The following is a 57,671-nucleotide window of genomic DNA, read 5'->3' as shown; positions in this document are numbered from 1 at the left end:
TGGCGGCTGGCCAGCCGGATCAGGTCTGCCAACGTCATCTGGAGCGGCAAGGCCTCAGACCTGCTCCCGTCCTCGCGGCGCGACCTGGAGGCCGTGGCACGCTGGTGCGGCTATGAACCGGGCCAGGCCGCGGCACTGGAAGAGGACTACCTGCGGGTCAGCCGCCGGGCCCGCGCGGTCTTTGAACGGATTTTCTACGGCCAGTAGCCGGTCGCATGTGTCCCGGCACGGCCGGGGGAGTGGTGCCATCAGTCAGTGCCCGGTGCTAGGTTGGGCCGATGGCTACCCAACTCTTCCTTAACCTGCCCGTCCAGGACCTGAAACGCTCGGTCGACTTCTTTGCCGCCCTGGGCTTCACCTTCAACCCTGACTTCACGGACGAGAATGCCACATGCATGGTCGTTAACGAGAACGCCTATGTGATGCTCCTGGTGGAGGCGTTCTTCAAAACGTTCACCGCCAAGGAAATCGCCGGCACCAAAGGTACGACGGAGGCGATCATCGCCTACTCCGTGGACAGCAGGGAAGCCGTGGACGAGGCAGTACGGACTGCGCTGGCAAACGGCGGCTCCGCGTCACAGGACCCCCAGGACTACGGCTTTATGTACAACCACAGCTTCCAGGACCCGGACGGACACCTGTGGGAGGTCCTCTGGATGGACCCGGCAGGTCCGCCGGCCGAATCCGCGGACGAAGGTTCCACCGGCCCGCAGTCCTGAACGGCCAGGGCCTGGGTGTCTGGCTCATCCCACTCAAGGACCTTGACGACGATGCCCGCGCCATCCAGCTGGAGGCAGTGGCCGGACTTGAACTTGGACCGGGGCAGGACAAGTTTGTTGGCGATCCGCTGCGGATGGTCCTGGCCGGGCTGGCTGAGGAGTCGCGCCGTCCCTACGTGATTGAATCCAATGGCCAGGCCGTGGGGGTACTCACGCTGCAGGCGGGGGCGGCCCGGCTTGCCGGATGGCCGGACGACGACTCGGCCTGGCTGCTGCGCGGTTTCCTCATCGACAGGCGCCAGCAGGGCAAAGGCTATGGTCCGCTCGCTGCTGCCGCCGCCGTGGCGGCCGCGGAAAAGCTGAGCCGCCGGCACGGGACCGGGGAGGCCGGCGTCGTCCTCTCCGTCAATGAAGCCAATCCCGGAGGCCTGGCCGCCTACCGTCGCGCCGGGTTCGAAGACCGGGGACAATATGTGGGCGGGGCGGCAGGCCCCCAACGGACGATGTTCCGGGGGTTTGCTGCCGGTGACCCGCCGTAACCATACGGCGCGGCGTTGCACTCGGTCCCGGATTGGCAGATCATGTGGATTGGCGGTGTTCTTCAAACCTTGTTGGGGGGAAGGCTACTTTAGTCTTCGTCTCGGGGAACATCCGCCAGGGGGTCCGGCTCCCGGTCTCAGCACGTCTGGAGCCGGATTCCCACCTTCCGCAGCGGTTTGACGGGGGACAATAACTCCCGGCCATCCAGGCACTTCCGCACTCCGCTTCCGGCCCTTATGCTGAGGACTACAAATCGTCCTTTGGGGTAACTATGAAGCGGATCAGGATCGCCCTTCCGGCCCTTGCGCTGGTGCTCGCAGCATGTTCAGCGCCGGCACCCGTGCAAGACGCCCCGACGGCCGGAGCGGCGGGCACAAAGTCCGATTCACCGCCGGCCACGGCAACACCGGCTGCCGTGCCCGGAGGTCGGTACAAGCTCACAACAGCGTCGGGTGCCGATATTGCTTTCACGCTGCCGACACCCGCGACGGACCCTGCTGTGGCGGCAATCGAGGCCTACAGGGTCAAAGTCGGTGCGGAGCCCGTTTCATATCTCGTGGCGGACGTGGACAACCGCAAAGGTACGCTACCCGTCAATATGTACATGGTGAGCGCCTTCAGTGAAGACGGGCGCCAGTTCACGTTTTCCAGTGTTGCCGATGCCATCCACGGCTGGGCGCCCACCTACAGCTACGACTACAAGTGGTCCATGGATGGCCGGACCTTGGATGCGGCTGAAGGCGAGGGGCTGAAGGGTGAAGCGGATGCGCTGTACAACGCGGACACAAGCAACGCGGACGTAGCGGAGCGCACCACTATTATCCTCGCTTCTTCCGAGGCCGGACTGCCAACTGCGTTCGCCAAGGTCGCCGTGCAGCCATCAACTCTGGGCAATGAAGAACTGGCAGAGCCGGCGGGTTGACGCCGTGTAACCCAGGGCCGCTCTTAATCATGCGTTGAATTGGGCAGCCGCTTTATGCAGCAGAAAGGCCGGCCTCAAAGGGTTAACTTTTGAGGCCGGCCTTTCCGTATGAAGATTTTGCGGACTGCCTGCGGATCATGCCCGCTTTCCCGCATGATCCGACTAGACGCCGTAGTAGAGCTCGAACTAAACCACGGTGATTGGTCGATGCTGAAAGGCCATGAAACTCTCTAGATTCCGGGCTTTTTGTAGTTGAGGGATATTGTTCGAATCGGGCCGTTTGCGGACCTCTTGCGGACTTTCTGCGGACTAAAGCTAATGTGGAGCACGTTCCCCTAAGCCACTGGCTGCATCCGACTGAACGAGGGATTTGATTGATGAGCCGTACGTCCGAGTCCTACGCCACAACCCAGGAGATGGCGGCGAAATACCGGATCGGAGACGACACGGTACGGCGCAAGGCGCAGACTGGCGAATGGCCCTGCGACCGAATCGGCAGACTCTACCGATTCTCACCCGCCCAGCAAGACGAAATCGCACAGATCGTAGCCGGCATCAGGCGCGGCGGATACGACAAAGACCGCATCGCAGCAGCACTCCGCAAACTCGCTACATGAGTAGCCTCGCCCCAGCCTTCCACAGCCATTCAGTGGCTCGGCCCTAAGCTGGGCGAGTCAAACGGCTAATAGTATTGCCCTGAGAGGTTAGTAACGCGGCTGGCTGGTGGCTGACCTTTGAGCGAGGTGTGGCCTCGGTGGACTCTTCCAGGTTATAGGCGAGTTTGGGCTTGTCGATGGGCGACGAATCCGCGTTCATGTTGCCCGATACTAAGCTAGGAGAACCTGGGCACGCATACCAATGTCAGGCGCCATTCCTATGGCACTTAGTCCCTTGGCTGCTTTTCGACCCAAGCCTTCACAGCTTCAGGGCTGTACCGTACGACGCCACCGAAGCGGACGTACTCGGGGCCCTTGCCCTGATTTCTCCAGTTTGCGACCGTACCTGGCGAAAACTGCCACATCCTGGCAAGATCCTCGGGAGTTAGCCATTCCCCGTCCTGTTTCGGGAGTGGTAACGGAAGACTTTTGCCTTGTTGAGAAGTTGCAGGCTTGGCATCCTTCGCCGTTGGCTTTACTTCCTTGGCTGGGTCCCCTTTGACCGGGCTTGTATGGCCAGTCGGCTTGGTGGGAAGTTGACCGATCCATGCCGCCAAATCCTCGTGCCGTATGACGGCTTCGGTGTTGGCGTAACGTGCGACGAGTTCACCCTCAGACACCGCCTGCTTCAGGCTGCGAAGTGAGAAGCCACATGGGGCGGGCCGCGGCTTGTGGCGGATCCCTGCTAAGGATCTTGAGGACTACATCGAGAAGGCCTACCGCGCCACTGCCGACCGGATAGCAGCCGGCGAAGTCCCTGACGAAACATCTGAGATCTAGCTCGTCACCCCAGTGCCTCCGTAGATGCCTTCTGGTAACATGCGCCTACTGCTTATATCGTTTGGGGGAATATCTTGAGGCGACGCCTTACGCTCGCTCTGGCAGGGGCTTTACTCTTGTCGGGGTGCGCCGCCCTGCCGACCACTGGCACTTCTACCTCTGCCAATGTGGTTTCGAGCGTGGAGCACCCCGATGTGGCAAGGTATGTCCCTGCGCCTTCACTGAGTTCACCGCCACCTGCACCTGCCAAAGTTGCTGTAAAGCCAGCAGCGACTGCCACCAGCATTCTTGATGATCTGATGTTCGATAATCTCCAGAGCGACTACAGGGCCGCTGGGATGTCCTTAGACAGAAGCTCTTACAAGCTTTTGCGTGATGATATCTGCAAGGACATGCAGACCGGCGGAGAAGGCTACTTCACGATTGGAGACGTCAGTGCGGTGCCTGATGCTACACAGCAGCACCTTGCGCGATCTGCTTGGTTGATATTCGCTCTCTCGTGTTTCCCGGATGATTACGTACACAGCGATGCGGACATTGACGCTATCGCTGACTCCATGGTTGAGGACCTTCCCGAATATCAGCGCCGTCTGGCGGCTGCCGGCCTTTCACTAGCAGGCGACGAGGAAACGATTGCGTCTTATGGTTCGGGCGCTTCGGGCTCAGGCTATTCAGGCAGCGGATTGTATGGTTCCGGTGGGGGCCCCTCTGGGTCGGGATCGTCGGGGTATACCGCTATGTGCAATGACGGCACGGTGTCTCAATCTGGCGGGAAGCGTGGCGCCTGTTCCTGGCATGGCGGTGTTTCTAAGTAGGCGAGCACACGTGGGTTTAGCCCTTCACGCCTCGCTTGCCTTCTCTGACGACTCTACGATCGTCTAGAACTGGACGTAGCGTCCCCGCCGCTCACCCTCACCAGGACGCGTGACATCGGCGGCCGGGACCCAGCAGTCGTTGTGCTGGAAGTTGTCGTCCGTCCAAATGACGTCCACCCACTCCTTCGAGTAGAAGGTCGCGTAGCCGTGGACCTCCACGGTGCCGCCGCCGGCCAGCGGGACCTTTGCGATGACGTGCGGCTCGGTGCGGTGCTCGAACCGCGTGACACTCCCTGGGGCATGTTCCGGTTGCGGGTCGGCGTGCTCGTACCTAACTACCCAAAGTGCCCTACCTCAAAAAGGGGTAGGGCTGTGCCTGTACCAGCGCCATCCCATGCGGAAGAGTAAATTCACCGACTGTCTGGGAGCCGCTGACTGCCAGATTTCGACGTTGACAAATCCAATCTTTTAGGAGGAAGCATGATGGGCATGAAAAGGCTATTTGCAGCGCTTCTTACTGGAGGTCTGCTGGTCACTCTGTCGCTGGCATCGCCAGCCCATGCGGTGGAGGACCCCAGCGGGGCGGGGGCTACCTGCAGTCGGCCCACCTCTGACGCGGACGCTATCGAGATTGTAGCCAACGTATTGCCCCAGCCCAACGACTTTTTGTGGAGCAAGACAGAGCTCACCATAGGTATCACAACTGCTCCCAATGTTGATCCGGCCCAGTTTGATGCCGTCGAGCAGGCTATCGAGACTTGGCAGCAAACACTTGAGGACTGCCTTGCAGGCGAAGTGACCCTCACTTACGTACCGGTCGTACCGGGTAAGCGTGCTCAAACGGATATTGTGGTTCACCTCGTTCCCAACGCTGGGGGTTTCCACCATGATGGTGTGGCGGTGTGCAACCCCTCCGGCTGTAACCTCACGGTGAAATACATTGGGCCCCGCGGCGTGTTTACCACTCTCGATCCAGTAGCACCTGCTTCGTACACGTACCTCGTTGCGCTGCACGAGATTGGCCACGCCCTTGGGTTAGGGCACGCCACGAACCTGTATGAGTCCACCGACCTCATGGGCTACGGGTGGACCAGTGATGATTCTGCCAACGTCCCAATCTCACAGTGCGACGTCGACGCCCTCGCATATGTTTGGGCCTGGGCGCTCAATGGAACAGAGCCGGCAGCACCGGAGGCGGCAGTCTACGAATGTCCATGAAACTCATCAACTGTTCGGTCCGCCGCCACACCACTTAACCACCGATAGCGCCCGCCCATCGAAGTGGGCGGGCGCTATCGTGGAGCAGTGAAAATCATCGGCCAGATCCGCTCCAAAGAACTGCAGACCATTGAGGTCCAAGCCTCCTCCTACGAGGAAGGCAGGCAGGCCCTCGACCGGCAAAATGCCCGAAGGCTGGGAGCTCCAGCACATCCGGACGGAAAAGTAGCCGTGGCTGACGAGCCGAAACGGCGTTTCCTGACCGCGGAGCAGGTGGCGGAGGAATTGAACGTCGGTCTGCGCCCGGTGCGCGGACTCCTGAAGACAGGCGAGCTGCGCGGGATACAGGTCGGCGGCCGGGGCCTGTGGCGGGTAGGAGTGCAGGATCTGGAGGACTACATCAGTCAGGCATACAGCGTGACGGCTGACAGGGTAGCCGCCGGTGAGATCGCCGAGTACTTGAGCGATGGGTAGCCCCAATCGATAGGAGAGGCCCCGTGACATTGGGGGTCGCCACGGAGCCTCTCTTTGGCGTCCTCCCAGATGGGGGAAAATGGAAAGTCGCCTCGTCAAAAGTTACCGGCCAGTTTAGTTTGCTGCAAATGAGGCACTCAGTGTTGGGAAACTTAACCGGTCTTGTTGGCCCAATGTACTTTCACCATGGGGGATACCAACACTGGAAAAAACCTACGACTTGGCTGGAATCTTCGTCAGTCTGTTGATCGTTCTCGTAGTGACAGTCCCATGGCAGGCATTGCTCACGTCTGCACTGTATCTCTCGGCTCTATTCCCGGCCACATTCGTGGTCTATCTTGTGATGGGTTTACTCGTCAGCGCGCTGAAGAAGCGGAGAGTCGCCCAAAACGTTGAGAAGGGCATCGTTGAATGCAGCCTTCGGCCAGGCCCTAGGTCGCTGCCCGCTGGCTATTCCCCGCCGGCCCCCGCGGATAAACGCGGGTGGATTACCGGATACGCAACGGTGAAGGGCGGCGCCCTTATCTTTCAACCCACGGCAGCTTTCACTGGAACAGCAGTTGGCGACACCCTGACTCTGACAAACATCGAACCATTGACAGGAGGACTGAGGGCCCCAGCGACTGCACCTTGGTATCTCGGTCAAGGCCGTCGGGACCACACCGTGGTGTATGTGAAGACGGAAACGGGCGTGCTTGAAGTCGCAGGTTCTGCAATGGGACTGAAGGCAGTCGGGATCTATCCGCGGGAGGAAACGCAGCGTACCTGACTAGAAGCGCAGAGATAACAGGTTCAGCAGTGAAGTCTTGAAAGCAGCGTCCTTGAAGAGAGTTCTGCCGCCACCTCTACACGACGAAGGCTCCATCCCAGAATGGGACGGAGCCTTCTCAGAAAAGTCCCTTGCTGACGCCGTCCGTGCTCATGCAAGTACGTTCCCAACTTCGCGGGAGACAGCTAGGGTTGGGCCATGACAGGCGGTAGACGCCGTAACGCGTGGTTGCGAATGACGGACTCGATGGGCTTGACCGAGCCCGGGAGAAAGCCTGAGATGCCAGGACCGCGGCTCCTTCTGATCCAAGCCATTGGGTGGAGCGCGATGACTTTGCTCTGGATTGTGATGTTCATTCAAGCGCAGCAGGGTCGCGATGCTCAAATCCTGTATGCAGTCCTGGTCGTGATGTCTCTCGTGCTGGCGGTGGGCAACTTCGTGATGTTGCGCCGATCCACCAGGAGGGGAACGGGTAATGCAAAGGCGCACGAAGGCCCATAGACACACACGACAATGGCGCCGATCAATGCCTTGCCGTAGCGGCTGTTGACGGCTGGCACGTACCTGACGCGGAGAAGGCTCCGTCCCATCTGGGACGGAGCCTTCTGAGAAGAGCCGATCGCTTGGCACTAAAGTTGGAAACATCGCATTTGCGAGTCCAACTTTCGGGGACCAGTTCAAACTTGGGACCGGCCTTAGTTGTAACTGAATTCTTGCGGACTGTGTGCGGACTAATGCCGATTCAGCCGCGGATTCTAGCTAGACGCCGTAGTAGAGCTCGAACTCGTAGGGGTTCGGGCGCAGCGACAGCGGGCGGATCTCGTTCTCGTACTTGTACTCGATCCAGGTGTCGATCAGGTCCTGGGTGAAGACGCCGCCGGCCTGCAGGAACTCGTTGTCCTCGGCCAGGGCCTCCAGGGCTTCCTCAAGCGTGCCCGGAGCCTTGGGGATGTCCTTGGCTTCTTCTGCGGGGAGCTCGTAGAGGTCCTTGTCGATCGGTGCCGGCGGTTCGATGCGGTTGCGGATGCCGTCGATGCCGGCCATCAGCTGGGCAGCGAAGGCCAGGTAGGGGTTGGAGGAGGGGTCCGGTGCGCGGAACTCGATGCGCTTGGCCTTGGGGTTGGTGCCCGTGATGGGGATACGGATACCGGCGGAGCGGTTGCCCTGCGAGTAGACCATGTTAACCGGGGCTTCGAAGCCCTTGACCAGGCGGCGGTAGGAGTTCACCGTCGGGTTGGTGAAGGCCAGGACGGCGTCGGCGTGCTTGAGCAGGCCACCGATGTACCAGCGGGCGGTGTCGGACAGGCCGGCGTAGCCCTTCTCGTCGTAGAACAGCGGGTCGCCGTTGCTCCACAGCGACTGGTGGCAGTGCATGCCCGAGCCGTTGTCGCCAAACACCGGCTTCGGCATGAAGGTGACGGACTTGCCCCAGGCATCTGCGGTGTTCTTGATGACGTACTTGAACTTCTGCAGGTCATCGGCAGCGTGCGTCAGGGTGGTGAACTTGTAGTTGATCTCGGCCTGGCCGGCGGATCCAACTTCGTGGTGGCTGCGCTCGACCTCGAGGCCGGCTTCGTCCAGGGCAACACACATGGCGTCGCGCAGGTCAGCCTGCTTGTCAGTGGGGGAAACCGGGAAGTAACCGCCCTTGACGGGGGTCTTGTAGCCGAGGTTTCCGCCCTCTTCCTCGCGGCCGGTGTTCCAGTGTGCTTCCTCGGAATCGATCTTGTAGAAGCTGCCCTGCGGTGAGGACTGGTACTGGACGTTGTCGAACACGAAGAACTCTGCTTCGGGAGCGAAGAATGCGGTGTCTGCGATGCCGGTGGAGGCAAGGTACGCTTCGGCCTTCTCAGCCACGCCACGGGGGTCGCGGTGGTACGGGTCGCCCGTGCGGGGGTTGACGATGGAGAAGTTCAGCGCAAGGGTCTTTTCCATGCGGAAGGTGTCCAGGAACGCGGTGGTGACGTCCGGGATCAGCTGCATGTCGGACTCGGCGATGCCCTGGAAGCCGCGGATGGAGGATCCGTCGAAGAGCTGGCCGTTGATGAAGAAGTCAGCGTCAACGCTCTTTGCCGGCACGTTGAAGTGCTGCTGGACACCCGGGAGATCGGTGAAGCGGATATCGACGAACTTAATATCTTCGTCCTTGATGAACTTGAGGACTTCGTCCGCAGTCTTGAACATCTATGCTCCTAACGCATATGTAAATATCTGGCGTGACAGCCATCTGATCCAACGCAATCCAAAGGCAGGGAGACCACTGGGTTTCCCTGCTGATGTGCACCCTGCCGGGGGATTCGCTTGAAACTGCTAACAGCCTATGGATGGGGCATTTCCCGTCCGTGTCCGCATTGTTTCGGGCAGGTTACAGAATGCCCTGTTATGGCAACGCTATCTGCCGTCCACACTGTGGTCTAACCGCTTCCACAATGTGGGCGGGTGAACCCGGCTAAACTTGGACGGTGGTAGATCGCAAAGACCTCGGTTCCTGGCTCACCGGCCCCGACACCTCCGGCATTTCCAAATATCCGGGTGAGCGCCTTGGACTGCCCGAGGCCGGGCCCGGTTCCATCGCCCGGGCAGGCCGCCGGATCCTTGCCATCATGATCGACTGGGGCATCGCGCTGCTGATCAGCAACTTCGCGTTCGGCGGCGACGCCTGGGCAACGCTGGCGGTCTTCGCCGTCGAGCAGATCCTCCTGGTGGGCACGCTCGGCTACAGCATCGGCCACCGTGTCACGGGCGTTCATGTGGTGCGGGCCGGGGGCGGAGCGCCGGGACCGCTGGCGGCCCTCGTGAGGTCGCTGTTGCTCTGCCTGGTGGTCCCCGCCGTCATTTTCGACCCGGACCATCGCGGCCTCCACGACAAGGCGATGGATACGCTGCTGCTGCGCCGGTAGGAACCGGTGCTTCAGACCCGGCTGGCTTCCTGGGCAGCTGCGGCCTCGGATGCGGCGGCGGAAAGGTGTCCCCGCTTGCCGGCCCAGCGCTCGAACCAGAGCGTGGCAAAGGGGAAGACGGCGGAAATTCCGGCGAAGACCGCCACCACGAAGGGCCAGCGCTGGAGCCGCCAGAGCGCCAGCACTGTGATTCCGTAGCCAACGAACAAAGCTCCGTGGACGGGCCCGGCCACCTGGACGCCAATTTCCGTGGTGCCCGCAATCCACTTGAAATACATGCCGGCCAGGAGCGCCGCCCAGCTGAAGGCTTCAGCGACGGCGAGAATCCGGAAGGCCCGGAGCACCAGGGCTTTAACGGCGCCCACGGGCGGGCCGGGGGTTGGATTGTCCTCGCCCATCCGGTCCCCGTTGACTTGATGAACGTCCGTCTGGTCCTGCGTCAGGATGTTGTGGTTCACGCTGTCCTGTCCTCCTGGCGGTGTTGGTGCACTAAAAAGCCCCGGTACCGGCAGGTAGCCGGATACCGGGGCGCTTGGCCTAGCGTCCGCGGTTGGGGCGGGCTTTGTAGGGGTCGATGCCTTTGGGAATGGGGAGCCGGTTGCCCAGCGAAGCGATCCGCTTGGACACGGCATTGACCTCGAGCTTGGTCAGTTCGTTCTTCAGCTTGCCCATCTTCTTGGCCACCTGGCTGATGGGCACCTGGCCCTCGCCGCGCCCGCTTTCAATCACGTGGACGGTGACGTTGGGCAGGATACGTGCGAGCCGCTTGCGTTCTGCGTCCAGCAGCGGCTTGACGCGATGGCTGGGTCCTTCGCTGACAAGCACGACGCCGGGACGGCCGATGGCGCGGAATACGGCGTCCTGCGTGCGGGGGTTGACGGCAACGGGCTGTTCCTCGGTGACCCATCCCCGGCGGAGCGTCCCCAAGGCAGCGCCGGAGGCGCCCGGCTGGTTTTCGATCTGGGCGAAGGCGGCGCGCTCGGCACGGCGCGACAGGATCAGCGTGGCACCCAGCAGGCCCAGCGGGATGCCGATGATCAGGCCAGTGATCCAGTTCTCCAGCCAGAATCCCACCAGGAAGCTGACAGCCACGACACCGAGGAAGACCAGCAGCATCAGCCATGGGACCATGGGGTCATGACGGCGGGTCATGTTAAAGACTTCGCCGATCTGCTTGAGCCGGTTGGGCTTCTTGACCTTCGCTTCTTTCGGCTTGCGGGAGAAGAGGCCACGCTTCGGCTCGCCGGAGGCAGCCGGAGTGGAGTTGCTGGAATCAGGGGATTTCGCCATAGTGCCTCAATTCTACGTGACCAAAGCCGAAGGGCCGGCACCGGAGTTCTCCGGTACCGGCCCTTCGGGGGACAGCCTTTTTGGCGTCAGGGGTGTTTGCGTCAGGAATGAGCGGCGAGCAGTGAGCTGGCTTCCTGGCGGGTGCTGCCGGAGGACTCGATGTGGGCGAGTTCGGCGGGGATCTCCCAGCCTTTCTTCCGCATCGCGGTGGCCCAGAGCCGGCCGGCGCGGTAGGAGGAACGGACCAGCGGGCCGGACATAACCCCAAGGAAGCCGATCTCGTCCGCTTCCTGCTGCAGGTCCACGAACTCCTGCGGCTTGACCCACCGGTCCACCGGCAGGTGCCGTTCACTCGGGCGCAGGTACTGGGTGATGGTGATCAGGTCGCACCCGGCCTCGTGCAGGTCCCGCAGCGCCTCGGAAATCTCTTCCCGCGTTTCGCCCATGCCCAGGATCAGGTTGGACTTGGTCACCATGCCCAGGTTCCGGCCCTGCGTGATCACATCCAGGGACCGGTCGTAGCGGAATGCGGGCCGGATCCGCTTGAAAATCCTTGGCACCGTCTCGACGTTGTGGGCGAACACCTCGGGCTTGGAATCGCAGATCGCGGCGATGTGTTCGGGTTTGCCGGAGAAGTCCGGGATCAGCAGCTCCACCCCGGTGCCGGGGTTCAGTTCGTGGATCTTGCGGACCGTCTCTGCGTACAGCCACACACCCTCGTCCTCGAGGTCGTCCCTGGCCACGCCGGTGACGGTGGCGTAGCGCAGCTGCATGGCCTGCACGGACCTGGCCACCTTGGTGGGTTCGAAGCGGTCCACCGGGGAAGGTTTGCCGGTATCGATCTGGCAGAAATCACACCGCCGGGTGCATTCGGACCCGCCGATCAGGAACGTGGCTTCCTTGTCCTCCCAGCACTCAAAGATGTTGGGGCAGCCGGCCTCCTCACACACGGTGTGCAGGCCTTCCTTCTTCACCAGGTTCTTCAACCCGACGAATTCGGGGCCCATCTGGACCTTGGCCTTGATCCAGTCCGGCTTGCGCTCCACCGGGACAGCCGAGTTGCGCTGTTCAACGCGCAAAAGCTTCCGGCCTTCAGGTGCCAATGTCACAGTAGAGCTCCTTCGGGGGTAGCGACCAGGGCGTCTTCATTCTTGCGCAGTTCTTCCGTGATCCGGGAAACGAGGTCCGCCGGGGCAACGTCATAACCGGTTTCCTGGGCGATCGTGGTCACGCCGGCGTCGGTGATGCCGCAGGCGATGATCTGGGAATAAGGGGAGAGATCGTTGTTGCAGTTGATGGCAAAGCCGTGCATGGTGACACCCTCGTGCACCCGGATGCCGATGGCAGCGATCTTCCTGTCCGGGCCTTTTTCATCCGCCGTGAGCCATACTCCGGCACGGCCTTTGATCCGGACGGCCTGGATGCCGTAGTCGGCGAGGACGGCGATGATCACGGATTCGAGGCGTTCCACATACTCCCGGATGCCCGCGCGGTTCTTCAGCTTGATGATGGGGTACCCCACCAGCTGGCCCGGGCCGTGCCAGGTGAGCTTGCCGCCCCGGTCCACTGGGACCACGGGAGTGCCGTCGAAAGGCCGTTCGTGGTCCTCGGTCCGTTTACCGGCCGTGTAGACAGGGGCGTGTTCCAGGAGAAGGACAGTGCTTGGCGCCTTGTCGGCGACGACGTTGTCATGGAGTTCGCTCTGAATGGCCCAACCGCGGGTGTAGTCCACAAAGTCCGGAGCAAGACCCAGCTGTGAAAACTCAAGAGTCATGGCATCCAGCTTAGACCTTGGGCGGCTGCACACCCGGTTTAGTGCTGAAGCTCACCCGGGGCTGTGAGCCAGCCCCTTGAGCCGCGGAAACTCGTGGGGCGGGCCGGGACCAGTGCCTGTGGATAACTTCTGCAAGCTGTTGCGGATTCGGCTAGACATAGGTCATGGAAGAATTGCAGCGCCCAAGGGTCCCCGGCTACGCCGTGGGGCGGTTGCTCGGCCAGGGTGGCAGCTCCTCGGTCTGGCTGGTCAAGGAGGAACGGACCGGCCGGGAGTTTGCCCTGAAGTGCTTCCGCCGGGCCGCGCGGAGGGCAGCACGCGGGGAAGCAATGACGGAAGAGGGCATCCGCCGCGAGATCCGCATCTTGTCCGTCCTGGACCATCCCCACCTCATCAAGGCCCGAAGCGCCGTGACCCTGGAAGACGGGGCTGACGGTAACGCCGCCCTGCTCATGGACTACGCGCCCGCCGGTTCGCTCGGTGACCTGGTGGCGGCCAGGGGCAGGCTCAGCGTCGGTGAGACAGTGACAGTGTTGACGCCCGTCGCCCAGGTGCTCGGATACCTGCACAGCAAGGGGTTCACGCATGCTGATGTCTCGCCTGGCAACGTCCTGTTCACCTCTCAGGGGAAGCCGATGCTGTCCGACGTCGGCATCGCTCGGATGCTCGGCGATCCTGCTTCCGCCCCGGGGCGGGGCACACCCGGTTTTATGGACCCGGCGCCGGTGGACGCCGTCCGGGCTGGCCTTCAACCCGAATGCGACGTCTATTCAGCGGCCGCCCTGGGCTGGTTCTGCCTCACCGGGACACCGCCGGAACGATCGGCGGACCGTCCGCCGCTGACCCTCCTGATTCCAGAGGTCCCCCGGGAGCTCGCCGCTGCCTTGGAGTCCGGGCTCAACGAAGACCGGCGGCTCCGGCCGACGGCAGCAGCCCTGGGGACGGCCGTATACCGGAGCGCATCACCGTTGCCCCTTGACCTCGCGCCCGCGGTCCACCACACGGTCGTCCCTGAGCTGGTGACGCGCCTGCACGCGGCCGCACCGCCCAGCGGGCTCCGCGAAAGGCTCGATGGCCTGCACAGGCGCCTAACGACGTCGAAATGGTCCGGCTTGTTCGCCGGCCCGCTGACGGAGCGATCCCCGACGTCGAACCGCGGCTTGCCCGCAGCGGACGGCGCTGCAGCGGACGGCGCTGCGGCGGACGACGATTCGATGGACCAGGCCAAGGGGGAGCGGGCATCGGCGAATCAGGCCCCGCCGGAACGAGCTATGGGGGACCAGGCCAAGGAGGACGACGCCATGGCGGACCGGCCCACGGAAGACAGGCCCATGGCGGACCGGGCCGCGGGGGACCAGCGGAAGGGCCGGCACAGCCAGCGGGAACGCGGCGGGCCGGTGCGGCGTCGGGCTTTTGCGGCCGCGGCTATCGCCATAGCCGCCGCTGCAGCCGCCTGCTGGCTCTCCGGAGCGGTAGTTACAGCGGCAGGACCCGGTTTCCCGCCCGCCAGCCAAAGTCCCGGAACCGGAGCTGCCGGCGCGGAACCGCATCCTGTAGAGGCACGACAGCAACCAGATCCGGCCGATGCCGCACGGCAGCAGGCAGGATCACCTGATCCCGGCGTGGCCCTCCAGGGCCTGTCAACACTGAGGTCACTGGCTTTCAGTTCAGGGCGGCTGGAACTGCTGGAAGAGGTGAACCATCCCGGGTCCGGTGCGGCGGCCGCAGACCAGCAAATCCGTGAGCGCCTGAAGTTATCGGGTCACACCCTGGCCGGATTTTCCAGCACCCTGTCGCACCTGGCAGCGGAGGAAGGTGGAACAGCAGCCCGCACCGTGGTTGCGGTGACGTCCTCCTCATCCGCCTACGAGGAGAAGGACGCCCGGGGTGCCGTGGTTGCAACGGGCAACGCCGGCGCGGAACAGCGGCTCCGGGTGGTCCTCGTGTCAGTTGACGGCAAGTGGCTGGTCAGCGAAATCCTTCCCGGCGCTTGACCTGTCCGGTAGCCCCGGACCGGGTGCCCCTACTCCTTGCCAACCACCCACTGCACGGCCTGCTCCAGTGTTGGATGCTCCCAGGTGAATCCCGCAGACGACAGCCGGTCGGGTTCCATCCGCTGGCTGGCGAGCAGCAACTCGTCGGCCAGGTTACGCATGGCAAGCCGCAGCACCGGGGCCGGGACCCGCAGGGCGGCGGGCCGGTGCAGGGCACGGGCCAAGGCGGCCACAAGGGTGTTGACGTCGGCCTCCTCCGGCGCACAAAGGTTGACCGGCCCGCTCAGATCTGACTGCAGCAGGAACAGGAAGGCCGCCGAAACATCCGGCAGGGTGACCCAGGGCCAAAATTGACGGCCGTTCCCCAAAGGCCCGCCCACACCCAGCCGTATCAGGGGGAGCAGCCTGCCCAGGGCCCCGCCGGAATGGCTGAGGACCACGGCTGTCCGCGGATTCACCACCCGCACGCCCTGAGGAGCGGTGGCGGCAGCCGCCTCCCACTCACCACAAATCCGCGCCAGCGTTCCGGTTCCTTGCGGCGCATTTTCCCGAAGCACTGTGTTTCCGGCATCGCCGTAGTAGTTGGCGCCGGATTGGCTGACAAATACTTGCGGCGGGGAATCCAGCTGGCCCATTGCCTGGGTGAGGGTCCGCGTGGCGTCGAGGCGCGATTTGAGAAGCTCCTCAACCCGCCTGCGCGTCCATGGCCTGTCCCCGATGCCGGCGCCGGAAAGATTAACAACGGCGTCGGCTCCGGCCAATGCCCTCGGGTCCAGTTCCCCGGCGGCGGGGTTCCAGCGGACTTCCGCCGCTGAGGAGGGCTCGCGCCTGACGAGGGAAACGACCTGGTGTCCGGCATCCCGGAAGGTTGCGGACATGTGGGTTCCGATCAGCCCGGAGGCCCCGGCGATGACTATGCGCATGGGGTCCATCACACCACGGCTGCCGCGGCGCAGGAACCTCCGGCAGGGCCGCCCGGGGGTTGACTATGATCGAACGATGACCTCTTCGAGCTACTTCCGTTACCCGCACCTGCACGGCGATCTGGTCACCTTCGTGGCCGAGGACGACGTGTGGATTGCGCCCCTGGGCGGCGGCCGCGCCTGGCGTGTCTCCTCGCTCCAGCTGCCTGCCCGCAACCCGCGCTTCACCCCCGACGGACAGAGGCTCGTGTGGACGGTGGTCCAGGGAACGGCGCCGGAGGTGGTGTCGGCGGCAGTGGACGGCGGCGATTACCGGCAGCTCACGTACTTTGGCCACAGCACCACCAGGGTCAAAGGCTTCACGGCCAACGGCTCGGTAGTGGTCACCAGCGCCTTCCGCCAGGCCGAAAGCCGGCACACGCACGCCTACAGCGTCCCCCTCGACGGCGGCTGGGCGGAAGAACTGCCATTTGGCCCGGTTGAGTCGGTGGCCTTCGGCCCCGAGGTGGGCGACGAGCGGCCCGTCGTGGTCGGCAGTGTCCTGTCCCGCGAGCCCGCCTGGTGGAAGCGCTACCGCGGCGGCACCGCAGGAAAGCTCTGGATTGATAACGACGGCAACGGTGAGTTTGAGCGCCTGCTGCCGGACCTCGATGGCAACCTCGCCGATCCCCTGTGGGTGGACGGCCGCATCGCGTTCCTGTCGGACCACGAGGGCTACGGCAACCTCTATTCAGTGCTGCCGAACGGAAAGGACCTGCAGCGCCACACGGACCATGAGGATTTCTATGTCCGCCACGCCAGCACCGACGGGAAGCGGATCGTTTTCGAGTCCGCCGGCGAACTGTGGATGGTTCCCGGGCTCGGGTCCGAGGCCGTGCGGCTGGACATCACCCTGGGCTCTGCTTCGCAGTCGAGGCGGCCGGCCCTGCTTAACACAGTCAAACACCTCGCCGAGGTAGCCCCGGACGTAGCCGGCTCGGCCAGCGCGGTGGAGGCCCACGGCACCATCTCCTGGCTCCGGCACAAGGACGGGCCCGCCCGAATCATCGAAGCAACACCGGGAGTCCGTGCACGCCTGCCCAGGCCGCTGAAGGGCGGGCGGCTGGCCTACGTCGCCGATCATGACGGCGTCGAAGCGCTGTTCATCAAGAATGTCGCCGCGCCTGTCCCCGGCACTGGAGCCCCCGCCGCCGCAGGCGCTGCCACACCCGCAGGGCGTCCGGACGCTGCAGCAGCTGCCCCCGTACCCGGCCGGGACGAGGACCAAGTGCCCTTGCCGCAGCCTGTCCCGGCTGCCGGCGCTGCAGTCCTGGGAGCGGGCACCTCGATGCCAGCGCCCAGGGATGACCAGCAGGCGGACGTCGCCCCGGAGGGTGGCAACTTGGTTGCCGGGGCAAACGCCGCGACAACGGGGCAGGCAGAGGAAAACTCGCAGGCCGAAGTGCTGCGCGTCGGCTTTCCCCATCCCACCCGGACCAGCTCGCTGGAGGCAAGCCCGGACGGTGAGTGGCTCGCGCTGGGCACATCGTTCGGCGAGGTGTACGCGGTCAACACCCGGAGCGGGGAACTGACGCTGGTGGCCAGCATCGGCGAAGGCACCGTTTCTGACCTCGCCTGGTCCGGGGACTCGCGGTGGCTGGTATGGTCCGAGCCGGTCACCTCCTTCGGGTCTCGCAGCCGGCTCCGCCTCGCAAAGGTGGCGGATCCCGGCGCCGTCCCGGTGGACGTCACGGATGGCCGGTTCCGGGACACGTCTCCGGCCTTCACTCCGGACGGAAAGTTCCTGGCGTTCCTGTCGAACCGCAGCTTCGACCCCGTCTATGACGGGCACTCCTTCGACCTCTCCTTCCCCAGCCCCATCAAGCCCTACCTCGTGGCACTGGCTGCCGACACGCCGTCGCCCTTTGGTCCGTCGGTGGACCCGGATGCAAGGGAGGAGACCGCGGCTGAAGTGGAGCCGACCCAGGATGAGGCGGCCGCTCCGGAGGTCACTGTGGATCCGGAGGGCCTCGCCCACCGGGTCATCGGGGTCCCCGTGCCGCAAGGCAACTACACATCCCTGAAGGCCGCCGACGGTGCCTTGCTGTGGCTCGACTGGGCCCTCGCCGGCGTGACCGGTGACGGCAAAGCCAGCCAGGACGAGAAGGACGAACGGCCCAGCCTGTCGCGTTTCGACCTGGTCCGCCGCAAGCAGACCACCTTGGTGGAGGCGGTGGACAGCTTCCGGCTCTCCGGCGACCGCAGCAAAGTGGTGCTGGTATCCGACAAGAAGGTCACCGTTGTCCCCGCCGACAAAAAGGTGGACGAGGAATCGGGCGATCTGGTCAAGGTGGACCTGGGCCGCATCAGAGTGATGATGGAGCCGCTCCGTGTCTGGGGCCAGGCATTCGATGAAGCATGGCGCCTGCAGCGCGACTTCTTCTGGGCCGAAGACATGGCCGGGCAGGACTGGGAGTCGGTTCACAAGCGCTACCGTCCGCTCGTGGACCGCCTGGGCTCGCACGACGACCTGGTGGACCTCCTCTGGGAGCTGCACGGCGAACTGGGCACCTCCCACGCCTACGTCCGCCCGGCTGCCGTCACCGAAAACGGCAGCCACGGCCAGGGCAGGCTCGGCGCGGACCTTTCACTCACCGCCGCCGGTTGGGAAATCACCCGCATCCTTGCCGGCGAGTCCTCGGACCCGCTGGCAACGTCTCCGCTGACAAGGCCCGGCGTGGGCGCCAGGGCCGGTGACATCCTGCTTGCCATCGACGGCGTTCCGCTGTCCGGGTCGGTCACGCCGGCCATGCAGCTGGTGGGGGCCGCCGGCCGTGCCGTGGAACTGACGCTGCTCAACGGCGCCGCGCACGGCGAACGGGCCGGCAGGCAGCGGCGGGTCGCCGTCGTTCCGGTGAAGGATGAGGAGCGCCTGCGGTACCAGGAATGGGTGGCCTCGAACCGGCGGACGGTGCGTGAGGCGTCCGGCGGCACGTTCGGGTACCTGCACATCCCGGACATGATGGCCAACGGCTGGGCGCAGCTCCACCGCGACCTCGATACGGAAACGGCGCTGGACGGCCTCATCGTGGACGTGCGGCGCAACCGCGGCGGGCACACCTCCCAGCTGGTGGCCGAGCTGATCGGCCGCAAGGTCACCGGCTGGAGCATGCCGCGGGGCGAAAAGCCGCGGACCTATCCGCACCACGCCCCGCGCGGGCCGGTCATTATCCTCGCCGACGAGTTTGCCGGTTCCGACGGTGACATCATCACCCAGGTGTCCAAGCTGCGCGGCATCGGACCGGTGATCGGAACGCGCACCTGGGGCGGTGTGGTGGGCATTGACAACAGGTTCTCCCTGGCCGACGGCACGGGCGTCACGCAGCCGCGGTACGCGAACTGGTTCGGCGGCGGCGTTGGCTGGAGCGTCGAGAACTACGGCGTGGACCCGGACATTGAAGTGGCCTACCCGCCGCACGCCTACGCCGCTGGGCGGGATCCGCAACTTGAATACGGCATTGGTGCGCTGAAGGAGATGGTGCAGGAGCTTCCCACTGACCGGCCGCCGGCCCGTGAGGGGTACCGCCGGCTCCGCCCGGCACCGTTGCCGGCGCGCCAGCGGACCGACGCGTAGCCAAACCAAAAAGGCCCTGCCTGACCGGAACATTCCGGTGAGGCAGGGCCTTTTATTGTTTACTGTCGCGGAGCGATCAGGATTCGAGCGTAGCGTCCAGCGTGATGTCGATGCTGGCGAGGGCGCCGGAGACCGGGCAGCCGACCTTGGCGTCCGCTGCGATCTTCTGGAACTCATCCTCGGAAATGCCGGGGACCCGCGCTGACATCGTGAGGTGGCTGCCGGTGATGCCGGTGCCGGGGACGAACGTTACGTCGGCCTTGGTGCGGACTTCCTCGGGTGTGTGGCCTGCGTTTGCGAGCTCATTGCTGAAGGCCATGGAGAAGCAGGCGGCGTGGGCCGCGGCGATGAGCTCCTCCGGGCTTGTTTTGCCGTTGGCCGCTTCCGTGCGGGCCTTCCACGTGACGTCAAAGGTGCCAAGGCCTGAGGTGGCCAGGCTGGTGGTACCGGAACCCTCGGTCAGGTTGCCGTTCCATACTGCATTTGCTGAACGTGTTGCTGCCATGTTCACTCCTCAGATTGATCATTACCGGGGCAGGCTGCTGCCTCACCCCGCCGTTCCCCATCCTAGGGACTTCCACCCGGCGGTGCATCAGCTGTCCGCTGTCAGAGGATTGTGACCAATGCTTAAAACGACGACGGCGGCGCCCTTTTGAAGGGGGCGCCGCCGTCGTTGTGGCTCCAGTGGAAGCGGGTTACTGCCAGATGGTGGCAATAGCCACGTTCAGCAGCGCCAGGCCGCCCACGCCGTGAGCCAGGCCCTTGCTGACCGGCTCGTTGTTCTTGTACTTCCGGCGGCCGATAAACGCCAGCACGCCAACAACGAGGGCGATGGCGAACTTGATGCCCAGCTTGACGTAGTTGGCGTCAATGTCCAGGGCCGGGATCAGGCCCATCAGGGCGATGCCGGTGAGGAGCTGGAGCATGGCGCCGTCGAACTGGCGGGGGTGGACGGTGGGGTTTTTCATCTGGCCGATCCAGATGCCCACGATCATGGCGGCGCCGACGATGTGCAGGAAAACCACGATGTTATAGACGATGTTCATGGGACCAGTGTAACCAGAGGTTCTACAGCTTGTAGTAGTTCCGCGGGGGTGGTTCATCCCTCCGCGGCCGGTTGAGGCCGGCTTGCTGGGCTTCGTGCTGTTAAACGCGACGGCGGTGCAGGACTGGCGCTGGTTTCCCACCGCTGCCTGCACCGCCGTCGTGCGCTAGTTGGCTGCTACAGCCCCAGGTCCGCCTCGAAGGCGCCCTCTTCGAGGCGTGCCTTCAGGGTCTGGAGGAACCGGCCGGCGTCCGCGCCGTCCACCAGGCGGTGGTCGTACGTCAGCGACAGGTACATCATGGAGCGGATGGCGATCGAGTCGTCACCGTTCTCGTCGGCAACAACCACGGCGCGCTTGACGATGGCGCCGGTGCCGAGGATGCCCACCTGCGGCTGGTTGATGATCGGGGTGTCGAACAGGGCTCCGACTGAACCGATGTTGGTGATGCTGAAGGTACCGCCGGACAGTTCGTCCGGGCCGATCTTACCGCCGCGGGTGCGGCCGGCGACGTCGGCGATCTTGCCGGCCAGCCCGGCAAGGTTCAGGTTGCCGGCGTCGGAAATGACCGGGACCAGCAGGCCCTTGTCGGTGTCGACGGCGATGGCCAGGTGCTCGGCGTTGTGGTAGGTGATCTCCTGCTTGTCCTCGTCGTAAGCAGCGTTGAGCTTGGGGTGCTGCTTGAGCGCCTCGGCGACGGCCTTGGCGATGAACGGCAGGAACGTCAGCTTGACGCCGTTCTGGGCCTGGAACGAGTTCTTGGCGCGGGCGCGGAGCTTGGCCACCTTGGTCATGTCCACTTCATGGACCTGGGTCAGCTGCGTGGAGATTTCGAGGGACTCGCGCATGCGACGGGCGATGACCTGGCGGATGCGTGGTGCCTTCTGCGTGGTGCCGCGCAGCGAGGATACAGCGGCATTGGATGCTGCCGGAGCGGACGCGGCGGGTGCTGCCGACGGGGCTGCAGCGGGAGCAGCCTTGGCTTCGGCAGCGGCGATGACGTCCTGCTTGCGGATGCGTCCGCCCACGCCGGTGCCGGAGAGCGATGCGATGTCCACGCCGTGCTGGTTTGCCAGCTTGCGGACCAGGGGAGTGACGTAACCGGAGTCGGATCCGCCAGTTGCCGGTGCGGACTCAGCAGGTGCGGATGCGGGGGCCGGTGCTGATGCGGGGGCCGGTGCTGCTGCAGGTGCGGGTGCCGGTGCTGCCTGCGGGGCGGGTGCTTCGGCCTTCGGCGCTGCAGCTGCGGGAGCTTCCTGGGCCGGAGCTTCCTGTGCCGGGGCCTCGGTGGAGGGTGCTTCGGCGGGGGCAGCTGCGGCTCCGGAACCGATGACGGCCAGGACGGAACCGACCTCGGCGGTTTCGTCTTCGTTGACGCGGATCTCCTGCAGGGTGCCGGCAACGGGGGACGGGATTTCGGTGTCCACCTTGTCGGTGGATACTTCCAGGAGGGGCTCGTCAACTTCGACGGAATCGCCAACGGCCTTCAGCCAGCGGGTGACGGTGCCTTCGGTGACGCTTTCACCCAGGGCCGGGAGGGTGACCTCGTGGCCTTCGCCGCCGCCGGCTGCCGGTGCCTCTGCCGCGGGTGCTGCAGGTGCAGACTGGGCCGGAGCTTCCTGGGCAGGTGCTTCTTCGGCAGGTGCGGCAGCGGGAGCTTCCTGTGCCGGAGCTTCTTCGGCGGGTGCAGCCGCGGGGGCACCGCCGCCGGAACCGTCGCCGATGCGGACCAGGGGAGCGCCCACCTCGGCGGTCTCGTCCTCGGCGACCAGGATTTCCTCAATCACGCCGGCGACAGGAGAGGGGATTTCAGTGTCTACTTTGTCGGTGGAGACCTCGAGCAGCGGCTCGTCCACCTCTACCCGGTCACCTACCTGCTTGAGCCAGCGGGTGACGGTTCCTTCGGTGACGCTCTCACCGAGGGCGGGCAAGTTAACGGATTCAGACATGTCGTCCCCGTTCTCCTTATTGATCTTTAGTGCGGATGATTGCAGCCTTGTTGGCCAGCCTAGTGCACCCGGCATTCCGTGCCGGGTGCACCAGGCCTGTGGTGCTTGGGGGGAGACTAGCCGTGCAGGGGCTTGCCGGCGAGGGCCAGGTGGGCTTCGCCCAGGGCCTCGTTCTGGGTGGGGTGGGCGTGCACGAGCTGCGCCACATCCTCGGGGTATGCTTCCCAGTTCACGATCAGCTGGGCCTCGCCCACCTGCTCGCCCATGCGGGCGCCGATCATGTGGACGCCCACTACGGGGCCGTCCTTCTGGCGGACCAGCTTAACCAGTCCGGAGGTGCCCAGGATGGAGCTCTTGCCGTTGCCGGCCAGGTTGTATTCCTGGGTCTGGACCTGGTCCTCGCCGAACTTCTCCTTGGCAGCCTTTTCGGTGTAGCCAACGGTGGCGATTTCGGGTTCGGAGTAGGTGACCTTGGGGATGTTGATGTCCTCGACGATCACGGGCTTGAGGCCGGCGATTTCCTCGGCCACGAAGATGCCCTGCTGGTAGCCGCGGTGGGCCAGCTGGACGCCGGGGACAATGTCGCCGACGGCGTAGATGTTGCCCACGCCGGTGTGCAGGCGCTCGTTGGTGATGACGAAGCCGCGGTCGATGGTGATGCCGGCTTCCTCGTAGCCCAGGTTGGCGGTGACGGGGCCACGGCCGACGGCAACGAGGAGCAGGTCCGCTTCGAAGGTCTTGCCGTCCACGAGGGTGACCTTGACGCCGTCGTTGTTCTGTTCAACGCCCTGGAAGAACACGCCGGTGGAGAACTTGATGCCGCGCTTCTTGAAGGCGCGCTCGAAGTTCTTGACGATGGTGGCGTCCTCGTTGGGGACCAGGGAGGGCAGGCCTTCCACGATGGTGACGTCTGCCCCGAAGGACTTCCAAACGGACGCGAACTCGACGCCGATCACGCCGCCGCCCAGGATGATGACGCTCTTGGGGATGGAGTCCATGGTCAGGGCCTGGTCCGAGGTGATGACCTTGCCGCCGATTTCCAGGCCCGGAAGGGTGCGGGAGTAGGAACCGGTGGCCAAAACAATGTTCTTGCCCTTGTAGGCAGTGCCGTTCACCACGACGGTGTCGGTGCCCTGGAGCTTGCCCTCACCTTCGATGACGGTGATGCCCTTGGACTTGATGAGGCCCTGCAGACCCTTGTACTTGCCGGCGATGATGCCGTCCTTGTACGCGTTGACGGCGGTGATGTCGATGCCGTCGAGGGTGACGTTCACGCCGTACTTGGCGGAGTCACGGGCGTGGTCGGCGAGCTCTGCAGAGTGCAGCAGCGCCTTGGTGGGGATGCAGCCGTTGTGGAGGCAGGTGCCGCCCAGCTTTGCCTTCTCCACGAGGCCGACGGTAAGGCCAAGCTGTACGGCCCGCAGGGCGGCGGCGTACCCGCCGCTGCCTCCACCGAGTACCAGGATGTCGAATTCTTGCGCAGTTGCCTGATCGGCCACTTAAACGCTCCCTCGCGTGAACGATGACGCGGTCCTGCGCATCATCTGGTCTTTGGAACTTGCACTGCCGTGATTATGCCAGCGTGCCTGTTCTCTTGCATTTGTGACTACCGTGGTTCACCTTAGCGAACCACTTATCCATGCTCCACCTTGGCGCCGCGTTTGTGGAGCGCTTGTGTCGAGTGTCACGCGGCCCTGCGGCGCAGGGAACATTCCCGCGCCGCAGGGCGTGTGGCTGCCGGCCGCGGCGGGCCGGTATCAGCCGGTGCTGTCAGGCAGCTGCTGCCAGGATGTCCTCCACATAGGCCACCAGGGTCCGGACCGTGCAGCCCGTTCCCTGCTTGTGGGTGTAGCCATAGGGACTTCCGTTGTTGAAGGAAGGCCCGGCGATGTCGATGTGGGCCCAGGGAATCTGTTCCCCGTCCTTGCCCTTACCCACGAATTCGCGGAGGAAAACCGCTGCGGTCATCATGCCGCCGTGGCGTTCGCCGATGTTGGCCAGGTCCGCTACCTGGGAGTCGATGCTGGGGCGCAGTTCCTCGGGCAGCGGCATGGGCCAGACGAGTTCTCCGGCGCGGTCCGCCGCCGCCTTCAGCGGGCCTGTCACGCTGTCAGAGCCCATCACCCCGGCGGTGCGGTTTCCCAGGGCGATCAGCTGTGCACCCGTGAGCGTGGCAACGTCGATGATGGCGTCCGGGTATTCACGGCTGGCGGCCACGATGCCGTCGGCCATGACCAGCCGGCCCTCGGCATCGGTGTTCAGGACCTCCACGGTCTTTCCGCCGAACATCGTGAGGACGTCCGCCGGGCGGGACGCGGCGCCGGAGGGCATGTTTTCGGCAATGCAGAGCCAGGCGGTCGCCTTGACCGGCAGGCCGAGTCCCGCGAGGGCAAGGACAGTGTTAAGGACGACGGCGGCACCGGCCATGTCGCTCTTCATGTCGCCCATGCCGAGGGCCGGCTTGATGGAGATGCCGCCGGTGTCGAACGTGATGCCTTTGCCAACGAGGGCGATCTTCGAAGTTGCCTTGGCGGGGGAGTATTCGACCTTGACCAGGCGGGGCTGGCGGGCAGAGCCCTTGCCGACGCCCATGATGCCGCCGAAGCCTTCCTTTTCGAGCCGCTTTTCGTCCCAGACGGTGACTTTGACGGGCAGGCCCTTGGCCAGGTCCTTGGCGGCCTCGGCGAACGTTTCGGGGTAGAGGTGGCTCGGCGGCTGGTTGACCAGCGACCGGGTGGCGTTGACCGCCTTGCCAATCAGCCCGGCGCGCTTCAGCGCGGCATCCATGCCGTCGTCACCGGCCAGCTCCGTGTAGATGACGGCGTTCTTCACGGGATCCTTCAGTCCGTCCTTTGAGGAACGGAATTCCGTGAAGGAATAGGCGCCCAGGGCGGCACCTTCGGCCACTGCCGCCACATCGGCGACGGACGCCGTCGGAAGCGCCAGCACAACGGTTGCGAGGCCGGCAAGCTGGCGGACAGCTGAACCCGCCGCACGGCGGAGCGCTTCTCCTGCTAGCGGCTTTCCGGCCGATGCGCTGCCGGTGCCGGCGAGGACCAGGATCCCGGCGCCCGTTTCGGGAAGGCCGGGCAGGCGGACGATCTGGTCGGCCGCGCCGGTGACGCCCAGGGACTTGAGGGAGCTGGCCAGGGCCTCCGCGCTCTTCGCCGTCAGCGGGTTGTCCAGGAGGACCGGACCGTCTGTGCCCTTACCCACACCGATGACCACTGCGTCACTGGGGCTCTTCTTCAGGTCCCTGGCGAGGGTACTAAGGTTGATTTCAGTATTCTTGACCACAGGGATCAGTCCTCAATTCTCGAGAGATGTTCTAGCAGGGATGCATGTTCGGCGCTCTGCCATGGAGCCCGGAGTGCTGTCGTTCGGGACGCACCCCGGGTGTCTGCAAGCCCGTCTGGCAGGCCAGTTCCGATCGTAGCCCGTCCGCGCCTGAGCCGGTGAATTTCCTGAGACGTGCGCCACACCAGCGGCAGGAATGCCCGGCTGTGCTGCGGCGTTGTAGAGGATGTCCACCCGCACCTATGAAAGGAACATGCCGTGCTTGAACGGTTCTCCGGCTCCCTGCTGGACCCCGACGCGCTTTATGCAAGCAACATCGAGCTGTTCCACAGCCCGGAGCTTAAGGGGCTGAACCTGGTGATGGGTTTCACCGGATTCGCCGATGCCGGCCAGGTGGTGAAGCAGATTAATGCCGAGCTGCTGGATTCGCTCGATGCCCAGCCCGTAGTAGTCTTCGACGCCGATCAGCTGATCGATTACCGCTCCCGCAGGCCGCACCTGACGTTCGTCGAGGACCACCTGCAGGACTACCAGGAACCCCGCCTCGCCCTCTACCGGCTGGTGGACGGCCTGGGCAGTCCTTTCCTGCTGCTGGCAGGCTTCGAGCCGGATCTGCAGTGGGAACGGTTTGCCCGCGCAGTGGTGGGCATAGTGGAGAAACTCGACGTCAACCTGGTCACCTGGATCCACTCGATTCCCATGCCCGTTCCGCACACGCGTCCGGTGGGCGTCACGGTCCATGGCAACCGGCCGGACCTGATCGAGGGCATCTCGGTGTGGAAGCCCACCGTGGAAGTACCCGCGGCAGTCGGTCATATCCTTGAGCTGCGCCTCGTTGAGGCGGGCCGCAACGTGGCGGGTTACGTCATCCACGTGCCGCACTACCTGGCCGAGGCCGAATACCCCACGGCCGCCGTCGCAGGCCTGGAATACCTGGGCGCCGCCACCTCGCTGATGCTTCCCTCGGACAGGCTCCGGGAGGCCGGCCGTGAGGTCAGCCGCCAGATCGCCGAGCAGATCGACGCCTCCGAGGAAGTCCAGCAGGTGGTGTCGCGGCTTGAATCCCGTTATGACGAAAAGGCCGAAGGAACCGTCCGGCGCTCCCTGCTTGCGGACGAAAATGACGAGCTGCCCAATGCGGATGTCCTCGGTGCCGCTGTGGAGGCCTACCTCGCCCGCGAAAACCCCGGACAATAGGCAAAAATCAGGGCCATCGGGGCAGGGGGCGGGAGAAGCCCCGGTGGCAGAACTGTTACAGCCCGGCCGGCAGTTGGACGGGCTGCTGACGGGGCCGGCAGCGGTGTCCGGGCATAATAATGGAGTGACTGCACCCCGAGCCTGGCTGATCTGGACCATTGGAATCTTCGGGTACCTGGTGGCCGTTTGTCAGCGCACCTCCTTCGGGGTGGTGGGGCTGGAGGCTACGGAGCGTTTCAACGCCAGCGCCTCGGCAATCTCGTTCTTCACCGTCCTGCAGCTGCTCGTTTACGCCGGACTCCAGATCCCGGTGGGGCTGCTGGTGGACCGTTTCGGGTCCCGCGCCATGATCGCCGGCGGCGCCGTGCTGATGGGCCTTGGCCAGCTCCAGCTGGCGTTTGCGGACAGCATCCCCGGCGGCGTGGCCGGCCGGGTCCTCGTGGGCGCCGGGGACGCCATGACCTTCATCTCGGTGATCAGGCTGATCCCGCTCTGGTTTGCGCCCGCCCGGGTGCCGCTGGTGACACAGCTGACAGGCATGTCCGGGCAGCTGGGGCAGCTGTTCAGTGTCCTTCCGTTCGCGTTTGTGCTCCACTCTGCGGGCTGGACCCCGGCGTTCCTGATGCTGGCCGGGATGTCCGGGCTCGCCGTCGTCCTGGTGGTGCTGCTCCTGCAGGACGTTCCGCCGGGCACCGCCCGGCCGCAGGCGCATCAGGGCCTGAAGGCCACCGGTACCTCGCTGGCCCGCGCCTGGCGCCAGCCCGGCACGAGACTGGGCATGTGGAGCCACTTCACCATCCAGTTCAGCGGCACCGTCTTTGCGATGACGTGGGGCTACCCGTTCCTGATTTCCGGCCAGGGCCTGGACGCCGGAACCGTTGCCGGCCTGATGGCGCTGTACGTCGCGGCCGCCATGGCCGTGGGCCCCTTCATCGGCCGCTTTGTCTCCCGCCATCCGCTGCGGCGCTCCACCATGGTCCTCCTGATCGCGGCCGCCACCGCCGGAGCCTGGGCCGCTGTCCTGCTGACGCCGGGACGTTCACCGCTGTGGCTCCTGGCCTGCCTCGTGATGGTGCTCGCCATCGGCGGCCCCGGTTCCATGATCGGGTTCGACTTTGCGCGGACCTTCAACCCCGCACACCGGATCGGCACGGCCACGGGAATCGTTAATGTGGGCGGGTTCATCGCTGCGCTTGTTGCCATCTTCCTCATCGGCCTGGTGCTGGACGTGCTGTACGCCGGCGGGTTCTCCAACGGAGTGCTGTACGGGCTGGATCCGTTCCGGATTGCCCTGAGCGTCCAGTTCGTGCTGCTTGGTTTCGGCGCCGTCGCCATGCTGGTCTGCCGGCGGAAGGTGCGGCGGCAGATGGCTGCCCAAGGAGTTGTGGTGCCGCCCCTGCGCAGCGCACTGGCCCGCCAGCGCCGGGAGAAACTGGCCCGGCGCAGCAAGGCAGCGGCTTCGGAGGACCAGTAACGGCGCGGGGACGACTAGTCCTGCACAGGCCTGGTTTCCCGGCAATTTCCACATAGCCATGGCCCCTGCTGCGGAGGAGTCTGCGGCAGGTGAATGCTGGAGCCATGACATCTCCAGAACGCCTTACAGTCCGCGGCCCGGAAGACATCCTCGGCTTTATTCCCCACTCGTTGGGATACTGGCCGGCGAACAGCCTGGTGGCCATGACGATGCAGGGCAAAAGGTTGGGGGCCACCCTCCGGCTGGATCTTCCCGGGCCGGCCGTGCTGGCTGATCCGTCCGCCTTCGCTGAAACGGTCTCCGGGTACCTGGCGGCAGACGAGCATGCCGACGGCACCCTGCTGGCCCTCTTCACCAACAACGGCTGGTTGTCCGGTCCGGGCTGTTATGACGGACTGCTGTTCGGCCTTGAATCGGCGCTGGCAGAGGCAGGTATGCCCGTGAAGGAGGCCTGGTACGTCGGGGACCGCTATTGGCGGGACGCATGGTGCACGGACTCCGCCTGCTGCCCGCTGCCCGGACGCCCCCTGGAACAGATCCGGGACAGCCTGCTCAACACGGAAATGGTGTTCCGGGGGAGCAGCGTGGGGCCGCCTCCGGAGGAGCGGCAACCTCGGCCCGTCCCGAGTCTCTATCGCGCGGCGGTGCTGGAGGCCGAAACTGCATGGTCTGCCCGGCTGGACTGCCGGCGGCAGAGCAGGGCGCAGTTTGATGCAGTGCTGAGCCTGTGGACCGGGTTGCTGGCGGGCCCGCCTGGGGAACTGGGCCAGCCACTGGTTGACCGTGACGCCTTCCTGCGGGCCACTCTGCTGGTGCCGGCATGGCGCGACGCTGTCCTGGTGATGGCAGCGGCAGGAAAAGCGGCTGCTGCAGCCGGCGCCGAGGAGTTCGGGATCTTTGATGAGGAGCCGGAGTTGGAGCCTGTTGTCCTGCCGGAGGGCGGGGCGCCGGATAGCGGAGGTTCGCTGCGGGACGTTCTGCCGCCCGGCACTGATGCACCCTGGACTGAAGCGTTGGGCGCTCCGTCATCGCGATTCACTCACGTGTCCGCTGACGTTCCGCCGGCGCCAGGAGAACAACCTGGGACGCCGGGTTACGGCGACGTCCTCATGGGGCACCAGCCGGCGGTCCCGCAGTGGCAAACCATGGACTCGCTCGAGCTGGTGCTGGCGCAACTGGCCCTCCTGGGTGGTGCGCCGGCCGCGGCTGCCTTAACAGGAAGAGGCTGGATTGCCTGGTGCCGCGGGCGCGGCTCGTACTCTGCAGCGTATTTCGAGGAGGCCCTGGAGATCGATCCGGGCTACCGGCTCGCGGAACTGCTGCTTGAGCTGGTCCGTCGGGGTACTTTGTGCGGGTGGGCGGCGCGGAAGGAGGCCGCTTGGCAGAAATTCGGGCCGGACGCTGCCTGAAGGTTATGGATCCCGGACCTGAAGGGCCAGGGTGGCGGGACCATGGGGAGGTCCTATTCGGGGAAACGTGAGACAATAGTTGCCGAGACCCGGTTGGGTCCGTGTACTGAGTGCTTGTAACTGGTCCTTTCGGGGAACATATCAGCCGCTCCGGCAGTTGTATTTATTGACTCTGCCGGCCGTGGTGGCGCTTGGTTTCCACCACGGACTTGACAGGGTCATAGTGGTGTTGCCCGTATGGTGATTCCACAGACCACCGCTAGAAAGGTTTTCTGTGACCCCGTCTTCCACGAAGAAGGACCCCGCCGCCCAGGACGAACTGTCCGCTGAGCAGAAGCAGGCTGCAACAAGCGCCAAGCGGGCCGCCACTCGGGCAGCCAACAAGGCTTCTGCCGGTGAAGCTGGTGCGGACGGCAAGCGTGAGCCCAAAAAGCGCGGCCCCAAGCCCGGTGCGAAGGCCGCCGCCGAGGCTGCCGGAAAGTCGGCTGCAGGCGATACTGACGCTGATGACGTAGAAGATGTCGAGGAAGACCTCGACGTCCTCGAAGGCCCTGACGTCGTTGAAGAGGACGCCGAGGCTGATACTCCGAAGGGTGCTGCCGGATCGGGCAAGGGCTTCGTCTACTCCGACGCCGATGACGACGACGCCCCTGTCCAGCAGGTGATGTCCGCCGGCGCCACCGCCGACCCCGTCAAGGACTACCTGAAGCAGATCGGTAAGGTCGCACTGCTCAACGCCGAGCAGGAAGTGGACCTTGCGCTCCGGATCGAAGCCGGACTGTTTGCCGAAGAGAAGATCAACGCCGACGACGGCTCCATGGACCCGAAGTACAAGCGCGAGCTTGAGTTCATCATCCACGACGGCAAGCGCGCCAAGAACCACCTGCTCGAAGCCAACCTGCGCCTGGTTGTTTCGCTGGCCAAGCGCTACACCGGACGCGGCATGCTCTTCCTGGACCTGATCCAGGAAGGCAACCTGGGCCTCATCCGCGCTGTGGAGAAGTTCGACTACACCAAGGGCTTCAAGTTCTCCACGTACGCCACCTGGTGGATCCGCCAGGCGATCACCCGCGCCATGGCGGACCAGGCACGCACCATCCGTATCCCGGTGCACATGGTTGAAGTCATCAACAAGCTGGCCCGCGTCCAGCGGCAGATGCTGCAGGACCTCGGCCGCGAACCCACGCCGGAAGAGCTGGCCCTCGAACTGGACATGACGCCCGAAAAGGTTGTCGAGGTCCAGAAGTACGGCCGGGAGCCTATTTCGCTGCACACGCCCCTGGGCGAGGACGGCGACTCGGAGTTCGGCGACCTGATCGAGGATTCCGAGGCCGTAGTCCCGGCCGATGCTGTGAGCTTCACGCTCCTGCAGGAACAGCTCCACTCCGTGCTGGACACCCTCTCCGAGCGCGAGGCAGGCGTTGTTGCCATGCGCTTCGGACTGACCGACGGACAGCCGAAGACTTTAGACGAAATCGGCAAGGTCTACGGAGTCACGCGTGAGCGTATCCGCCAGATCGAATCCAAGACCATGTCCAAGCTGCGCCACCCCTCGCGGTCACAGGTCCTCCGGGACTACCTGGACTAAACCCGCCAAGTCACTCAAAGCGGCCCGCCGGCTGCTGTCCCCTTCCTGGGTGCAGCAACCGGCGGGCCGCTTTGTTTATCCTCCGCTGACGCCCCATCACTTCCTGCGGCGTTTTCGGTGACGCCCCATCACTTCCTGCAGCTTCTTCGGGAACGCCGCCTCACCTTAAGCCCGGCGAAAGTCCGGCTTAAAACGAAGTGGGACCCCACCTTCCGGTGAGGTCCCACTTGCTTCGGATGCTGCTAGTCGATTTCTACGGCAGCCTTCTCGTGAAGCTTCCCCGTCTCATCGTGCCAGTCCGAGCTCAAGGGCTTGAGCGTCGATTCAACTGCACGGGCGTGGTGGCCGCAGAAAAGCAGCTCACCGCCGGAGGACTCCAGTACAACCCGGACATATGCCTGGGCTCCGCAACGATCGCACCGGTCCAGTGCGTTGAGTGTGCGGTCTGCCACTGCTGTTGTCATGTCGGCCTCCTTAGTAGATCTGTACGTCTATATAACCAGTATTCGTAACAAAACCATCGCAAGGATGGGGCAAGTTCGCTGTCCGCGTATCCGCAAGAGTGCGTCAAGATCAGCGAAGGCCCCGGCAGGAAGTGCCAAGTGGCGTGGGGCACAGGCTCTGCCAAGTGTGGCAGTCGGCGGTCCGGGGCCCGGCCGACTACCCTAGAAAGAGCGATTCCCAGCCCGCTGCACCATCTTGAAGGAGTTCACCCCCGGTGGCACCAAGTTCTGATTACACTGCCCGGCACCTGTCTGTACTGGAGGGCCTCGAGGCCGTCCGCAAGCGGCCCGGCATGTACATCGGTTCCACCGACTCCCGCGGGTTGATGCACTGCCTCTGGGAAATCATCGACAACTCCGTTGACGAGGCGTTGGCCGGGTTCGGCCACGACATCAAGATCATCCTCCACGCGGACAACTCCGTGGAGATCCACGACGACGGCCGCGGCATCCCCATTGACAAGGAACCAAAGACCGGGCTGAGTGGCGTCGAAGTGGTCTTTACCAAGCTCCATGCCGGCGGTAAGTTCGGCGGCGGTTCCTACACTGCCTCAGGCGGCCTGCACGGTGTGGGCGCATCCGTTGTCAATGCCCTGTCCTCCCGCCTCGACGTGGAAGTGGACCGCGGCGGCAAGACCTACAAAATGTCCTTCCGCCGGGGCGAACCCGGGCGCTTCCAGGACACCGGCTCCAGGATCGACCCGGCCGCACCCTTCACCCCCTTCGTGGACGACTCCGTCCTGGACGTGGTGGGCAAAGCCAAGCGCGGCGTCACGGGCACCAGGATCCGGTACTGGGCAGACCGGCAGATCTTCACCCCGGACGCAAAGTTCTCCTACGACGAACTAGCGGCCCGGGCCCGGCAGACGTCCTTCCTGGTGCCCGGCCTCAAGCTCACGGTGCGCGACGAGAGGAAGGCCCCGGGAACGCCGGGGGAATCCGGCCCGCACGAGGAGGTCTTCCACCACGACGGCGGCATCTCCGAATTTGTCGAGTTCCTTGCCGCCGATCCCGGTGTCACCGACGTCTGGCGCCTGCACGGTTCGGGAAAGTTCAAAGAGACTGTTCCCGTGCTGGACGAACGCGGACACAGCCAGCTCGCCGAGGTGGAGCGCGACTGTGAGGTCGACGTGGCCCTGCGCTGGGGGATCGGCTACGACAGCACCGTCCGGAGCTTCGTAAACATCATCTCAACGCCCAAGGGCGGTACCCACCAGTCCGGCTTCGAGCAGGCACTGGTCAAGACCTTCCGGAAAGCCGTGGAAAACAACGCCCGGAAACTGAAGGCCGGCAACGACAAGATCGACAAGGATGACATCTTCGCCGGGCTCACGGCCGTCCTGACGGTTCGCCTGGCGGAGCCGCAGTTCGAAGGCCAGACCAAGGAAATCCTGGGTACCTCCGCTGTGCGGGCCATAGTGTCCAGGGTGGTGGAGCGCGAAGTCACCGCGAAGCTCGCGTCCGCCAACAAAAACGACAAGGCGCAGTCCGCCCTGCTCCTCGAAAAAATCGTCAACGAGATGAAATCCCGCATCTCGGCCCGCGTGCACAAGGAAACCCAGCGGCGCAAGAATGCGCTGGAAACTTCCTCGATGCCCACCAAGCTGGCTGACTGCCGCACGGACGACGTCGGACGTTCCGAACTGTTCATCGTGGAAGGCGACTCGGCGCTGGGAACCGCCAAGCTGGCCCGGTCCTCCGACTTCCAGGCCCTGCTGCCCATCCGCGGCAAAATCCTCAACGTCCAGAAGGCATCAGTGGGGGACATGCTCTCCAACGCCGAATGCGCAGCGCTCATCCAGGTGGTGGGCGCAGGATCCGGCCGCAGTTTCGACATCAGTGCCGCCCGCTACGGCAAGGTCATCCTGATGACTGACGCGGACGTGGACGGCGCGCACATCCGCACGCTGCTCCTGACGCTCTTCTTCCGCTACATGCGCCCCATGATCGACGAGGGCCGCGTCTTCGCCGCTGTCCCGCCGCTGCACCGCGTGGAGGTCATCAACGCCGGCCAGAAGGCCAACGAAATGATCTACACCTACTCGGAGGCGGAGCTTCATGTGCTCCTTGCCCGGCTGGCGCAGGAAGGCAAGCGGTACAAGGAGCCCATCCAGCGCTACAAGGGCCTGGGCGAGATGGACGCCGAGCAGCTGGCCGAGACCACCATGGACCCGCGGCATCGGACACTCCGCAAGGTGGGAATCGAGAACGCCAAGCAGGCGGAGGAGATTTTTGACCTCCTGATGGGCTCGGACGTGTCGCCGCGCAAGGACTTCATTATCGCCGGCGCCTCCAGCCTGGACAGGGAACGCATCGACGCCTGACCGCATGCGCGCGCAGCGCCGGGCTGCCTGACGGCGCCAGGCGGCACAAGGCGGACGACGGCGGGACTCAGCCGAACAGGCCCGGCGCCATCAGCAAGGCTGTGGGCAACGCCAGCAGGAGCACGCAGCCGGCGAGCACGAGGCTGCGGACCGGCGCAGGCAGCTGCGGCCGGGGCGAGAGCAGTCGGCTGACCCGGGAGGCTGTGGTGCGGGCCGGGTCCGAGCCTGCAGCAGCCGCCGCCGAGTCAAGCCCGGCTAATGACAGTCCGGACGATGACAGCCCGGACGGGGTGCGTTGAAGTTCGGCCTCGCCCGGCGTCCTGGCGGCTCCGCTGGCCACGATGGCAATGGCCTTGATGAGCGTAGCCTTGCTCTCGGTCCTAAGCGCCACGTCGTCGGCCAGCATCTCGATCAGGGAGTTGACGGACTCCTGGGCAAGGCGCGTGGTGGGAAGCCAGGGGAGCGCCTGCCGCCAGGCGGCGAAGGCCCAGAGCAGCAGGTGGTGCCGCTGGCTCAGGTGCGCATTTTCGTGGATCAGCACCGCGCGGAGTTCGGCCGGCTCAAGGGCGGCCATCAGGCCGTCGGACAGCACCGTCACGGAGCGCGCGCCGCCGGGAAGGCAGTAGGCCACCGGCGAATCGTGGCTGATGACCAGCGTTCCGGCTCCTTCAGCGGACGGGGAGGCCAGGAGCGCGAGAAGCTCCCGGTGCCGCCGGCGCTGGCGCTCGATCTTGTAATAGGTCAGCAGCAGGGTGAACACCAGGTGGGCGGTCAGCAGCGCCGCGGCGGACAACGCAAAGATGTGCCAGAAACCGAGGTCCGTGGTGGGAGCGTTGAAGAGCACCATGCCCGCAAGCGCCCGCAGGCCGGCGAGCAGGTTATCGCCGATGGGCTCCAGGCCGTACACCAGCATGGCGCCGATCATCGACAAGCCACCGGCAAGTGCGATGGCCTGCCAGAGCAGCATGGCGGTAAAGGGGGATCGCGCGGGCCACTGCGCACGCGAGAGGAGGATAGGCACCGGCCACGCCAGGACTATCGCAAGGACCGCCAGCAGGTACGAGGCCCAGAACATGGTCCGCTAGATGTGACCAAGCAGTTTGCGCAGGGTCTCGGCTTCACCTTCGGAAACGGAGCCAATGAAGCGTGCCAGCACGGCTTCACGGTCCGGGGCTGAACCCAGTACTTCGTGCATCAGCTCAGCGGTGTGGTCCTCGCGGCTGGACACCGCCTGGTAGCGGTGCGGACGCATGCCGCGTTCGCGTTCCACCAGGCCCTTCTTCTCAAGCCGGGACAGGACTGTGAGCACAGTGGTGACGGCCAGTTCCTTGCCTTCGTGGCCTGCGCTGCCATCCTGGCCGGCGGAGGTCTGCGCCAGCCGGTCCCGCAAAGTGTTCGCGGTGGCTGCTTCATGGCCCGCCCAGAGCAGGTCCATCACTGCCCGTTCCAGTTCACCAAGACTAGCCATTGCACTTTTCCTTTGTTTCCCCGCACCGCTGCCCTGGACAGACGGTGACATGTTGCGTTTCGCTACTTCTACAGAAACCAATTTACCCCGATTCCGCTTCACTTTCTACATTGGGTAGAACACGGGCGGGTCACGATCCGCGGCAAGCCGCGGGGGCCGCGGTTGATTTTTACACCACCGCCGGCGTTGTTCTACACTTTGTAGAAGTTAGAGTTTCTACAGAACGTAGAAAACCTTCGCCCGGACAGTAGGGACCCGCCATGGACGCTATGGACGCTCTGGAAATCGCACGCTGGCAATTCGGCATCACCACCGTCTATCACTTCATGATGGTCCCGCTCACCATCGGCCTGGGCCTGGTGGTAGCCGTGATCCAGACCATCTGGCACCGCACAGGAAAGCCCGAATACCTCCGGATGACCAAATTCTGGGGAAAGCTTTTCCTGATCAACTTCATCATGGGCGTGGCCACCGGCATCGTCCAGGAGTTCCAGTTCGGAATGGCCTGGAGCGAATACAGCCGCTTCGTCGGCGATGTCTTCGGGGCACCGCTGGCACTCGAGGCGCTGCTGGCATTCTTTGTGGAATCCACCTTCCTGGGCCTGTGGATCTTCGGGTGGAAGCAGCTCAAGCCGGCCGTCCACCTCGCCTGCCTCTGGATAGCCGTCATAGGCTCCGTGTTCTCCGCGTACTTCATCATCGTGGCCAACAGCTGGATGCAGCACCCCGTCGGTGTCGAGATGATCGACGGCCGGCCCGTTATGACCGACGCCTGGGCTGTCTTTACCAACAACACCGCCCTCGTCGCAGTGCCCCACACACTCTTCGGCGCCCTCGCCGTCGCAGGCGGTTTCCTGCTCGGCATCGCCTGGTACCACCTCTGGCGGCGGCGTCGCGACGGCGTCGATACCGTGGGCGCCGACGGCAAGGTGATCGCCGGTGAAGCTGCAAACATTCCCGGCCGTGACCGGAACGATCACAAAGTCTGGCTTCATTCCCTGCGCATCGGCGCCGTCGTGGCCATGATCTCCTTCGCCGGAACCGCGCTCACCGGCGACCTCCAGGGCAAGCTGATGTTCGAGCAGCAGCCCATGAAGATGGCCGCGGCCGAAGCTGCCTGCCATGACGGCACCGGCTTCTCCGTGCTGAGCATCGGCAACATCGGCGCACAGAACTGCGACGACATCGTGGCCCTGATCGAGGTTCCGGGCATCCTCTCCTACCTGGCCAAGGGAGATTTCACCACCGAAGTCCAGGGCGTCAACAGCCTGCTGCCCGAATACAAGGAGAAGTACGGCACCCACCTGCCGGACAACCCGATCTACGGCGAGCGCGCTGGCCAGGAAATCGACTACCTTCCCGTTATGGAGGTCACCTACTGGGGCTTCCGCATGATGATCGGGTTCGGCGGCCTCGCGGCCCTGGCAGCCCTGGTGGCCCTGTGGCTCACCCGCAAGGGCACGGTGCCTGAGTCCCGGTGGCTGATGCGGCTTGCCGTCTTCGGCATCCTCGCCCCGTTCGGCGCCAACGCCGCCGGCTGGATCTTCACCGAGATGGGCCGACAGCCCTTTGTGGTGGCACCCAACCCGGACCCCAGCGGGGTTGACCAGGTGTTTATGTTCACCGCCGCCGCGGTGTCACCCGGCGTCTCCGCCGGCGAACTGCTGGCGTCGCTGATCACCCTGACAGCCATTTACGCCGTCCTGCTGGTGGTTGAAGTCAAGCTGCTGGTGAAGTACATCCGGGGCGGTGTGGTGTCCGCGATGCCGGAACTCGTCCACGCCCCGGCAGACGAAAACGAAGACGCCACCCCCGGCCCGGGCGGGCAGGGCGGCGGCAAACCGGCCGACGACGTCCTGGCCTTCGCCTACTAGTCCGCGCCAAGAGCAGAGGAAACGAAGAATGGAACTGCTGCCAACCATCTGGTTCATAGCCATCGCAGTGCTCTGGACCGGGTACCTCTTCCTTGAGGGCTTTGACCTGGGCGTGGGCATGCTGATGAAGCTGTTTGCCCGGAACAACACCGAGCGCCGCGTCCTGCTCAACACCGTGGGCCCCGTCTGGGACGGCAATGAGGTTTGGCTCCTGACCGCCGGCGGCGCGACTTTTGCCGCCTTCCCGCTCTGGTACGCCTCGCTGTTCTCTGCCCTCTACCTGCCACTGCTCCTGGTCCTGGTTGCACTGATTTTCCGTGCCGTGGCCTTCGAGTACCGGGGCAAGGTGGACACGGATCAGTGGCGGGCCAGGTGGGACTGGGCCATTGCCCTGGGATCCTTCTTCGCGGCCTTCGGCGTGGGCGCAGCGCTTGCCCTGACCACCACCGGCCTGCCCCTGAACGCCAACGGTGACCGGGTGGGCGGCCCCTTCGCCTGGTTCAACGGCTATGCGGTCCTCGGCGGGCTCGCCGTCGTTGGATTCGCGCTGGTGCACGCCCTGGCTTTCCTTGCGCTGAAGACCGACGGCGAGGTGCGCCACCGGGCCCGCCGCTGGCTTGTCCGGTTGCTGCCCGTCCTGCTCCTTCCCATTGCGGCGTGGGCGCTCACGGTCCAGTTCCTCGAAGGGAAGCTTTGGACCTGGGCGCTGGTCCTGCTGGCGGTGGCCGCGGCAGCCGCAGCCTGGGCGATGGCCCGGAAGGGTGCGGAAGGAAAGGCGTTCGTGGCACTGGGAGCCTTCCTGGCCCTGGGCTCGGCGTCAATCTTCGGCGCCGCGTTCCCGGTGGTGCTGCCCTCCACCCTCAGCGAGGCCTTTGACCTCACCATTTCCAACGCCTCGTCCTCGGACTACACTCTGGGGCTGATGACTGTTGTGGCCGCCTTCGGACTGCCCCTGGTCATCGCCTACCAGGCCTGGACGTACTGGGTCTTCCGGAAGCGGGTCAGCGCAGCGCACATCCCGGAAGCCCACAGCTTCCTTCCGGCCGTCGCCGCCAAGGCTTTCACCAACAAAGGCTGACATGCGTCCCTCTTTCCCGCCCGGTCCGGCCACCCGCTCCGCCATCTACTGGCTGGGGCTCCTCGCCGCCCTCAAGGCGCTGTCCCTGGTCCTGATCGGGCAGGCGGTGGCGTCGGTGCTCGCCGGACTCGTCTCGGGGAACGCCGGGTGGGCGGAGCAGATCGCTGCCGGTATGGCCGGGGTGGTCCTGCGGTCGCTGACGGTGTGGGGGCAGGCTGTTGCAGCGCGGCGGGCAGCCCTGGGCATCAAGGAGGAGTTGCGCGCCGGGCTGCTGGAAAGGGCGCTGCGCAACGGCGTCCGCAGTACGGGACCGGCCGACGGCGGACTCGCCGTGCTGGCCACCCGCGGACTGGACGCACTGGACAGCTACTACACGCAGTTCCTGCCCGCCCTGGTCAACTGCGCGGCCATCCCGCTGCTGGTGGGGGCGCGGATCCTCTTCGCGGACTGGGTCTCCGCCGTGGTCATCGTCCTGACCGTTCCGCTCGTTCCGCTGTTTATGGTGCTGATCGGACGGTACACCGAGGACAACGTCCGCGAGGCCCAGGCGTCCCTGGCCCGGCTCTCCACCCACATGCTGGAGCTTGCCAAGGGGCTTCCCGTGCTGGTGGGCCTGGGCCGCGCCACCGCCCAGCGGAAAGCGCTGGAGGAGATTTCCGAGGAATACCGGTCCCGCACCATGGGCACTTTGCGCACCGCGTTCCTCTCGGCCCTGGCGCTGGAGCTGATCGCCACCATCTCCGTGGCGGTGGTGGCCGTGTTCATCGGCGTGCGCCTGGTGCACGGGGACATGCCTCTGGAAGCCGGCCTGCTGGCCCTGATCCTGGCGCCGGACTGCTACCTTCCCCTGCGCGAACTCGGGACCGCCCACCACGCCAGCGACGACGGAAGGGTGGCGCTCGCCGAAACCACTGCCGTCACCGACGCGCCCGAGCCGCACCCGCTTCCCGCTGCCCGCGCAGGCAGGCCAGGTGCCCCCATCAGCGTCACCGGACTCACGGTGAGCTATGACGGAAGGCCGCAGCCCGCCGTCGGCCCGCTTACCTTCACCGCGCCGCAGAGCCGGATCACTGCCCTGGACGGGCCCAGCGGAGCCGGCAAAAGCACCGTCCTGGGCGTCCTCGCGGGGACCATCGGACATGGAGCGGGCACCACGGTCACCGGCACCATCTCCGGCCTGCACCGGCAAGGACATCGCCTGGGTTCCGCAGCACCCGGTCATGGTGGCAGAAACAGTCCTCGACGAGATTGTGCTCTACCTTTCCGGCGGGGCGGCCACCGGCGCCAACCGGACCGGGCGGCACGCCGCTGAGGAAACTGCCCGGACCTGCCTGGCGCGGGCAGCAGCCGCCCACCTTGCCGGCAAGCACCCCGCCGAGCTGAGCCCCGGGGAACTGCGGCGCGTGGCACTGGCCCGCGGGTTCGCCCGGATCGAGGCGGGCGCCACCGTCCTCCTGCTGGATGAGCCAACTGCGCACCTGGACGACGCTTCCGCCGCGCTCGTGGAGGAAGCCATCCGAAAGCTCCGGGGGACGGTGACGGTCATCCTGGTGGCGCATGAGGAACGCACCCGCGCCCTTGCCGAACACCTGGTGCCCGTGGGCGGAAACGGCCTGATGGCCCCGGCTCCTGGCACCGTTGAACCTTTCCACCCCGAAGCCGGCGTGGGCGGCGCCGCGGCCGCCTTTTCCGCAACCACGGAAGGTCAAGCGGGCGCCAAGGAAGCCCCGGGGCAAGGGAGCACACCGGGCAACGTCCAGCCCGGCGCAGCGCGCCTGCTGGCGGCTCTCCTGGCACCTGTCAGGGGCAAGTTCGCTGCTGCCGCTGCGGTGGGCACCCTGGCGGCGGTCTTCGCCGTCGCGCTGTCCGGCCTCTCCGGCTGGCTCATCATCCGCGCCGCCGGGCAGCCGCCCATCCTGTACCTGCTGACCGCGATTGTTGGCGTCCGGTTCTTCGGGATTGGCCGGGCCGTGCTGCGGTACGGCGAACGGCTCCTCCTGCACGACGCCGTATTCTCGGCGCTGACCCGGCTGCGCGGGCGGCTGTGGGAGTCCCTGAGCCGGCGGGCGCTGCCGCTGCGCCGCCTGTTGCAGGGCGGAAACGTCCTGGGAACGGTGATTGACGACGTCGATACCGTCCGCGACCTCCTGCCGCGGGTGGTCCTGCCGCCGGTCACTGCCCTGGCGGTTTCTGTCATGGCTCTGGTGACCACGGCGGCGCTGGTTCCGGTAGCGCTTCCGGCCGTTCTGGCCGCCAGCGCCATGAGCCTCCTGCTTGCCCCGGCAATTGCCCTCTGGGGCGACCGCAGGTCGGCTACCGCCGAGCAGCTCCTTCGCTCCGGAGTCCTGCGCCGCGTTGCCGCGGCCCTTGACGCGCGGGCTGAACTGCACGCGAACAGCGTGGCTTCCTGCGTCCTGGATGAGCTGCATGCACAGGACCGTAACGCCACGGCGGCTTCGCAGCGCTCTGCCTGGGCCGACGGCCTGGGCCAGGCAATCACCACTGCTGCTTGCGCTTCGGCTGCCCTGGGCGCCGCCTGGCTCGCGGCTCCGGCGGTGCTCGCCGGCCGGCTTGCCCCGGAAACCGCAGCGGTGGTGGTCCTCCTGCTCCTTGCGCTGGTGGAGCCCTTCGCAGCGATGACGACGGCGGTGCGCCAGTTCCCGGCGCTGCGCACAGTCCTGCAACGCGTCGCCGAATCCGGGGCACTCGAGGAGGGCCGGCAGGAGGACGGGCTGCAGGCCGTGCCCGCCCGTGCGGGCGGCCTTCCCGGCGTCGAACTGGATGGGCTGTCAGCCGCCTGGCCGGGCGGTGCGCCCGTGTTTTCCGGCGTGGACGCCGTGGCGGAACCGGGGCGGTGGCTGGCGGTGACCGGGCCGTCGGGGTCCGGGAAGTCCACGTTGCTGTCAGTCCTGCTGGGTTTCCTTCCCGCTGCCTCCGGACATGTTGGAGTGACCGGCCGGGCCGCCTGGTGCCCGCAGGAAGCCCACCTGTTCGATTCGACGATCCGCGGAAACCTCCTGCTCGGTAAGACCGGCTCCGCTGACGAGGCACAACAGGCCGATGCTGAGCTTCTTGACGTGCTCGCGTCGGTGGGCCTCAACGGCCTTCTGGAGCGGTTGCCGGCAGGCCTGGATACCCGGATCGGACCTGGCGGGGCATTCCTGAGCGGCGGAGAGCGCCAGCGCCTGGCGGTGGCGCGCACCCTGATGACCGGTGCCGAGGTGATCCTGCTGGATGAGCCCACCGCGCACCTGGATGCCGCGTCGGCCCGGGCCATGCTCGCGGACCTGCGGCACGGACTGCGTCACCGCACGGTGGTGCTGGTGACGCACAACCCGGCCGACATCCGGCCCGGGGATGCACGCCTGGTGCTGGCTCCCGGCTCGGAGCACGCGGGTTCAGAGCCTGCCGTCGCAAACCTGGTGGCATCCTCTGCGGGGGATCAGCCGTCCACGTCGTGAAGGTGGTGGACCACGTCGTGCAGGAAATACTGGGACAGCGTCAGGACCGTGAATTCCGAGCCGTTGCTGCGCAGCCCCGTGCGGCTCCACTCGGACTCCCGGACGGCGGCAAAGGACTCCGCGGCCTGCTTGCCTTCGGCCGTGAGCTCGGCGCTGACAACTGCCGGGTCGGCATTGGCGTAGTCCTTGTCGACGGCCGTCTGGTCCTGGTCCCAGTTGTCGAACCGGGCGTCGTCTGAAGCCAGCATGAGGTTCAGCCGCTGGTCGAAAAGGCTGAAAACGTCCCGGACATGGCAGGCGTACTCCAGCGCGGACCACGTATGGTCGTCCGGCCGATCGGCCACGTCAGGCCTGCGGAGAACGGCGCGCCAGCGGGGCAGCACGCTCACGATGCTGCCCGGAACTGTGGAGGGCGTCACGGTGGAGGCGTCGAACGAGCATTCCGGGCAGGGACGGGCCAGGACCCAGGTCCAGTCCTTTTCATCAGGAACGATAGGCATAGGAGCAGTCTAAGCGGGATCAGGCCAGGCCATGGCCGGCCCCACCACGTCCACGGGCTGGGACAGCGGCACGCCCGAACCGTCTCGCCGGCCGTGCTCCTGGGGAAGGGACCGTGCCACCCCGGCTGCGGAAGACGCCTTGGCCGGGCCGTGGCCGGCCCAGGCCAGCAGGAGGGTGTCCTCGCCCTTCAGGAACCGGTGCGCCCGGACTCCCGCCGTCGCGCGTACCCTTCGCCGGGTATTCGGAGAACGCCGTCACCTTGGCCGTGCCCGGTGCAGTGCCTGGCAGCGCGCCGGTGGTGCCGGCAATGGTAACGACCACGGCCGTTTCGTCCTTGGGCTGGATGGCGCCGAAGAACAGCACCCGGTCACCTGCGGCGAGCTTGACCCCGGCCATGCCCCCGGCTGTGCGCCCCTGCGGACGCACGCCGCCGGCCCCGAACTTCAGCAGCTGGGCCTGGCTGGTCAGGAACACCAGTTCGGCGTCGTCCTCGCCTGCAGGCGCCACGCCCACCACGAAGTCCTTGTCCTTCAGGGAAATCACTTCCCAGTCCTCACGGTTCAGCGGGTAGTCCGGCTGGACCCGCTTCACCACACCCTGGGCGGTGCCGATGGCCAGGACTTCGTCGAGCCGGACGAAGGCCACCAGCGATTCCCCCTTCTGCAGGGTGATGAAGTCCTGGGCCGGGACACCGCCGGCAAGGTTGGGCAGGCCCGAGACCGGCGGAAGGACCGGCATGTCCATCACCTGCAGGCGGAGCATGCGCCCCAACGACGTGACGGCAGCGATCTCACCGCGGGCCGAGGTCTTCACCACCGAAGTGAAGACGTCATGCTTGTTCCTGGGACCGGCTTCGGCCAGGGGCTCCTGGTTGCTGGTGCGCGCGATCTGGCCGGAGGCGGTGAGGATGGCCCAGCAGGGGTCATCGGCGATTTCCAGGGCCAGCGGCACGGCTTTGCCCTTCTTGCCCGGAGCGGCCAGTTCGGCGGCCACCGTGGGGGAGACGGCTTCGGATTCGAGCAGCAGGGTGCGGCGCGGGGTGCCATGCTCTTCGGCGATGGCGGCGAGTTCGTCGGAGACCAGCGTGCGTAGCCGTTCATCCGAGGCCAGGATGGCTTCCAGCTCCGCAATCTCGCGGCGCAGCTCATCCTGTTCCTTTTCCAGTTCGATGCGGGAGTACTTGGTCAACTGGCGGAGCCGCAGTTCCAGGATGTAGTTCGCCTGGATTTCGGTGAGGTCGTAGATGGACATCAGCCGGGCGCGCGCGGCGGCGGCCTCGTCCGAGGAACGGATGATCTGGATGACCTCGTCAATGTCCACGATGGCGATGAGCAGGCCCTCCACCAGGTGCAGGCGGTCCTTCTTCTTCCCCAGCCGGAACACGGTGCGGCGGCGCACCACGTCGATCCGATGGTTCACGTACACGGTCAGCAGCTGCACCAGGCCCAGGGTCTGCGGCTGGCCGTCCACCAACGTCACGTTGTTGATGCCGAAAGAGTCCTCCATCGGCGAGTAGCGGTAGAGCTGCTGGAGCACCGCGTTGGGGTTGAAGCCGTTCTTGAGTTCGATGACCAGCCGCAGCCCGTGCTTGCGGTCCGTCAGGTCAACGATGTCGCTGATGCCGGTCAGCTTCTTGGCATTGACCGCATCTTTGATCTTCTCAATGACTTTTTCCGGGCCCACCATGTAGGGAAGCTCGGTGACCACCAGGCCGGTGCGCCGCGCCGACAACTGCTCGATCTCCACCTTGGCCCGCGTCTTGAAGGACCCGCGTCCAGTGGCGTAGGCGTCGCGGATGCCGTCCAGCCCCACAATCCGGCCACCGCTGGGCAGGTCGGGGCCGGGGACGAACCGCATGAGGTCATCCAGGGTGGCCTCCGGGTTGGCAATCAGGTGCCGGGCGGCGGAGATGACTTCCACCAGGTTGTGCGGGGCCATGTTGGTGGCCATGCCGACGGCGATGCCCGTGGCGCCGTTGACCAGCAGGTTGGGAAACGCGGCCGGCAGGACTTCCGGCTGGGTCAGCTGGTTGTCGTAGTTGGGGACGAAGTCCACCACGTCCTCATCGAGGTGCTCGGTGAGGGTGAGGGCGGACGCAGCCATCCGGGCCTCGGTGTACCGGGGAGCCGCCGGGCCGTCGTCGAGCGAGCCGAAGTTGCCGTGCCCGTCAATCAGCGGCAGCCGCAGCGAAAAGTCCTGGGCCATGCGCACCATGGCGTCGTAGATGGCAGTGTCGCCGTGGGGGTGCAGCTTGCCCATGACCTCGCCCACCACGCGGGCGCTCTTGACGTGGCCGCGGTCCGGGCGCAGGCCCATGTCGCTCATCATGTAGAGGATGCGGCGCTGTACGGGCTTCAGGCCGTCGCGTGCGTCCGGAAGCGCGCGGGAGTAGATCACCGAATACGCGTACTCCAGGAAGGAGCCTTCCATTTCGGAGGTGACATCGATGTCCACGATGTTCTCCGTGTAGGCGGTGCTGTCATCCACAGCGGGGGCAGAACTTTGGCGGCGGGCCATGGGGGTTGGTAAATCCTTCTGGGTACTGAGCAGCGGACGGGGGTGTGCTGCGATAGTTTTTGGCTAGGCTAAGCCTATGGTGGATCAGCCCGGGGACGGCGAATATCCGGAACATTGGGAAGCCGATGTCGTACTGCGTGACGGCGGAACAGCCCACTTGAGGCCGATCCACCCTTCCGACGCTGACGCTGTCCAGGCCTTCCATATCGGGCAGTCCCAGGATTCAATCTACATGCGCTTCTTCGCGTTCAAAGCCAGGTTGTCCAGTAAAGAGCTTAAGCGCTTCACGGAGGTTGACTACAAAGACCGGGTGGCGTTCGTCATCACCATCCGCGGCGAAATCGTTGGCATCGGACGGTACGACCGGCTCGACGATCCCACCGACGCCGAGGTGGCATTCAACATCGCCGACTCCCATCAGGGGCGGGGGATTGGGTCCATCCTGCTGGAGCACCTTGCGGCCGCGGCCCACGAAAACGGGATCCGGCGGTTCAGCGCGGAGGTGCTGCCGGAGAACCGGAAGATGCTGATGGTGTTTTCCGATGCCGGCTACGACGTCCGGCGGCATTTTGACGACGGCGTCGTCAGCCTGGAGTTCAACATCGACCCCACGGAGAAATCGCGGGCCGTGATGGAATCCCGCGAGCACCGCGCTGAGGCGAGGAGCGTGCGGGACCTGCTGACGCCGTCGTCCATTGCTGTGATCGGTGCCAGCCGCAAATGGGGCACCGTGGGTTACCAGCTCCTGGAACACATTATTGAAGGCGGGTTCAGGGGCCCGGTCTACGCGATCAACCCCGAAGCGCTGGAACTTGCCGGCATGCTCTCCTTCGGCAAATTGTCCGAGGTCCCGGAAACGGTCCAACTGGCCGTCGTGGCCGTCCCCTACGAGGAAGTCCCCTCGGTGGTGGCGGAGTGCGCTGCCGCCGGTGTCAGAGGGCTGGTGGTTGCCTCCGCAGGCTTCGCGGACGACGGCGAGCGCGGCCTGCTGCGCCAGCGGGACCTTGTGCGGCAGGCGAGGGCCAGCGGCATGCGCGTTATCGGGCCGGCCTCGCTGGGCATCGTCAACACCAACCCGGAAGTGTCCCTGAACGCCTCCATGGCGCCTTCCCTGCCGCGACGCGGGGGACTGGGCCTATTCAGCCAGTCAGCGGCGATCGGTGTTTCCCTTTATGCAGCGTCGAGCCGCCGCCGGCTGGGGCTGTCGACGTTCCTGTCCGCGGGGAACCGGGCGGACGTCTCGGGCAACGACATGATGCAGTACTGGGAAGACGATCCGGACACGGCCGCCGTCGGCCTTTACCTTGAGTCAATCGGCAACCCGCGAAAGTTCTCCCGGCTGGCCCGGAGGCTGGCGCGGACGCGGCCGGTCATCGTCGCGAAGTCCGACGCGATGGGGCTGCGGCTGCCGCCGGGGCATGCCGTCCGGACAACCCAGGCACCTTCCGGGGCGCTGGACGCAATGCTGCGCCAGTCCGGCGTGATCCGGGTGGAAACCACCGAGCAGCTGATGGACGTGGCGCAGGTGGTGTCCGGCCAGCCGCTTCCGGCGGGGCCGGGGCTGGCCATTTTCAGCAATTCCCAGGCGCTGGGCAAGGTGGTGGCGGACAGTGCGTCGTCCCAGGGGCTCTCTGTCGAAGAGTTGGTGACGGGCGTGGACCTGGACGCCGGGCAATCACTTGCCCTGCCGGCGTTAAAAGCCAACCTGCTCAAGGTGCTGGAGCAGGACGCCGTCCACGCCGCGGTTGCTGCCCTGCTTCCCGCCCGGGGGCTGACGGTGGAGAGCATTGCTGAAGTGCTGGCCGAATGCTCGGCAACGGCAGGGAAGCCCGTGGTGGCGGCGTTCACCGGCATCCTGGACGCCTCCATCTATGTGGAGGGAATGGTGGGTTCCCCCGAACGCGCAATCCCTTGCTTCTCCAACCCGGGTGCTGCCGTGGCCGCGCTCGCGGCCGTTGCCCGGTACTCGGAGTGGGTGTCCCGGGACCAAGGGCACTTTGTGGAACCCGGGGGATGCAACCCCGAACTCGCGCGGACCGAACTCGAAAACCTGCTCCGGGACGTCAAGGGCGAGCAACTCAAACGGCTGGACCCCGGTGCGACGGCGTCCTTGCTTGGCCACTACGGCATCAGGGTGCTGCCCTCCGTGGGCTTCGATACTCCCGATGAAGCGGTTGAGGCGGCCGAGGCCCTGGGCTGGCCCGTGGTGCTGAAGACCACCGACCCTGCCCTGCGGCACCGGCTGGACCTCGGCGGGGTGCGCCTGGACATCCAGGATGCGGAGTCGCTGCGGCAGAACGTGCTGCAGATGCGGCGGGTCCTGTCCAACTATGGCGACCCCGCGCTGGAAGTGCAGGCCATGGCGCCGGTTGGCCAGGCCTGCACGTTCCGGGCCATCGAGGACCCGCTGCTGGGCCCGGTCATCTCGTTCGGACTTGCGGGGGACGCCGTGAACCTGCTGGATGACTGGTCGCACCGGGTGCCTCCGTTGTCCGCTGCCGACGTGGACGACTTCATCCGCGGCCCGCGGGCTTCCCGCAAGCTGTTCGGCTACCAGGGCCTGCCGGCGGTGGATGTGGATGCCCTTGAGGACCTCGCGGGCCGGCTTGCCTGGCTGAAGGACAACCACCCGGAGATCGCACTGGTGGAATTCAATCCGGTTCTGTGCGGCACCTCGGGTTTGACGATACTTGCCGCAGACGTTCGGATCGGCAACGCCGCCCAGCGGACGGACAGTGCACGCCGGGCCATGCTGGGCTGACGCGGTTAGCAAGAGTCCGGCCGATCTGTGAAAATGGGACAATGAGCTCACAGCCTCCCGCTTCGGCGCCCGAAACACCCGGCAATGAAACCCAGGCAGTCCGCCTCCACAGCTCACACAGCCACACGGCGCAAGGCCAGAGCCTGGAAGGCGCACTCGAGAAGGCCGGCTTCTACCCCCGCCTGGTGGCCGATGTGGTGGACGACGCCCTGGACGGCCGCGACTGTGTTGCGCACCTGGTGCACCTTGAAACCCACTTTGACCGGGCAGAGGTGCGCCGGCACATCACGGTGCTGGTGCTGACCTCGGACATGCTGGTCATCACCCACGTGGATGACCAGCAGCTGGACGAAGCCGGCGAACAGATCGTGGCCCAGATCTCCACCGAATCCGTCCCCGTGGCCCAGATCCGGTCCGTGGTGCTCAGTTACATGTACGCCCAGCCGCAAGACTACAAGCCCTCTGATCCGGTCCGTGAAGTGACGCTGTCCATCGCCTGGTCCGGCGGCCAGCGGCTGGACATGGGGCCGGCGAGCTGCGGCGACCCCCAGTGCGAAGCGGACCACGGCTACAGCGGAACCATCGCCCAGGAAGATATCGTGCTGCGCATCAGCGCCGAAGCCGACGGCCTGCAGGCGGTCCAGGACGCCAAGCTCTTTGCCCGGGCCCTCCGGGCCGTGAACACCGGTTCACCCGCGCCGCAGCCACACGTCCAGTCCATGCCGCCGCGGCCCCGCGCCGGAGTGTTCGGCAACCGCCTCAGCCGCGGGCACCAGCAGCGCTGATGCCCGAAGACCGCCAGCCAGCAGAGATCATTCCGCCCGCCCGGCCAGGCCTCGAGTACCTCCTTCCGCCGGCTCCCGCCTACGGGCAGCGCTCCATTGCCGAGGTCCTCACCAGCGCCGCCGCAAGCCTGGGCGTCGAGGGCTTTTCCAACACCCTTGGCCTTCCGGCCGCTTCACGGGTCTGCGTGGTCCTCGCGGACGGGCTGGGCAGGAACCTCCTGAAGCAGAAATCGGCCCACACGCCGTTCCTGCGTTCCGTGATCCAGGCCGGGCAGGGCGAGGTCCCCGTCTGGGTTGATTCGGCATTCCCCTCCACCACCGCAGCTGCCTTATCAAGCTTCGGCACCGGCGTGGCCCCGGGCCAGCACGGCATGGTGGGCTACGACGTCCTCGATCCGCAGCAGGACAAGGTGGTTAACCTGCTGGGGAACTGGGATCCCGGCGTTGATCCCGCCGTCTGGCAGCCCTTTCCCACGGTGCTGGAGCGCGCTGCCGAACATGTGGACGTCACCACGGTCAGCCTGCCCCAGTTCGCCGGTTCGCCCATGACCCGGGCGGCACTGCGGGGAGGCAGGCACATCTCCGGAACTACTGCCCACGCCCGGACTGCGTCCGCAGCCGAAGCCATGGCCTCCGCCGGTTCGTCGCTGATGTACTTTTACGTCAACGAACTGGACAAGGCCGGGCACCGCTACGGCTGTCAGTCGGAGCAATGGGAACACCAGCTCGAAGAGCTTGACGCTACCGTGAAGCGGTTGAGCAACACGCTCCCCGCCGGCACCACCATCCTGCTCACGGCGGACCACGGCATGCTGGACGTGCCCGAACAGCAACGGATCGACTACTCCGCGGAGCCTGCGCTGGTGGAAGGGGTGCGGCACACGGCCGGAGAGCCCCGGATGGTCCACCTCTACCTGGAAAACGGAACCGGGCCGGACGTCCGGGACCGGTTGCTGGCGGCCTGGCGGGCACGATTCGGTGACCGGATCTGGGCTTTCACGAGGGAGGACGCACTTGCGGCGGGCCTCTTCGGTAAGGTTCGTCCCGCCGTCGAAGGCAGGATCGGTGATGTGATGATCGCCGCCCGCGACGCACTGGCGCTGTACGACGTACGCCGTGTCCGGCCCGCCGCCATGGAAGTGGTGGGGCAGCACGGGTCCTTGACCAAGGCCGAGCGGGAGGTCCCCCTGCTATGCTTCACGGCCGGCGGCAGGAGCACCCGGCGTGGCTGAGCTCGTCTTTTTCTCCGGCACGATGGACTGCGGAAAGTCCACCCTCGCCTTGCAAATGGATTACAACCACCGCGCCAGGGGACGCGGCGGCGTACGGTTCAGCCGGAACGACCGCGCCGGGGAATCCCGTATCTCCAGCCGCCTTGGCCTGCAGACCGATGCCGTGGAGGTGGTGGACACTACGGACTTCTGGGAGGAAGTCATGATGCGCCGCACCAAGGGCCAGCGCATCGACTACCTGATCTGCGATGAAGCCCAGTTCTACACGCCCGAGCAGGTGGAACAGCTGGCCAAAGTGGTGGACGAGATTGATGTCGACGTGTTCGCTTTTGGCATCACCGCCGATTTCCGCACTCGTCTCTTTCCAGGTTCCCAGCGGCTCGTGGAGCTCGCGGACCGGGTGCAGGTTCTCCAGGTGGAGGCCCTGTGCTGGTGCGGCCGGCGCGCCACCCACAATGCCAGGACGGTCGACGGCGTGATGGTCACCGAGGGTGCCCAGGTGGTGGTTGGCGACGTGGACATGGCCATGGACGGTGCCGCCGGAACGCCGGCAGTGGACCACGTCCCAGTGGTCGGGTACGAGACGCTTTGCCGCCGGCATTACATGCGGCGGGTCACCGCCCACGGCGCCACCTTGATGGGTCACCAGGACCCACTGCTGCCGTTCGAGGTTGACGCCTGCCTGTGGCGCGGATCAGGCGGAACCGGGGCGTAACCGGCGCTTAGTCCGGCACGAGCCTCAGTTTCTCAACGACTGAGGCAGATCCGGCAGCACTCCATGCTCCGGTGGGAATTGCTGCGCTCCGCCGCCGGGCCATTTGCCGCTTGCTGCTCCTTCGTCGCTCTGACGCAAGCACGCAAATGACCCCGGTGCCTTCGCTAGGTCCCCGGCAGGTAGGCGGAAAGTTTTTCGAGTTCTTATTTCATCAGGCGCTCAAAACGCCCTGTTTTGTCAGACCCCCTCACGATGATGGAGGTATGGAAAAGAACCCGGCGGTGGTGCAGGCGGAGGAGGCGGTTGAGGCTGCTGTCGCTGCGTTCATGGCTGCGCTGGCTGGCGGAAGTACTGCCGGTGCTGCTGGTGGACCGGATGCTGCAGTTGGCCCAGGCGCCGCTGCGGGAAATGATGATGATCCGGTGCAGCGGGTTGCTGATGGGGCGTTGGATGTTCTTGCCGTGGTGGCCCGGTCGGAAGCGAAAATGGCGGCGGTGAAGGCGGAGGCGGTGGCGGTGTTTGCTGCGGCTACTGCGGTTTTGAATGGTCCGGCTTCGTCGCCGCAGGAGGCTACTGCGCAGGACCGGTCCCTGGTGGCCGAGGTGGGGTGTGTGCTGGCGATTGGTGACCGGGCGGCGGGGGCGTTGCTGGCTGAATCGCATGCTTTGACCACTTCCTTGCCGCGGTGTTTGGCGGCGCTGCAGTCCGGGACGATCTCCTGGGCGCATGCCCGGACGATGGTGGAGCAGACTTCCTGCCTTGACCGGGCCGCGGCGGGCGCGCTGGAGGCGTATTTCCTGGACCCGGACGCGCCGGACGCGGCCCGTGGGTGCCCGGTGGGGGAGATGCCGGCGTACCGGTTCAAGGCCAAGGCCCGGGGGTGGCGGGAACGCCACCACCCGGAGAGCCTGGAGAAGCGGCATGCCAAGGGTGTGGCGGACCGGCGGGTCGAGTTCTGGCCGGACAGTGACGGGATGGCCTGGGTTGCCGGGTACCTGCCCGCGGCCCAGGCCTCAGCGATCCGGAACCGGCTCAGTGCGATCGCCCGGGGGATGCAGGGCCCGAACGAGCCCCGCACCATGCCGGAGTTGTGCGCTGACATCTTCTCCGACGGACTCCTGAACAGCGGGGCCGGGATCAGCGCTGGAAACAGTTCCGAAAGCGGCGAGGCATACAGTCCCGACGGCGGGGAGGGAACAGTGCCCGGCCCGTCTTCGTCGGTTCGGGCGCAGGTTCTGGTCACCGTGCCCGTTTTTTCACTGATGGGTCTGACGGAGGAGCCGGCGGTGCTGGACGGGTTCGGGCCGATCCCGGCGTCGATGGCACGCAAACTCCTCGCTGAAGGTGCTGATTCGTTTTACCGCGTGCTGGTTGACCCCAGGGACGGGGCGCCGCTGGAAATCGGACGCACCAGCTACCGGGTGGGCAAGGCGATGCGGAACTGGCTCAGATTGCGGGACGGCAAATGCCCGTTCCCGGGCTGCAACAACAGCTCCCTGGACAACGACGCAGACCACATCCTCGCCTGGCATCAGGGCGGCACCACCGGGGTATCGAACCTGGGACAGCCCTGCCCGAAACACCACAAGCTCCGGCACAGCAGCGGCTGGAAACCCACCCCCGCCACCAAAACCGAACCACCAGGCTGGACTTCACCCAGCGGCAGGCACTACAAAAGCGAACACCAGGACTGGGAACCACCACACTGGCCCGAACAGCTGAAACCGGAATGGTTGGTAGACGGATCGACGGTCGGCGGTTCGATGGCAGGCGGTGCGGTGGCAGGCGGTTCGGTGGCAGGCGGTTCGATAGAGGGCGCGCAGACGGGTGTTTTTCTGAAACAGGCAATACCAAGCTCAGCTGTTCCGGTCAGGGACCAATCAGATCTGGACGCTGCAGTCCTTTACCCGGAGGGGCAAGGTATTCCTCAGGCGGCCCTATCCCAACACATCATTAGCTTGCTCGATGAAGCTGACGACGCCGTGCGTTTCTTGGATCCGCCCGACGTTGACCTCCCCGAAGACCCCGGCGTTCCAGAAAACGAACTGCCACAAGACCCATTCGGAGAGTTCTATTTAATGCTGGAACTGGAGCACCTCCGACGGCAAACGCCCTTCTAATCCGAAGGGATGCTTCATTGGCCTTCCCGCCGTGACGGGAATTTCGTGGCGGAGGTACGAATCAACGGGCTTTCGACGCAGTCTAAATTCCCTGCGGCGGTAGCCCAAGCTTTTCTTACTGGGGAGATTCGCCTACTTACTGGGGAGACCTGCCTACTCGCTGCGGGTGCCGAACACAATCTCGTCCCAGGACGGAACGCTGGAACGCTTCGGCCGGCCTGGCTGCCGCTCGGGCGCGCCTGTTTCCGGAAGCTGGCCGGTAGCGGGAGAGCTGTCGTCGGGCCGCGGTGCCGGACGCCGCGGGTTGTTGCCCAGCAACTCGTTCAATCCCGCGCCACTGGAAAGATTGACGCTGCCCCCGGCGCTGCCGCCAGAGTCACTGCCGCCTGCCTCACGGCTGCCGGCGTCCCCATGACCGTTTCCTGGGGTGCCTCCTTGAGCACCGCCGGAGGGCCGCAGGGGCGACGCCACGATAGTGATCTCGCGGGTTTCGGTGCTTACGCCATCGTGCAGCTTCAAGGCATCCTCCATCGCCTCCCGGTGTGGAGGTATGAGGCTGAGCCGCGACAACATGGAAGGCCTGGCGTCCCGTCGCCGGGTGAAGGAGCTGGCCTGGGCGGCTGGAGTCTCCGGGATGTCTTCCTGCGACTCGTCTGCGTCCTCCTCCGCCTCGGCGGCTACCTCGGACGGCCTAGGGTGGGCGGCGGGGACGCCATGGGTCAGCAGCAGTGCCAGGGCGTCGTCAGAGTCCTCGTCCACACCCAGGCGCTGGCCCCGGCGGGAGCGCAGCATGTCAAGGAGTCCGTCCGGGTCCTTGGCATCGGGCTGGCCCTCGGCGCCGGGTGACGGGCGGACGGAGTCAGCGTCGGTTTCAAAATCGAAGGGACGGTCGGAGACAGCAGAAAGCCTTCGTGCCGGAACCGGTCCATCCAGCGGCTCAAGTTCGCTGAGCTGCTGCGCCCAACGGTTGGCATTCTGCAGCGACTTCCGGGTTGGGCTGAAGGTCCAGAGTGCCGGTGGTTCTTCACCAATACCTGCTTTTCCGCCGGTGTTTGCCTCGAAGCTGGCCGATACCGTCCAGGTGCCGTCCTGGCGCCGCCAGGAATCCCATTCAACGGAGGAAGGATCAATGCCGTGGGCGGAAAGCCTGTGGGCCACCATGTCAGCCAAGGTGGCGGGACTATCGCCGAACGCTGACCGGTAGATGTCGTGGCCCGGTGAAGGCGAAGCCACTTCCACTTTGCGGGCCTGCTGGGCCACGTACTCGCGTTCCGCCAGGACGGGTCCCTCGTAGCGTTCCACCTTGGCCAGCGGCAGGCCGGACAGCTCTGCCACATCCGCCGCCGTGGCACCGGCACGGATCCGCGCCTGGATGTCCCGCGGGGACAAGGGAATGGCGGGCCGTTCGGAAGCAGGCCTGGGCGCAGGCCTGCTCGCGGTCCTCAGCGCTTCGTCGATCGGCAGCTGGAACATCTCGCCGCCGGCCCCGCTCAACAGGAGATGCATCCCGTCGTCGTGTACGCCTACAAGCCGTAGATCCTGCATACAAATCCTCCACCCTGGCATTACTATCAATCGAAACTCTGCCACCCGGTGAACCCGTTTTGTGTCAAGGGGCAGGGCGCGCCGCGATATTCCGGCTGCCAGCCTGGGCACGGGCGCTCACGGCGAGCGGAAAGCGGGGCAAGGCTGCGGGCACAAACACCGTATCTGCAGCGTTATGAAGGGTGGCATTGGCAGGCTGGCAAAAAGGAAGAAGGATACGGCGAACATGGCCACCGATTACGATGCGCCGCGCAAGTCTGAAGAAGACCTCGGCGAGGACTCCCTCGAGGAGCTGAAGACCCGCCGCACGGACAAGCCGGTCGCAGTGGTGGACGAAGACGAAAGCGATCTGGCCGCTGGCTACGAACTGCCCGGCGCGGACCTTTCGGGTGAAGAGCTGACCGTGCAGGTGGTGCCTGCCCAGGCGGACGAATTCACCTGTTCATCGTGCTTCCTGGTCCGGCACCGTTCCCAAATCGCCCGCGAGAAGGACGGCCGCCTCTACTGCAAGGAATGTGAGGGGTAGCAAGGGCAGGCATGCCGACGGCGGTTCGCAGCGCGGCGGGGCGGTTCACCCGTGTGCCGGGACCGGCGTGGCGGCTCATTGGGATGAGAGAGCCTGCAGGGCGGCTCACCCGAGTGACGGGAAAAGCAAGAGCCGCTTACCCGCGGGCCAGGGCCGCGGTCAGTTCGTCGGGGTGCCGGGTGGAGGTCAGCCAGTAGGGCGTCTGGTCCGACGGGTCGGTGATCTGGATCTTGACCACGGGATCTATCCAGCCACGAATGCAGAGGAACGCCAGGCCATTGAGCCGGGTCCCGCGTTCCGCCGTCGCGTCCTCGCCCCGGAACCCGTCCACCGAGCCGACAAACCGACGCTCAATAGTGGCGCGGCCCACGGTCAGTGAATCGCCGGTCACCACAATGGCCGGCGTGGACAGGATCAGGAGAACAGCAATGATCGCGAAGAGCACCGCCGCGGCCGTATAACCCGCTGTCATGCTGATGGGCGCGAACACCAATATGCCGGCCCCGGCTATACCGGCTGAGATAATCCAGATCCAAACATTGGGCCACAGCTTCTCCCGATAAATCACCGGCGCCCCGGTGGACGGAATCTCGGGCACGGGCGCAGGGGAGCTTGATTCGGGCATGAGCCAAGCTTTCCATTTTTACCCGCCTATTTCACCTTGGCTAAAACCGTTCCAGCAGCCGCACCTCGCGGAGGATGCACGGGCTGCCCCGGTGCCGCGGCCCTAGGACTGATTTGGGGGCGCGGGTTAGAGTGAGTGACTGTGACTGAACATCCCGCCACAGTAGATACGTTCCCTAACGAAGCCGCGGCCCTGGTGCCGCCCGCCGCCCTGGGTGCTCCCACCCTGCAGGTCCAGCTGAAGATGCTGGACCCGGAGATGGAGGCACCGTCCTACGCCCACCCCGGCGACGCGGGCGCGGACCTTCGGGCACGCGAGGATGTTGTCCTGAAGCCGGGGGAGCGAAAGCTGGTCCCCACCGGTGTGGCCATCGCACTCCCCGACGGCTTCGTTGCCCTGATTCATCCCCGCTCGGGCCTGGCCACCAAACACGGCCTCACCATCGTGAACGCCCCCGGAACCGTCGATGCTGGATACCGCGGCGAAATCGCCGTTACCCTGCTGAATACTGATGCGACGCAAAGCATCGAGCTGCGCCGCGGCGATAGAATTGCGCAGATGGTCATTCAGCGTGTTGAGTACGCGCAGTTCATCCCCGTCAACGAATTGAGCGGATCCGTCCGTGGCACAGGTGGATTCGGTTCTACCGGCGGCTTCAACGTGCCCCGGGCCTGAACGGATCCTTCCCTCACCCGCGCCTCAGTTCCGGCACCCGCCGGCAGGACGGTAACAAAGCACGACGGCGGGACCCCCCACGGGCCAGCCCGGCAACCAACTAAGGAGACACCCAAATGGTCTTTGGGCTCGGCAGGAAAGCCAAGAAGGAACAAGCAGCCGAACCGGACGAACTGTTGCCTGCCGCGGAGACCGCGGAGGAGGCGAACGACAGTTCCGGGCACCGCTCCAAGGGCCCTTTCGATGAATCCGAAATCAGCAGCCGTGATGGCTACGTTGACCTGGGTGCACTCCTGATTACCCCCAGCGAGGGGCTCCAGCTCCGGCTGGAAGTGGAAGAAGCCACGCAGCGCGTCGTCGCGGTGACCATGGACCTTAACGGCTCCAGCCTCCAGCTGCAGGCCTTTGCGGCCCCCAAGAGCGAGGGACTCTGGGACGAGATCCGGGAGCAGATCGGCCAGTCCGTCGGTGTCCAGGGTGGCCAGGTTGAGGAGATCGAAGGGCCTTTCGGAACCGAGCTCGTGGCGAAACTGCCTGCCGGCCTGCCGGATGGCAGCCAGGGCTACCGGGTGGCCCGCTTTATTGGAGTGGACGGTCCCCGCTGGTTCCTGCGCGGCGTCCTGGGCGGTGCGGCAGCGCTCGAACGTCCTGCTGCCGAACCCCTCGAAGCACTGTTCCGGCAGGTGGTGGTGATCCGGGGAGACAACCCCATGCCGCCGCGTGACCTGCTGCAGCTGCGCCTGCCCAAGGACGCCACCGCCACGCCGCCGTCAGGCGCACCATCACTCCAGGAACCTGAACGTGGTCCTGAAATCACCCAGATTGGCTGATCCCGCGTCAGGGGGAGCTCCCTTTGGTGATAACGGCGACGTCCCCCTTAGCCAGTTGCCGGTCAAAGGGCGGGTTGCCTGCCACGGGTGGATCGAATCCGTGACGTATGTTCCCACGGACCAGACGGCCGAGTTCAGCGCCATAGTTTCCGACGCCGATGCGCGCCACCGCGTGACGGGGCCCGCTGCCGGACGCCCCGCCAGGCTTCGTGTGGTGTGGCTGGGACGGCGGCGGGTACCGGGAATCGACGCCGGCACCGAAGTGCGGCTCGAAGGAATGCTTTCTACGGTCCAGGGCCTGCCCACCATGTTCAACCCCCGCTACGAAATACTGTCCCGCCAGGAGAACGAATGACCGTGCCCAATCCCAGCCCTTCCAGCGGCCCTGGCCAGGACGGGCAGCCGGCCGTCCCGGAGAACAAGGCGCCAGAGGGGCAGGAAGCGGTTGACGGACAGGCACCGTCGCCGATGGCAGGCCTTGCTGCCGATTACGCGGCCAAGGCAGGGCTGCACCGGACCCATGACGGGCGCGTGGACGTGCTGCGCAGCGCCGGTGGAGTCCAGGGCATTGCCGAAAGCATCCTGCCGGGCCTGGTGTTCCTCGTGGCGTACACCGTCAGCCGGGACCTCACTGTTTCCCTCGTGGCCGCGTTGGCGGCCGCCGCGGTGTTCACCGTGGTCCGGCTGGTACAGCGGCGTCCCCTGACGCAGGCATTGGCTGGTGTCGTGGGCGTGGGCATTTCCGCCTGGCTCGCCAACACCACGGGCAAGGCTGAGGACTTCTACC

The 57,671-nt window shown here is 65.5% G+C and carries 47 protein-coding genes and 2 pseudogenes (2 of these 49 cut by a window edge); 29 read left to right on the top strand and 20 right to left on the bottom strand.

Annotation, left to right across the window (positions count from 1 at the left end; all coding sequences use genetic code 11):
* The 5 genes from QF047_RS12570 to QF047_RS12550 all read left to right on the top strand — a co-directional run.
* Positions 1-207, top strand: partial view of a bifunctional [glutamine synthetase] adenylyltransferase/[glutamine synthetase]-adenylyl-L-tyrosine phosphorylase gene (locus QF047_RS12570; protein WP_307277488.1) — the end only. Its footprint begins 2,805 nt before the window's first position; the window shows 207 of its 3,012 coding nt (coding positions 2,806-3,012); the start codon falls outside the window, past its left edge; it ends in the stop codon at positions 205-207.
* Between the two features lie 71 nt (positions 208-278).
* The gene (locus QF047_RS12565) at positions 279-719 is read left to right on the top strand and encodes a VOC family protein (protein ID WP_306633005.1); all 441 of its coding nucleotides are present in this window, start codon (positions 279-281) and stop codon (positions 717-719) included.
* Complete coding sequence (locus QF047_RS12560; protein WP_373427811.1) at positions 716-1,258, top strand: GNAT family N-acetyltransferase; 543 nt, start codon at positions 716-718, stop codon at positions 1,256-1,258. The genes QF047_RS12565 and QF047_RS12560 overlap by 4 nt, the downstream gene beginning before the upstream one ends.
* A gap of 272 nt (positions 1,259-1,530) precedes the next feature.
* A complete protein-coding gene (locus tag QF047_RS12555; protein ID WP_307277485.1) occupies positions 1,531-2,181 on the top strand; it encodes a hypothetical protein in 651 nt (216 codons plus the stop codon).
* Positions 2,182-2,558: 377 nt separating this feature from the next.
* On the top strand, positions 2,559-2,798 hold the full coding sequence (locus QF047_RS12550) for a hypothetical protein (protein WP_307277482.1): 240 nt from the start codon (positions 2,559-2,561) through the stop codon (positions 2,796-2,798).
* A gap of 266 nt (positions 2,799-3,064) precedes the next feature.
* On the opposite strand, the gene QF047_RS12545 is transcribed toward QF047_RS12550, so the two are convergent.
* Both QF047_RS12545 and QF047_RS12540 read right to left on the bottom strand, forming a co-directional pair.
* On the bottom strand, positions 3,065-3,457 hold the full coding sequence (locus QF047_RS12545; RefSeq protein ID WP_307277480.1) for a helix-turn-helix domain-containing protein: 393 nt from the start codon (positions 3,455-3,457) through the stop codon (positions 3,065-3,067).
* 1,038 nt (positions 3,458-4,495) lie between these two features.
* Entirely contained in the window at positions 4,496-4,651 is a 156-nt protein-coding gene (locus tag QF047_RS12540; RefSeq protein WP_307277477.1) for a hypothetical protein, read from the bottom strand.
* Positions 4,652-4,912: 261 nt separating this feature from the next.
* Between QF047_RS12540 and QF047_RS12535 the strand changes: the two genes are divergently transcribed.
* From QF047_RS12535 to QF047_RS12525, 3 genes are all read left to right on the top strand, one after another.
* Positions 4,913-5,650 (top strand): matrixin family metalloprotease, encoded by a 738-nt coding sequence (locus QF047_RS12535; RefSeq protein WP_307277475.1) that lies wholly within the window; start codon positions 4,913-4,915, stop codon positions 5,648-5,650.
* Positions 5,651-5,737: 87 nt separating this feature from the next.
* A complete protein-coding gene (locus QF047_RS12530; protein ID WP_307277473.1) occupies positions 5,738-6,124 on the top strand; it encodes a helix-turn-helix domain-containing protein in 387 nt (128 codons plus the stop codon).
* Between the two features lie 1,096 nt (positions 6,125-7,220).
* The gene (locus QF047_RS12525) at positions 7,221-7,394 is read left to right on the top strand and encodes a hypothetical protein (RefSeq protein WP_307277471.1); all 174 of its coding nucleotides are present in this window, start codon (positions 7,221-7,223) and stop codon (positions 7,392-7,394) included.
* Positions 7,395-7,652: 258 nt separating this feature from the next.
* On the opposite strand, the gene glnA is transcribed toward QF047_RS12525, so the two are convergent.
* Positions 7,653-9,077 (bottom strand): type I glutamate--ammonia ligase, encoded by a 1,425-nt coding sequence (glnA, locus tag QF047_RS12520; RefSeq protein ID WP_306633007.1) that lies wholly within the window; start codon positions 9,075-9,077, stop codon positions 7,653-7,655.
* Positions 9,078-9,355: 278 nt separating this feature from the next.
* Here glnA and QF047_RS12515 point away from each other — a divergent pair, with 278 nt between their 5' ends.
* Complete coding sequence (locus tag QF047_RS12515; protein WP_307277467.1) at positions 9,356-9,793, top strand: RDD family protein; 438 nt, start codon at positions 9,356-9,358, stop codon at positions 9,791-9,793.
* 11 nt (positions 9,794-9,804) lie between these two features.
* Here the strand turns inward: QF047_RS12515 and QF047_RS12510 are convergent, their stop codons facing one another.
* The 4 genes from QF047_RS12510 to lipB all read right to left on the bottom strand — a co-directional run bounded on the left by QF047_RS12510 (position 9,805) and on the right by lipB (position 12,857).
* On the bottom strand, positions 9,805-10,191 hold the full coding sequence (locus QF047_RS12510) for a DUF3817 domain-containing protein (protein ID WP_307281926.1): 387 nt from the start codon (positions 10,189-10,191) through the stop codon (positions 9,805-9,807).
* A gap of 139 nt (positions 10,192-10,330) precedes the next feature.
* Positions 10,331-11,083: a DUF4191 domain-containing protein gene (locus tag QF047_RS12505; protein WP_307277466.1), complete on the bottom strand. Its 753-nt coding sequence runs from the start codon at positions 11,081-11,083 to the stop codon at positions 10,331-10,333.
* Between the two features lie 101 nt (positions 11,084-11,184).
* Complete coding sequence (gene lipA, locus QF047_RS12500; protein ID WP_307277463.1) at positions 11,185-12,192, bottom strand: lipoyl synthase; 1,008 nt, start codon at positions 12,190-12,192, stop codon at positions 11,185-11,187.
* Positions 12,189-12,857 carry a lipoyl(octanoyl) transferase LipB gene (gene lipB, locus QF047_RS12495; protein WP_307277460.1) on the bottom strand — a complete coding sequence of 223 codons (669 nt, stop codon included), beginning with the start codon at positions 12,855-12,857 and terminating at the stop codon, positions 12,189-12,191. The genes lipA and lipB overlap by 4 nt, the downstream gene beginning before the upstream one ends.
* Before the next feature lie 164 nt (positions 12,858-13,021).
* Here lipB and QF047_RS12490 point away from each other — a divergent pair, with 164 nt between their 5' ends.
* Entirely contained in the window at positions 13,022-14,851 is a 1,830-nt protein-coding gene (locus QF047_RS12490) for a serine/threonine-protein kinase (RefSeq protein ID WP_307277457.1), read from the top strand.
* Positions 14,852-14,880: 29 nt separating this feature from the next.
* On the opposite strand, the gene QF047_RS12485 is transcribed toward QF047_RS12490, so the two are convergent.
* The gene (locus QF047_RS12485; RefSeq protein WP_307277455.1) at positions 14,881-15,774 is read right to left on the bottom strand and encodes a TIGR01777 family oxidoreductase; all 894 of its coding nucleotides are present in this window, start codon (positions 15,772-15,774) and stop codon (positions 14,881-14,883) included.
* Between the two features lie 76 nt (positions 15,775-15,850).
* Between QF047_RS12485 and QF047_RS12480 the strand changes: the two genes are divergently transcribed.
* Positions 15,851-19,387 carry a S41 family peptidase gene (locus QF047_RS12480; protein ID WP_307277451.1) on the top strand — a complete coding sequence of 1,179 codons (3,537 nt, stop codon included), beginning with the start codon at positions 15,851-15,853 and terminating at the stop codon, positions 19,385-19,387.
* Between the two features lie 76 nt (positions 19,388-19,463).
* On the opposite strand, the gene QF047_RS12475 is transcribed toward QF047_RS12480, so the two are convergent.
* From QF047_RS12475 to QF047_RS12455, 5 genes are all read right to left on the bottom strand, one after another.
* Positions 19,464-19,892, bottom strand: coding sequence for an OsmC family protein (locus QF047_RS12475; protein WP_306633021.1), 429 nt, complete (start codon positions 19,890-19,892; stop codon positions 19,464-19,466).
* Positions 19,893-20,082: 190 nt separating this feature from the next.
* Positions 20,083-20,433 (bottom strand): hypothetical protein, encoded by a 351-nt coding sequence (locus QF047_RS12470; RefSeq protein ID WP_306633022.1) that lies wholly within the window; start codon positions 20,431-20,433, stop codon positions 20,083-20,085.
* A 176-nt stretch (positions 20,434-20,609) separates the two neighbouring features.
* Complete coding sequence (sucB, locus tag QF047_RS12465) at positions 20,610-22,379, bottom strand: 2-oxoglutarate dehydrogenase, E2 component, dihydrolipoamide succinyltransferase (RefSeq protein ID WP_307277445.1); 1,770 nt, start codon at positions 22,377-22,379, stop codon at positions 20,610-20,612.
* Positions 22,380-22,495: 116 nt separating this feature from the next.
* Positions 22,496-23,878 (bottom strand): dihydrolipoyl dehydrogenase, encoded by a 1,383-nt coding sequence (gene lpdA, locus QF047_RS12460; protein ID WP_307277443.1) that lies wholly within the window; start codon positions 23,876-23,878, stop codon positions 22,496-22,498.
* Between the two features lie 271 nt (positions 23,879-24,149).
* Complete coding sequence (locus QF047_RS12455; RefSeq protein WP_307277442.1) at positions 24,150-25,676, bottom strand: leucyl aminopeptidase; 1,527 nt, start codon at positions 25,674-25,676, stop codon at positions 24,150-24,152.
* Positions 25,677-25,934: 258 nt separating this feature from the next.
* Between QF047_RS12455 and QF047_RS12450 the strand changes: the two genes are divergently transcribed.
* From QF047_RS12450 to QF047_RS12435, 4 genes are all read left to right on the top strand, one after another.
* Positions 25,935-26,873, top strand: a complete 939-nt coding sequence (locus tag QF047_RS12450; protein WP_307277439.1) for a proteasome assembly chaperone family protein — start codon at positions 25,935-25,937, stop codon at positions 26,871-26,873.
* A 124-nt stretch (positions 26,874-26,997) separates the two neighbouring features.
* Entirely contained in the window at positions 26,998-28,347 is a 1,350-nt protein-coding gene (locus tag QF047_RS12445; RefSeq protein ID WP_307277434.1) for a nitrate/nitrite transporter, read from the top strand.
* 104 nt (positions 28,348-28,451) lie between these two features.
* Positions 28,452-29,756, top strand: coding sequence for a DUF4192 family protein (locus QF047_RS12440; protein ID WP_307277431.1), 1,305 nt, complete (start codon positions 28,452-28,454; stop codon positions 29,754-29,756).
* A 274-nt stretch (positions 29,757-30,030) separates the two neighbouring features.
* A complete protein-coding gene (locus QF047_RS12435; protein WP_306633035.1) occupies positions 30,031-31,344 on the top strand; it encodes an RNA polymerase sigma factor in 1,314 nt (437 codons plus the stop codon).
* Between the two features lie 242 nt (positions 31,345-31,586).
* On the opposite strand, the gene QF047_RS12430 is transcribed toward QF047_RS12435, so the two are convergent.
* Positions 31,587-31,808 carry a hypothetical protein gene (locus tag QF047_RS12430; protein WP_306633037.1) on the bottom strand — a complete coding sequence of 74 codons (222 nt, stop codon included), beginning with the start codon at positions 31,806-31,808 and terminating at the stop codon, positions 31,587-31,589.
* 254 nt (positions 31,809-32,062) lie between these two features.
* Here QF047_RS12430 and QF047_RS12425 point away from each other — a divergent pair, with 254 nt between their 5' ends.
* Entirely contained in the window at positions 32,063-34,171 is a 2,109-nt protein-coding gene (locus QF047_RS12425; protein ID WP_306633039.1) for a type IIA DNA topoisomerase subunit B, read from the top strand.
* Between the two features lie 67 nt (positions 34,172-34,238).
* On the opposite strand, the gene QF047_RS12420 is transcribed toward QF047_RS12425, so the two are convergent.
* Both QF047_RS12420 and QF047_RS12415 read right to left on the bottom strand, forming a co-directional pair.
* Entirely contained in the window at positions 34,239-35,246 is a 1,008-nt protein-coding gene (locus tag QF047_RS12420) for a M56 family metallopeptidase (RefSeq protein ID WP_307277426.1), read from the bottom strand.
* Between the two features lie 6 nt (positions 35,247-35,252).
* On the bottom strand, positions 35,253-35,639 hold the full coding sequence (locus tag QF047_RS12415; RefSeq protein WP_306633043.1) for a BlaI/MecI/CopY family transcriptional regulator: 387 nt from the start codon (positions 35,637-35,639) through the stop codon (positions 35,253-35,255).
* 269 nt (positions 35,640-35,908) lie between these two features.
* Between QF047_RS12415 and QF047_RS12410 the strand changes: the two genes are divergently transcribed.
* The 3 genes and pseudogenes from QF047_RS12410 to cydD all read left to right on the top strand — a co-directional run bounded on the left by QF047_RS12410 (position 35,909) and on the right by cydD (position 42,052).
* Positions 35,909-37,513, top strand: a complete 1,605-nt coding sequence (locus QF047_RS12410) for a cytochrome ubiquinol oxidase subunit I (RefSeq protein WP_307281924.1) — start codon at positions 35,909-35,911, stop codon at positions 37,511-37,513.
* A 28-nt stretch (positions 37,514-37,541) separates the two neighbouring features.
* Positions 37,542-38,591, top strand: coding sequence for a cytochrome d ubiquinol oxidase subunit II (cydB, locus tag QF047_RS12405; RefSeq protein ID WP_307277422.1), 1,050 nt, complete (start codon positions 37,542-37,544; stop codon positions 38,589-38,591).
* Between the two features lies 1 nt (position 38,592).
* Positions 38,593-42,052, top strand: a pseudogene (cydD, locus tag QF047_RS12400) (thiol reductant ABC exporter subunit CydD).
* Here cydD and QF047_RS12395 read toward each other — a convergent pair.
* The gene (locus tag QF047_RS12395) at positions 42,034-42,552 is read right to left on the bottom strand and encodes a DinB family protein (protein ID WP_306633048.1); all 519 of its coding nucleotides are present in this window, start codon (positions 42,550-42,552) and stop codon (positions 42,034-42,036) included. The pseudogene cydD and the gene QF047_RS12395 overlap by 19 nt on opposite strands.
* 9 nt (positions 42,553-42,561) lie before the next feature.
* Positions 42,562-45,070 (bottom strand): annotated as a pseudogene (locus QF047_RS12390) (DNA topoisomerase (ATP-hydrolyzing) subunit A).
* A 76-nt stretch (positions 45,071-45,146) separates the two neighbouring features.
* Here QF047_RS12390 and QF047_RS12385 point away from each other — a divergent pair.
* The 5 genes from QF047_RS12385 (at position 45,147) to QF047_RS12365 (ending at position 52,683) form a co-directional block, all read left to right on the top strand.
* A complete protein-coding gene (locus tag QF047_RS12385; protein WP_307277414.1) occupies positions 45,147-47,831 on the top strand; it encodes a bifunctional GNAT family N-acetyltransferase/acetate--CoA ligase family protein in 2,685 nt (894 codons plus the stop codon).
* A gap of 41 nt (positions 47,832-47,872) precedes the next feature.
* Positions 47,873-48,616, top strand: coding sequence for a DUF5998 family protein (locus QF047_RS12380; RefSeq protein ID WP_306633053.1), 744 nt, complete (start codon positions 47,873-47,875; stop codon positions 48,614-48,616).
* Positions 48,616-49,848 (top strand): alkaline phosphatase family protein, encoded by a 1,233-nt coding sequence (locus QF047_RS12375; RefSeq protein ID WP_307277408.1) that lies wholly within the window; start codon positions 48,616-48,618, stop codon positions 49,846-49,848. The genes QF047_RS12380 and QF047_RS12375 overlap by 1 nt, the downstream gene beginning before the upstream one ends.
* Positions 49,841-50,563: a thymidine kinase gene (locus tag QF047_RS12370; protein WP_307277405.1), complete on the top strand. Its 723-nt coding sequence runs from the start codon at positions 49,841-49,843 to the stop codon at positions 50,561-50,563. Before QF047_RS12375 ends, QF047_RS12370 begins: the two co-directional genes overlap by 8 nt.
* A gap of 263 nt (positions 50,564-50,826) precedes the next feature.
* The gene (locus tag QF047_RS12365; protein WP_307277402.1) at positions 50,827-52,683 is read left to right on the top strand and encodes an HNH endonuclease signature motif containing protein; all 1,857 of its coding nucleotides are present in this window, start codon (positions 50,827-50,829) and stop codon (positions 52,681-52,683) included.
* Between the two features lie 153 nt (positions 52,684-52,836).
* On the opposite strand, the gene sepH is transcribed toward QF047_RS12365, so the two are convergent.
* Positions 52,837-54,228 carry a septation protein SepH gene (gene sepH, locus QF047_RS12360; RefSeq protein ID WP_306633060.1) on the bottom strand — a complete coding sequence of 464 codons (1,392 nt, stop codon included), beginning with the start codon at positions 54,226-54,228 and terminating at the stop codon, positions 52,837-52,839.
* A gap of 226 nt (positions 54,229-54,454) precedes the next feature.
* Here sepH and QF047_RS12355 point away from each other — a divergent pair, with 226 nt between their 5' ends.
* On the top strand, positions 54,455-54,754 hold the full coding sequence (locus QF047_RS12355) for a DUF4193 domain-containing protein (protein WP_306633062.1): 300 nt from the start codon (positions 54,455-54,457) through the stop codon (positions 54,752-54,754).
* A 136-nt stretch (positions 54,755-54,890) separates the two neighbouring features.
* Here the strand turns inward: QF047_RS12355 and QF047_RS12350 are convergent, their stop codons facing one another.
* Positions 54,891-55,379, bottom strand: a complete 489-nt coding sequence (locus tag QF047_RS12350; RefSeq protein WP_307277398.1) for a DUF3093 domain-containing protein — start codon at positions 55,377-55,379, stop codon at positions 54,891-54,893.
* Between the two features lie 141 nt (positions 55,380-55,520).
* Between QF047_RS12350 and dut the strand changes: the two genes are divergently transcribed.
* The 4 genes from dut to QF047_RS12330 all read left to right on the top strand — a co-directional run.
* Positions 55,521-56,054: a dUTP diphosphatase gene (gene dut / locus QF047_RS12345; protein WP_307277396.1), complete on the top strand. Its 534-nt coding sequence runs from the start codon at positions 55,521-55,523 to the stop codon at positions 56,052-56,054.
* A gap of 116 nt (positions 56,055-56,170) precedes the next feature.
* Entirely contained in the window at positions 56,171-56,884 is a 714-nt protein-coding gene (locus QF047_RS12340; protein WP_307277393.1) for a DUF3710 domain-containing protein, read from the top strand.
* A gap of 100 nt (positions 56,885-56,984) precedes the next feature.
* A complete protein-coding gene (locus tag QF047_RS12335; protein WP_306633070.1) occupies positions 56,985-57,239 on the top strand; it encodes a hypothetical protein in 255 nt (84 codons plus the stop codon).
* Positions 57,236-57,671, top strand: the 5' portion of a protein-coding gene (locus QF047_RS12330) for a DUF3159 domain-containing protein (protein ID WP_306633072.1). Its footprint extends 380 nt past the window's final position; 436 of the gene's 816 nt are visible here — the first part of the coding sequence; its start codon is at positions 57,236-57,238; the stop codon falls past the right edge of the window. Before QF047_RS12335 ends, QF047_RS12330 begins: the two co-directional genes overlap by 4 nt.

The organism is Arthrobacter sp. W4I7 (assembly GCF_030816215.1).
In the GTDB taxonomy this organism is placed as follows: domain Bacteria; phylum Actinomycetota; class Actinomycetes; order Actinomycetales; family Micrococcaceae; genus Arthrobacter; species Arthrobacter siccitolerans_A.
The sequence above is the reverse complement of the archived record's forward strand: the minus strand, read 5'-3'. Positions and strand labels throughout refer to the sequence as shown.

Coding starts and splice junctions, on each gene's coding strand:
- QF047_RS12565 (WP_306633005.1), top strand. CDS start 279: ATGGCTACCCAACTCTTCCTTAACCTGCCCGTCCAGGACCTGAAACGC.
- QF047_RS12555 (WP_307277485.1), top strand. CDS start 1,531: ATGAAGCGGATCAGGATCGCCCTTCCGGCCCTTGCGCTGGTGCTCGCA.
- QF047_RS12550 (WP_307277482.1), top strand. CDS start 2,559: ATGAGCCGTACGTCCGAGTCCTACGCCACAACCCAGGAGATGGCGGCG.
- QF047_RS12535 (WP_307277475.1), top strand. CDS start 4,913: ATGATGGGCATGAAAAGGCTATTTGCAGCGCTTCTTACTGGAGGTCTG.
- QF047_RS12525 (WP_307277471.1), top strand. CDS start 7,221: ATGACTTTGCTCTGGATTGTGATGTTCATTCAAGCGCAGCAGGGTCGC.
- glnA (WP_306633007.1), bottom strand. CDS start 9,077: ATGTTCAAGACTGCGGACGAAGTCCTCAAGTTCATCAAGGACGAAGAT.
- QF047_RS12510 (WP_307281926.1), bottom strand. CDS start 10,191: ATGGGCGAGGACAATCCAACCCCCGGCCCGCCCGTGGGCGCCGTTAAA.
- QF047_RS12505 (WP_307277466.1), bottom strand. CDS start 11,083: ATGGCGAAATCCCCTGATTCCAGCAACTCCACTCCGGCTGCCTCCGGC.
- lipB (WP_307277460.1), bottom strand. CDS start 12,857: ATGACTCTTGAGTTTTCACAGCTGGGTCTTGCTCCGGACTTTGTGGAC.
- QF047_RS12490 (WP_307277457.1), top strand. CDS start 13,022: ATGGAAGAATTGCAGCGCCCAAGGGTCCCCGGCTACGCCGTGGGGCGG.
- QF047_RS12485 (WP_307277455.1), bottom strand. CDS start 15,774: ATGCGCATAGTCATCGCCGGGGCCTCCGGGCTGATCGGAACCCACATG.
- QF047_RS12480 (WP_307277451.1), top strand. CDS start 15,851: ATGACCTCTTCGAGCTACTTCCGTTACCCGCACCTGCACGGCGATCTG.
- QF047_RS12475 (WP_306633021.1), bottom strand. CDS start 19,892: ATGGCAGCAACACGTTCAGCAAATGCAGTATGGAACGGCAACCTGACC.
- QF047_RS12470 (WP_306633022.1), bottom strand. CDS start 20,433: ATGAACATCGTCTATAACATCGTGGTTTTCCTGCACATCGTCGGCGCC.
- sucB (WP_307277445.1), bottom strand. CDS start 22,379: ATGTCTGAATCCGTTAACTTGCCCGCCCTCGGTGAGAGCGTCACCGAA.
- QF047_RS12440 (WP_307277431.1), top strand. CDS start 28,452: ATGACATCTCCAGAACGCCTTACAGTCCGCGGCCCGGAAGACATCCTC.
- QF047_RS12430 (WP_306633037.1), bottom strand. CDS start 31,808: ATGACAACAGCAGTGGCAGACCGCACACTCAACGCACTGGACCGGTGC.
- QF047_RS12420 (WP_307277426.1), bottom strand. CDS start 35,246: ATGTTCTGGGCCTCGTACCTGCTGGCGGTCCTTGCGATAGTCCTGGCG.
- QF047_RS12415 (WP_306633043.1), bottom strand. CDS start 35,639: ATGGCTAGTCTTGGTGAACTGGAACGGGCAGTGATGGACCTGCTCTGG.
- QF047_RS12410 (WP_307281924.1), top strand. CDS start 35,909: ATGGACGCTCTGGAAATCGCACGCTGGCAATTCGGCATCACCACCGTC.
- cydB (WP_307277422.1), top strand. CDS start 37,542: ATGGAACTGCTGCCAACCATCTGGTTCATAGCCATCGCAGTGCTCTGG.
- QF047_RS12395 (WP_306633048.1), bottom strand. CDS start 42,552: ATGCCTATCGTTCCTGATGAAAAGGACTGGACCTGGGTCCTGGCCCGT.
- QF047_RS12385 (WP_307277414.1), top strand. CDS start 45,147: ATGGTGGATCAGCCCGGGGACGGCGAATATCCGGAACATTGGGAAGCC.
- QF047_RS12380 (WP_306633053.1), top strand. CDS start 47,873: ATGAGCTCACAGCCTCCCGCTTCGGCGCCCGAAACACCCGGCAATGAA.
- QF047_RS12375 (WP_307277408.1), top strand. CDS start 48,616: ATGCCCGAAGACCGCCAGCCAGCAGAGATCATTCCGCCCGCCCGGCCA.
- QF047_RS12365 (WP_307277402.1), top strand. CDS start 50,827: ATGGAAAAGAACCCGGCGGTGGTGCAGGCGGAGGAGGCGGTTGAGGCT.
- sepH (WP_306633060.1), bottom strand. CDS start 54,228: ATGCAGGATCTACGGCTTGTAGGCGTACACGACGACGGGATGCATCTC.
- QF047_RS12355 (WP_306633062.1), top strand. CDS start 54,455: ATGGCCACCGATTACGATGCGCCGCGCAAGTCTGAAGAAGACCTCGGC.
- QF047_RS12350 (WP_307277398.1), bottom strand. CDS start 55,379: ATGCCCGAATCAAGCTCCCCTGCGCCCGTGCCCGAGATTCCGTCCACC.
- QF047_RS12340 (WP_307277393.1), top strand. CDS start 56,171: ATGGTCTTTGGGCTCGGCAGGAAAGCCAAGAAGGAACAAGCAGCCGAA.